This window comes from Paenibacillus sp. AK121, assembly GCF_019042715.1.
GTDB lineage: Bacteria > Bacillota > Bacilli > Paenibacillales > Paenibacillaceae > Paenibacillus > Paenibacillus polymyxa_C.
In genome coordinates, this window is the sequence record NZ_JAHPJM010000010.1 from 1 (window position 1) to 57,671 (window position 57,671).

Below are 57,671 nucleotides of genomic sequence, written 5' to 3' on the forward strand. Positions count from 1 at the left end.
GGCAAGCCGAAGGGCGTGATGATCGAGCACCGCAGCCTGGTGAACACGGCGGCGGGCTACCGGCGGGAATACCGGTTGGATCAGTTCCCGGTGCGGCTGCTGCAGCTCGCAAGCTTCTCATTCGACGTGTTCGTGGGAGATATCGCGCGGACGCTGTACAACGGAGGCACGATGGTGATTGTGCCGAAGGACGACCGGATCGATCCGTCTCGTCTGCACTACTGGATTGAGCGGGAGCAGGTCACCATCTTCGAATCGACGCCGGCGCTGATCGTGCCGTTCCTGGAGTACGTGCACGAGCAGCGGCTGGATATGAGCTGGATGGAGCTGTTGATCACGAGCTCGGACAGCTGCAGCGTGGCGGATTACCGGACCTTGCAGGAACGCTTCGGCTCGTTGTTCCGGATCATCAACGCATACGGCGTGACGGAAGCGGCGATCGACTCCAGTTTCTACGACGAGCCGCTGACGAAGCTACCGCAGACAGGCAATGTGCCGATCGGCAAAGCGTGGCTGAATGCGAAATTCTACATCGTGGATGCGCATCTGAATCCGGTGCCGGTCGGGGTGCTGGGCGAGCTGGTCATCGGCGGAGTCGGAGTGGCGCGCGGGTACTTGAACCGTCCGGAGCTGACGGAAGAAAAGTTCGTAGACAGTCCGTTCGTCGCGGGCGAGCGGCTGTACCGCACGGGAGACTTGGCGCGATGGATGGAGGACGGCAACGTGGACTTCATCGGCCGGATCGACAACCAGGCGAAAATCAGGGGGTACCGGATTGAGACGGGCGAAGTCGAAGCGAAGCTGCTGCGGGTGGAAGGCGTGCGCGAAGCGGTGGTGCTGGTTCGAAGTGACGCGAACGGGCAGAAGGCGCTATGCGCGTATTACACGCCGGATACCGGAGCGGAGCTGGCAGTGAACGATCTGCGCAGCGCGCTGGCGCAGGAGCTGCCGGGTTACATGATCCCGTCGTACTTCGTGGAGATGGAGCGCCTGCCTCTGACGCCGAACGGAAAGATTGACCGGAAGGCGCTGCCAGCGCCGGAAGGGGAAGCGGGAAGCGGAACGGAGTACGTCGCACCGCGCAATGAGTTGGAAACGAAGCTGGCGGCGATTTGGCAGGAGGTGCTGGGGCTTGCGAAGGAGATTGGCGTTCACGACAACTTCTTCGACATCGGCGGCCACTCCCTGCGAGCGACGACGCTGGCGGGCAAGGTATTTAAGGAATTAAACGTCAACCTGCCGCTGCGCGACGTATTCCGTCACTCGACGATTGCGGCGATGGCCGAGGCGATCGCCCGGATGGAACGGCGGGAGCATGAGGCCATTCCTCAAGCGGAGGAGAGAGAGTACTATCCTCTGTCCTCCGCGCAGAAACGGCTGTTCATTCAGCACACGCTGGATGGAGCGGATCAGCTTTACAACATGCCGGAGTTGGTGCAGGTGGAAGGCGAGTTTGATTTAGACCGGTTGGAAGCCGCCTTGCGGAAATTGATAACACGGCATGAATCGCTGCGCACCGGTTTTGAAATCGTGAAGGGCGAAGCGGTTCAGCGGGTTTACCCGCAGGTCGATTTTGCTATCGAGCATCATCAAGCGGATAAAGAGGATGCGGCTCAAATCGAGCAGATCGTCCGCAGCTTTGTTCGTCCGTTTGATCTCGGCAAGCCGCCGCTGCTGCGCGCCGGGGTCATCGAACTGGAGCCGAACCTGCATATTCTCCTTTTCGACATGCACCATATGGTGTCCGACGGCGTATCAATGGCGATTGTGATCGATGAGTTCTCGAGTTTCTACGCCGGGGAAGAACTGCCGCCACTGCGCATTCAATACAAGGATTATGCCGTTTGGCAGCAGTCGAAGGCCCACCGAGAGCGGATCGGGCGGCAGGAAGCTTACTGGCTGCAAACCTTCGAAGGCGAGCTGCCGACGGCGGACCTGCCGATGGACTACGAACGGTCTGCGGCTCGCAGCTACGAAGGTGCGCATCTGGAGTTCGACGTCGAAGCTTCTCTCTCTACGCGGCTGCGCGAATTGGCGGCCGAGCGTGAAAGCACGCTGTTCATGGTGCTGCTTGCGGCTTATACCGTGCTGCTGTCCAAGTACAGCGGGCAGGAGGACTTGGTCGTGGGCACCCCGGTGGCGGGAAGAACGAACGCCGATTTGGAACCGGTCATCGGGATGTTTGTCAATACGCTGGCGATCCGCAATCGCCCGTCGGGCGACAAAACGTTCTTGTCCTACCTGGAAGAAGTGAAGGAAACGGCTTTGGGTGCTTTCGAGAACCAGGATTATCCATTCGAGGAGCTCGTGGAGCGTTTGAATGTGAAGCGGGAGCCGGGCCGCTTCCCGCTGTTCGATGCCGTTTTCGACTTGCAAAATATCGAAGAACGAGACGCCGAGCTGGAAGGGGTCAGCCTGAAGACTTACGAGCTTGACCATTTGGAAGAAGCGAAGTTCGATCTGACGCTGTTTATGTATGAAAACAACGGGGCGCTGAGCGGGGGCTTCTTCTACGCCACCAAGCTGTTCAAAAAAGCGATGATCCGCACCTTGACCGAGGATTACCTGCGGGTACTGTCTCAAATTGCGGAAAATCCACAACTCGAGCTAAGCCGGATTGAATGTCATAAACCGGCGGCAGGCGCAAAGAGTGCCGTCGATACGATCGAATTCGCGTTCTAATCCTACAAGCGCGCCTCCGCCGTCAAACGAAAGCGGCGCGCATCCCAAGGAAGACGGCGAACAACGTCCAAGCCCGTAAACGCGCAGGCCGAAAGCAAGCTTTTTCGGACCTGCGCCGGGGCATGCGGTCACTTCATTTTTAGGGGAGATACGAATGAAATCTTTGTTTGAAAAGGAAGAACGATACTGGAGCGGCAAGTTTAGCGCCGATGACAGCCTGAGCTTCCTTCCCTACAGTCAATCCTCCAAATTATCCGCCGACGGGGAAGCTGCGGCCGAGCCGGGCTTGCTTCACCGTACTCTGCCGAGCGAACTTTCGGAGAGAATCATTTGCCTCGCCAACGGTTCGGATTTGGCTTTGTACATGATTGTTTTGGCAGGAGTAAAAAGCCTGCTGTTCAAATATACCGGGCGGGACCAAGTGCTGGTCGGTATGCCTTCTTATAGCGCAGACCCCGACGGGACTCCGCCGCCGCATGACATCTTGGTGATCAAGACGTCCGTAAGCCGCCAGACTACGCTGAAAACGCTGCTCGGGGGCATCAAAGCCTCCATCGGCGAGGCGCTGGAGCATCAGCACCTGCCTTTTCGGAAAATGGTGGAGCCGCTCCATCTGGACTATACGGGGGACGGCCTCCCGGTCGTCAACACCGTCGCATCCTTCGCCCCGATTCATCCGGAACCGCTGGTTAACCGGGTGGCGGCCGATACGGTTTTTCGCTTCGACCGCCAAAACCACTCCATCGAGCTGGAAATAAGCTTTGATGGGCAGCGGTACGAGCGGGCATTTGTGGAACAGGCGGCCGACCATCTTGTTCGGCTGCTGTCCGTGCTTTTATTTCAGCCGGATCTGGAGCTCGGACAAGCCGATGTGCTGTCCCCAGACGAGAGGGAGACGCTGCTGAAGCGATTTAATGACACCGAAACCGAGTTCGAGCGGGGGAAAACGATTTACGGCTTGTTCGAAGAACAGGCGGAGCTTTACCCGGACAACGTGGCCGCCGTCATGAACGAGCGGCAGCTGACCTACCGCGAGCTGAACGAGCGATCCAACCGCCTTGCGCGGAAGCTGCGGGAGACGGGAGTAGAAGCGGACCAGCTGGTAGCGATTCTGGCCGAACGCTCGCTCGATATGGTTGTCGGCATTCTGGCGATTCTCAAAGCGGGCGGAGCATACGTGCCTGTCGATCCCGACTACCCGGAGGAGCGCATCCGCTTCATGATCGAGGATTCGGGCGCGCCGTTATTGCTGATTCAAAAGCATCTGCACGAGAAGACCGACTTCGCAGGAACGCGCCTCGAATTGGACGATTTCGTTTGGGGCGACAGAGGGGCGGACTCCGCCGATGCGCTGGACGCTTCGAACCTGGAGCCGATTTCCGGGCCAGGCAACCTGGCATATGTCATCTACACGTCGGGAACGACCGGCAGACCGAAAGGAACGCTGATCGAGCATAAGAACGTCGTGCGCCTCCTGTTCAACGACAAGAACTTGTTCGACTTCGGGCCGTCCGACACGTGGACGCTGTTCCACTCGTTCTGCTTCGATTTCTCCGTCTGGGAAATGTACGGAGCGCTGCTGTACGGAGGCAAGCTGGTCATCGTACCGCCGCTGACGGCGAAAAATCCGGCCGATTTCCTGGCGCTGCTGGGCCGCGAACAGGTCACGATTTTGAACCAGACACCAACGTACTTCTATCAGCTGCTGCGTAAGGTCTTGGCGGACCATCCGTACGATCTGCGGATTCGCAACGTCATCTTCGGGGGCGAAGCGCTGAGTCCGCTGCTGCTCAAGGGCTTCAAGACGAAGTACCCGGAGACGAAGCTGATCAATATGTACGGCATTACCGAGACGACGGTTCACGTGACGTATAAGGAAATCACGTGGGTCGAAATGGAGGCGGCAAAGAGCAATATCGGCAAGCCGATCCCGACGCTGAGGGTGTACGTCCTGGATGAAAACCGCCGCCCTGTGCCGATTGGCGTAGCGGGCGAAATGTACGTGGCCGGGGAAGGCCTTGCGAGAGGATACCTGAACCGTCCGGATCTGACGGCGGAGAAGTTCGTCGATTCCCCGTTTGCGGAGGGGGAGAAGCTGTACCGCTCGGGCGACTTGGCAGCTTGGCAGCCGGACGGCAACATCGAATACCTAGGCCGGATCGATCATCAGGTGAAAATCCGCGGGTACCGGATCGAGTTGGACGAAATCGAGACGCAGCTGCTGAAGATCGCCGCCGTGCAAGAAGCCAAGGTGCTCGACCGCGACGACGCGAACGGCCATAAGCAGCTTGTCGCTTATTACGTCGCGGAAACGAGGCTGGCGGCGAATGAACTCAAGGAGGAGCTCGCCAAGCAGCTTCCGGGGTATATGATTCCTTCGCACCTCGTGCAGCTTTCGCGGATGCCGCTGACCCCGAACGGGAAAATCGACCGCAAAGCACTGCCCGCGCCGGAGGAAGCCGCGGCTGGAGGAGCGGAATATGTCGCACCGAGAACGCTGCTCGAAATGAAGATCGCCCGCGTCTGGCAGGATACGCTTGGCGTTCCGCAGGTCGGCGTAAAGGATAACTTTTTTGAGTTGGGTGGCAATTCGTTAAGTCTGATGAGGCTCGTTCAAGCCGTTTACGATGAAACGGGCATCGAGATACCTTTGAACCGCCAATTCCACAATGTAACAGTTGAAGCCATGGCTTTCGGCGAGTCGGATCTCGGCCTGGATAAAGGGGGAGACTCCTTCATTAAGCTGAATAAAGCAGGAGATCTGAACGTGTTCTGCTTCCCTCCGGGTAGCGGTTTCGGCATCGGTTACCGAGAGCTCGCAAGCAGGCTCGACGGCCGGTTCGTGCTCTACGGCATTGATTTTATCGACGATGCCGTCGATTACGAGGCCATGCTGAACCGTTATGTGGACGAGATCGTCCGCATCCAGTCGGAAGGACCTTACGTGCTGCTCGGCTACTGCTTCGGAGGCAACCTGACGTTCGAGGTAGCCAAAACGATGGAGAAAAGAGGGTATTCCGTAACGGACGTGCTCATGGTGGACTCGTGGATTAAGGACGCGCTGACGCCTTCTGAAACGTCGGAGAAAGAGCTTGAAGAAATGCTTGCGGATTTCGACGAAGAAGAGAAGGAATTAATGAGCAACCCGCTCGTGCGGGAGCGGGTTCATCGGAAGGTCAAAGCGACCTTGGCGTACGAAGCGCAGCTTATTAATTCCGGCACGATCCCGGCCAGGATTTATGAACTGATTGCGAAGGACAGCGAAGCTTTCCGCCTGGAGCACCAATTGCCTTCCTGGCGGGGGGCAACGACGCAAGCTTACTCCGATTACCGGCTGGAGGGCGCGCACGAGGAATTGCTGGAACTCGCGCGCGTGGAAGAAACGGCCGTCGTCATTCGAGACATCTTAGAGCAAGTCAAGCGGCAGATCGAAGCGGAGGCCGGGGTACTGCATGGAAGCTGACCGCCAGCCGTCTGTTCTAGAACAAGGCACAGCGGCGCCTTCCAAACGCCAAACCGCTTACGCCGCCTGGAAAGCGTTCCGCTGGCTGATGTCCTATGTAAGCCGTCACAAAGGCTGGATGATCGTCGGTGTCTTGTCCGCGATTGCCGCCGCCGTTATTGAGATATGGACGGGAAGTTTGATCGAGCAGCTGACCACCCAGGCCGAGAAGGGGGCGGGGCCAATCGTTCTGCAAATCGTGTACGCGGTCTTTGTGGTCATCTTGATCGGTGTGCCGGCGAAGTTTTTCATGAGCTTCGGCGTGGAGAGAAGCAGCGCCTCTGCGGTGCAGGATATCCGCAACCATGTCATGCGTCATATCGGCAAACTCCCGGTCTCCTATTTGGAAAAGCAGCACTCTGGCGACGTATTGTCGCGGATCAACAACGACCTGCAGCTCATCCAGCAGTTTATGATTCGGGACCTCGCCCAGTGGTTTTATCATCCGCTGTTGTTCATCGGCTGTTTCGCTTATTTGATCTACCTTCAATGGGAGCTGATGCTGTACAGCCTGCTGTTATTTCCTGTAGCGCTGCTGGTTTCCCAATGGATCGGCAAGCAGTTGGAGCGGTTGACGGAGGAAGCCCAGGCGAACATGGGGCGAATGAACGTCAACCTCCAGGATACGCTTGGGGGTATGCCTATTGTAAAAAGCTACCTGCTATCCGGCATGTTATCTCGCTCCTACCAAGTGCTGCTGCAATTGACGGCCCAAAAAAAGCTGGCCGTGAAAAAGCGGGAAGCCTGGGTCAACCCGCTGCTTTCGACGCTGATGATCAGCCCGATCATTTTCGCCGTCAGTTACGGAAGCTATTTGATCTACAAAGGGCAGCTAGGCGCGGGAGAGCTGATCGCCTTCCTGTACTTGCTGAATCTGTGTCTGGAGCCGCTGGAGCATATTCCGGAGCTCATCACGCGGACGTTCGAAATGGCCGGTGCCCTGAGAAGGGTCTCTGAAATCGTCGAGCAGCCGACCGAAACGGAAAATGGCCGTTCGCTTCCGAAAGCGAGCGCCGCCCCCATCGAGTTTCAGAACGTAACCTTCGGGTATGAGGAGAGCTCCCCGATCCTACGGAATGTTAGCTTCTCGGTGCCGGAAGGGAAGACGATCGCGCTTGTCGGAGCGAGCGGCGGAGGGAAGAGCACGGTGTTTAAGCTTGTATGCGGCTTTTATCCGCTTCCGGAGGACCAGGGCGAGATCCGCGTGTTCGGCAGCCTGATCCACGGCGCCGACCCGGAGCAACTTCGGTCGCATTTTTCCGTGGTAACCCAGGATTCATATTTGTTTAGCGGCACGATCGCTGAAAATATCGGCTACGGGCGGGAAGTAGCGTCGATGGACGAGATTATCGAAGCCGCCAAAGCCGCTCAGGCGCATTCCTTCATTATGCAGCTTGAGGGCGGCTACCAGACATATGTCGGAGAGCGCGGAGGCTTTTTGTCCGGCGGGCAGCGCCAGCGCATTGCAATGGCCCGGGCTTTTCTGAAGGATGCTCCCGTTCTGCTGCTGGACGAGCCAACGTCGGCTCTTGATCCGGAGTCGGAAAGCGCGGTTCAGGAAGCGCTGGGCGTAATGATGAAGCAGAGAACGACGATGGTTATTGCCCACCGGCTTTCTACAGTACAAAACGCCGATGAAATTTGGGTCATGGAACAGGGGAGTATTGTTGAAAAGGGCACTCATGAACAATTGCTGAAGATGAAGGGACTGTACGCCCAGTCGTACTATCAGGAATTTACCGAGTCTACCGAACGCAGGGAGGTGGCGTACACATGAAAAAGGGCGGATGGCTCTCGCAAGTGAAAGAACTCGGCTACTTGCTGATGTTTATGAACCGCAAGCGCAAAACCCAGTACGCCATTGGCCTGGCCGTGACGGCGCTCACCCAGACATTGTTCCTGATCGCCTTCAGCTTGGTCGTACATAACTTGGTTGATTTCGCCGTGTCCCGAGATACGTCCCTGATGGTGGAAGCTTTTATTATTTTGGGCGCGGCCTTGTTCCTGGAAAATGTAATTTCTCCCTGGTTCATTTACTTATACCAGCGCAGTGTCGAGCTGACTGTGCTGAATATCCGCGAACGTCTTTATGACAAGCTGTGCCGGGTGCGGCCGAGATTCCTGGAGCAGACGCACCATGGGGACTTGCTGTCGCGGGTGAACAACGACGTAACGACCGTTGAGTTTACATTCTCGCAGGTTTACTTCGTTTTGCTGCTTCAAGTTGTCTTTTGCATCGGCTCCATTGTCTCCATGGTGTTGATCGATTGGCGGTTTGCCGGCGTATCCTTCGTCATTCTGCTGCTGTCCTCCGTGGTGAGCCTGAAATTTGCGCGGGATATTCGCGCTTTGTCCGAACAAGGCTTGCAAACGCTCGGTAAAATGACCGAAAAATTCAAAGATTTTATGGGCGGCATTCAAATTGTGAAGCTGTTCCGCATCCGCACGATTTACGGCCAGTACGAGGCGTTGAACGAACAAATGACGCAGACGCTTCGGCAAACCGCGCAGAAGAACGGCATGCAGGCAGCAGTGAATCATTTTATCAGCTACGTCACGTTCTGCGGCATCATCGTCATCGGCAGTCTTCTTTATGCCTACGGACTGATGGGAATGGGAAGTGTCGCCGCCCTGGCGGTTCTGCAAGTGAATCTGACGCACGCCTTGTTGAACTTGGGGATGGTTCTGTCGATGACCCAAAATTCGCTCGCGGGCGCTCACCGGATTCAAGAGGTACTAAGAGAGGAAGAGGAACCGGATCGTTTGGGATCTCCTCACAGCGAGCTCGTGTCGGAGGCTGCGGTGGAGTTTCGCGATGTGGAATTTTCCTATCAGGCGGATAAAAAGGTGCTTGTCGACATCTCCATGCAGGTGTTTCCCGGCCAGGTCGCCGCTATCGTGGGGGCCAGCGGCAGCGGCAAAAGTACGCTGATCAAGCTGCTACTCGGCTTTTATCCTGTGGACAGCGGAGAAATCCTGCTCCAAGGCAAACCGTTCGGCCATTACACGCTGGACGAAATCCGCAGGCAGATTGCATACGTTCCGCAGGAGCCGTTCTTGTTTACCGGCACGATTGAGGAAAACATCCGCTACGGCAACCCGGATGCAACGGATGAAGAAGTGATCGAAGCGGCCAAAGCAGCGTACGCTCACCATTTCATTCAGGAACTTCCTGAACAGTATAAAACGCCGGTGGGGGAGAGAGGAGCGTCGTTGTCGGGCGGACAAAGGCAGCGAATTGCGATCGCCCGGGCGATTCTCAAAAACGCCCCGATTCTGCTTCTGGACGAAGCGACTTCCGCACTGGATAACGAATCCCAGCATTGGGTACAGCAAGCCCTGAACGTATTGATGAAGGGGCGCACCACCATTCTGATCGCCCACCGCCTCAGCACCGTGGAACATGCGGATTTAATTACCGTCATGAACCAAGGGACGGTCGTCGAGCGGGGCCGCCATCAGGACCTGCTGGCGCTCGGGGGTTATTACGCCCGGCTGTACGGCTAGACCCGCTTTACGGCGGGCGGCTTCCTGCTTGCGAATGCGACAGAGTCTTTTAGTAATCCAAGGTATGACTTTATAACCGGTAGTTACCAGAAAACGTAGACACGAAAAAGGAGGAAGAGTCCGAAGGAGCCGTTCCGGGAGTGGCCTGCGCGGTTCTTCTAAGAGTGACTAAGTGACATCTAGGTACAAAGCCTATCTATAAAGAATCTCTAAACCGGGAGTGTGTCGATGTGAGAGAGAATACCAACGAGAAATATGGATTAACGCAAGCCCAGCGCCGAATATGGTTCATGGAAATTATGAATCCGGGAACGTCCATCACGATGCTTTCCGCGACCTACCAGATTACGGGCGAGATCAACGCACAGCTTCTGGAGCAAGCGGCGGCAGAGATCGTCAAAACCTATGACGTTTTCCGAATCCGCATTAGCGGGGATTTGCAAAATCCAACGCAGTGGTTCGAAGAGCCGGAGAATGTCCAAGCTAGGATAAGCCGCCTCGAAATAGGCACAACCGAACAATTCTATGCTTGGGTGAAAGAAGTAAGCGAAAAACCGGCCAGCGTGTTCGACGAACACCTCCACCAATTTACGATTATCCATTTTGCGAACGGCCAAGTATGGCTCAATTTGACGGTAAATCATATTATCGCCGACGGCTTGTCCGTCAATGCTTTACTGCATGCGGTGATGGAAAAATACCTGGAACTGCGCAAAGGCACCTCCAGCAGTTACCAGGCCCCTTCCTATCTGGATTATATTTCCGCGGAGCGTGAATATGAGCAATCGCAGCGTTACCAAAAAGGCAAGGAATACTGGCTGACGAAGTACAACAATTTGCCTGAAACGACCGGCATTAAATCGTATCCGCCATTCTCGATCGGCAGCGAATCCAATAAACTGGCCATCACTTTGGACGGTTCCCGGTATGAACGCATTCTGGCCTTCAGCGAACAATATCAGGTCAGCTTATATACGTTATTTCTGTCCGCCATGTACGTTTTATTGTACAAGCTGACTGACAGCACCGATGTTCCGGTCGGCACGGTTTTCGCCAATCGCACCAGCAAGAAGGAAAAAGAAACGATCGGCATGTTCGTCAGCACTGTGGCTACGCGGATTCGTCTGAACCCAGACAAGCACGTGCTTTCCTTGATCCAAACGGTTTCCAAGGAAAATACGGCGGATCTGCGGTATCAGAAATACCCTTATAACCAATTGATCCAGGATTTACGCGAACAACACGGCCGCAACGATCTTTCGGGGCTGTTCCGTACGTCTCTGGAATATCTGCCTTTAAAAATCGTGGAGTACGAAGAAATCAAGGTACGCCTGGAGGCTCACTTCGCTAGGCACGAGATGGACGATTTGCTGCTGCGCTTCGACCATATGTTGAATGAAGGCCATGTAATTCTCCATGCTTCCTATCGTACCGGCCTGTTCGAGACGGCCGAGATTGATCGGATTATGGAACAGTATGTAACCGTTCTGGACCAGTTTCTTCAGACTCCCGAACTGCCGGTACGCGAGATTTCTCTGCTGAGCGATGAGGAGAGACACCGCATTCTCAACGTTTTTAACCCGCCGGTTGCAGGGCTTAGTGAGGGAGAAGCGTTTCATCGGTATGTTGAAAAGTTTGCCCGGGAAATTCCAGATCATCCGGCAGTCGTCTACATGGACAAACAGCTGACCTACGGCGAATTGAACGAACGCGCCGAGCGGCTGGCTTCTCTCCTTCGCGAACAGGGCGTGGGAAGGGAGACGATTACGGGGATCTGGGCGGAGCGTTCGGTGGAACTGCTGGTCGGAGTGCTCGCCGTTTGGAAAGCCGGCGGAGCCTATGTACCGCTGGACCCCGATTATCCGGCGGAGCGGATTGAGTACATGCTCAGCGATAGCGATGCATCGGTGCTGCTTACGCAGCGTCATCTGTTGGAGCGGGCCAGAGGTTGGTTGGCCGATGACCGGCTGAAGCTTCAAGCTGTCTATGCCATGGACGATGAACAGATTTATAACGGGGATGCCTTAGCCGTGGAATTTGAATCTGCCGGCAGCGCCCCGCAAGACTTGGCTTATGTGATTTACACCTCGGGTACGACGGGACGCCCGAAAGGCGTCATGATCGAGCACGGTAGTCTCGTGAATACGGCGGATGCGTACCGTCGCGAGTACCGGTTGGATCAGTTTCCGGTGCGGCTGCTGCAGCTGGCCAGCTTCTCGTTTGACGTGTTCGTCGGAGACATCGCGCGGACGCTGTATAACGGAGGCACGATGGTGATTGTGCCGAAGGATGACCGGATTGATCCGAACCTCTTATACGGCTGGATTCGGGACCAAAACATTACGGTATTCGAATCGACGCCTGCGCTCATCCTGCCGTTCATGCAGCATATTTATGAAGAAGGGCTGGACGTTAGCTCTATGCAGTTGCTGATTACCAGCTCGGATGCTTGCAGTGTCACCGATTACCGATTGCTGCAGGAAAGATTCGGCGGACAATTCCGCATCATCAACAGCTATGGCGTTACCGAAGCGGCCATTGACAGCAGTTTTTACGGTGAGCCTCTGGATAAGCTGCCGCCGTCAGGTCATGTGCCGATCGGCAAAGCTTGGCTGAATGCCCGGTTTTACATTGTCGATGCCGCATTAAAGCCGGTTCCTGTAGGGGTTCCGGGCGAGCTTGTCATCGGCGGCGCCGGGGTGGCGCGCGGGTACTGGAACCGTCCGGACCTAACCGCCGAGAAGTTTGTGGACAGCCCGTTTGTGCCGGGCGAACGTCTGTACCGGACAGGCGATTTGGCCCGCTGGCTGGAAGACGGCAACGTCGACTTCATCGGCCGGATCGACTATCAGGTGAAAATTCGCGGGTTCCGGATCGAACTCGGCGAAATTGAAACGGCCCTGCTGCGTTTTCCGGGCGTCAAGCAGGCTGTGGTGACCGACCGTACGGATGAGCAGGGGCAGAAGTATTTGTGCGGCTACGTGACGGCGGATGCTTCCTTGCAGCTGAGCGATCTGCTGTCCCAATTGAAGCAAGAGCTGCCGGCCCATATGGTCCCGGCCCGGTTGGTGTCTCTTGATAAGCTTCCGCTCACGCCGAACGGCAAAATTGACCGTAAAGCGCTGCCTGAACCGACCGGAGAGGTAGAAGCAGGCCGTGAGTATGTGGCTCCTCGCACAACGCTTGAAACAAGACTTGCTCTCATTTGGCAGCAGGTGCTGGGTATTGCGCGAGTTGGAGTCCAAGACGATTTCTTTGACTTGGGTGGTCATTCCTTGCGGGCCTCCACGCTGGTTTCCAAGATTCGGAAAGAGCTGCAAGTCGAGGTTCCGCTGCGGGAAGTTTTCCGCTACACCACGATCGAACAGCTGGCCCAAAGAATCGGCGGTTTAAGGCAGCAGGAGACGTATGAGATCACAAAGGCGGCTGAGGCTGAGTACTATCCGGTTTCATCCGAGCAAAAGCGTCTGTACATCCTGCGGCAGCTTGACGGGGCCGAGCGCAGCTACAATATGTCGGCGGCGCTTCTTCTCGAAGGCAAGCTGGACTGCACGCGCGTCGAGCACGCGTTCCGGGCGCTGATTCAGCGCCATGAGACGCTGCGTACCGGGATCGAGCAGGTTCAAGGCGAGCTTGTTCAGCGCATCTATGATGAGGTGGAGTTTGCTGTCGACTATTTCCAGGCGAGCGAGCGGGAAGTGGACCAAGTGGTGGAAGCTTACTATCACCCGTTTGATCTGACCAAGCCGCCACTTCTTCACATCGGCCTGATCGAAGTCGCCGAGGATCGCCACATTCTGCTGTTCGATATGCATCATATCGTCTCGGACGGCATTTCGACAACGCTGCTCTTCGACGAGTTCAGCCGCCTGTATCGGGGCGAGGAGCTGGTCCCGCTGCGCATTCAATACAAAGATTATGCTGTTTGGCAGCATTCCGAAGCTTACGGGCAGATGCTCCAGCCTCAGAAGGAGTATTGGCTGGAACAGCTGTCGGGCGAGCTGCCGGTCTTGGAGCTGCCGACGGACTTCCCGCGACCTGCGGTGCAAAGCTTTGACGGCCGGACCGTGAAGTTTTATATCGGGAAAGAGCGGACGGAGAAGCTGAAAGAGCTGGCGGCGCGGACGGGGACGACCCTGTACATGGTGCTGCTGTCGGCTTACTCCATCCTTATGCATAAATATTCGGGTCAGGAAGATCTGATTGTCGGAACGCCGATTGCCGGAAGAACGCAGGAAGAAGTGCAGCCGATCGTAGGGATGTTTGTCAACACGCTGGCCATTCGCAGCCGTCCGGAGCGTTCCAAGCCGTACCTTTCGTACCTGAAAGAAATCAAGGACATCACGCTCGGGGCTTTCGAACACCCAAATTATTTGTTCGAAGACTTGGTGGAAAGTCTCCACATTCCACGCGCGACCGGCCGGAATCCGCTCTTTGATACGTTCTTCGCCCTGCAAAATACGGAAAACGAGCAAATTGTCATCGAGGGGCTGGAGCAATCGTTTTATCCGCTGGAAAACCGAACATCCAAGTTCGAGCTGCTCCTGGACATTTCGGAGCTGGACGGTCAGCTCGAATGCCGGTTGGATTACGCTACGGCTTTGTATAAACAGGAGACCGCGGAGCGGTTCGCCAGACATTATGACAAGCTGCTGGAAACCATCGCAGCAGCGCCGGACGTGAATATTGCCTCGCTGGAAATACTCACAGAGGAGGAAATCCGCGAGCTGGTGGGCGGTTTCAACGATTCGGAAGCGGACTACCCGCGGCAGCAGACGATTCACGGCTTGTTCGAAGAGCAGGCGGAGCTTTACCCGGACAACGTAGCCGCCGTCATGAACGAGCGGCAGCTGACATATCGCGAGCTGAACGAGCGATCCAACCGCCTTGCACGGAAGCTGCGGGAGACGGGAGTAGAAGCGGACCAGCTGGTAGCGATTCTGGCCGAACGCTCGCTCGATATGGTTGTCGGCATTCTGGCGATTCTCAAAGCGGGCGGAGCATACGTGCCTGTCGATCCCGACTACCCGGAGGAGCGCATCCGCTTCATGATCGAGGATTCGGGCGCGCCGTTATTGCTGATTCAAAAGCATCTGCACGAGAAGACCGACTTCGCAGGAACGCGCCTCGAATTGGACGATTACGTTTGGGGCGACAGAGGGGCGGACTCCGCCGATGCGCTGGACGCTTCGAACCTGGAGCCGATTTCCGGACCGGGCAACCTGGCCTATGTCATCTACACGTCGGGAACGACCGGCAGACCGAAAGGAACGCTGATCGAGCATAAGAACGTCGTGCGGCTCCTGTTCAACGACAAGAACCTGTTCGACTTTGGGCCGTCCGACACGTGGACGCTGTTCCACTCGTTCTGCTTCGATTTCTCCGTCTGGGAAATGTACGGAGCGCTGCTGTACGGAGGCAAGCTGGTCATCGTACCGCCGCTCACGGCGAAAAATCCGGCCGATTTCCTGGCGCTGCTGGGCCGCGAACAGGTCACGATTTTGAACCAGACGCCAACGTACTTCTACCAGCTGCTACGGGAGGTCTTGGCGGACCATCCGTACGATCTGCGGATTCGCAACGTCATCTTCGGGGGCGAAGCGCTGAGTCCGCTGCTGCTCAAGGGCTTCAAGACGAAGTACCCGGAGACAAAGCTGATCAATATGTACGGCATTACCGAGACGACGGTTCACGTGACGTATAAGGAAATCACGTGGGTCGAAATGGAGGCGGCGAAGAGCAATATCGGCAAGCCGATCCCGACGCTGAGGGTGTACGTCCTGGATGAAAACCGCCGCCCTGTGCCGATCGGTGTAGCGGGCGAAATGTACGTGGCCGGGGAAGGCCTTGCGAGAGGATACCTGAACCGTCCGGATCTGACGGCGGAGAAGTTCGTCGATTCCCCGTTTGCGGAGGGGGAGAAGCTGTACCGCTCGGGCGACTTGGCAGCTTGGCTGCCGGACGGCAACATCGAATACCTGGGCCGGATCGATCATCAGGTGAAAATCCGCGGGTACCGGATCGAGTTGGACGAAATCGAGACGCAGCTTCTGAACGTCGAGGGCGTGGAAGAAGCGGTGGTGCTCGCCCGTCAGGACGGCGGGGGAGAGAAGGCGCTTGTCGCCTACTTTGTGGCGGACCGGACGCTGACGGTCAGTGAAATGAGAACCTCGCTGGCCCAGGGAATGCCGGGGTACATGATCCCTTCGTACTTCGTGCAGTTGGAGCGCATGCCGCTGACGACCAACGGCAAAGTGGACCGCAAAGCGCTGCCGGAGCCGCAAGGTGGCTTGCAAACGGGCGTCGAATACGTAGCGCCGCGTAACCGGACGGAGTCCCAGCTTGTGAAGATCTGGGAGGAAGTGCTGGGCTACTCCGGCATTGGAGTCTTGGACAATTTCTTCGAGCTCGGCGGCCACTCCTTGCGGGCGACGAACCTTGTCAGCAAGATTCGGAAGGAAATGAACGTCGAACTTCCGCTGCGCGATGTGTTCCGCTGTATGACGGTAGAGTCGATGGCCGGGGCTATTGCCAGCTTGGAAGAAACGCGGCACAGCTCGATTCCGAAAGCGGAAGAGAAAGCGTACTATCCGGTTTCCTCCGCGCAAAAAAGGCTGTACGTCCTGCACCAACTGGATGGCTCAGAGCTGAATTACAACCTCCCAAGCGCCTTGCAATTGGAAGGGGCTTTGAACGAGGCCAAAGTGGAAAAGGCGCTGACTACTTTGGTGGCCCGGCACGATATGCTGCGCACCGGTTTTGAAATCGTGAATGGGGAGCCGGTTCAGCGTATTCATCCGCTCGTAGCTTTCAAGGTCGAGAAGCTTCAAGCAAGCGAAGATCAGGTTGCGGCCATTCTTGAAGGCTTCATTCAGCCTTTTGACTTGACCCAGCCGCCTTTGCTGCGCGCCCTGCTGATCGAACTGGAGAAAGAGAAATTCCTGCTCGCGCTGGATATTCATCATATTGGTTCCGACGGCCTTTCCATGGACGTGCTGCTGCGCGAATTCGTGCGGCTTTACAATGGGGAGGAATTGCCGGAGCTGCGGATTCAATACAAGGATTACGCCGTTTGGCAGCAATCCGAGGAGCAGCGCCAGCGCATTAAACGGCAGGAGGAATACTGGCGTGGGGTATTCAGCTCCGAGCTTCCGGTTCTTGAGCTGCCTCTCGACTTCTCCCGCCCGGCCGTTCAGCAGTTTGACGGTCAAACGCTCACGTTTACGCTGGATGCGGAGAAAAGCGAAGCTCTCAAACGGCTTGCCGGCGATTCGGGGGCGACGCTGTACATGCTTCTGCTAGCTGCGTACTCCGTTTTGCTTCATAAATACGCGGGACAGGAAGATATAGTGGTTGGCACTCCGATTGCCGCCCGTTCTCACGCCGACCTGCAGCCGATTATCGGCATGTTTGTCAATACGCTGGCCCTTCGCTTGGCCCCGGTGGCGGAGCGGACGTTCCTGGATTACTTGCAGGAAGTGAAGGAAACGACGCTTGGAGCCTACGAGCACCAGGACTATCCGTTCGAGGAGCTGGTGGAAGCTCTTCAGGTGAGCCGGGATTTAAGCCGGAATCCTCTGTTTGACACCATGTTTTCTTTGCAAAAGCACGAAAGCTTGGATTTAACCCTGGAAGGCTTGGAATGGTCGCTGTTCGACATCGAGGAAAAGACGGCAAAGTTTGATCTTAGCCTTGATATCGTGGAAGCCGATAACGAGCTGGTTTGCAAGATCGAGTACGCTACCTCGTTGTTTAGACAGGAAACGATGGTACGGCTGGCGGGTCATTACGAGCAGCTTTTGGCGTCGATCCTGGCTCAGCCGGGTGCGCGGATTTCGGATTTGGATATCTTGACGGACAGCGAAAAGCATGATTTGCTGGTCGGGTTTGACGTGTCGTCTTCGGCTTTTGCGAAGCAACCCGCCGCAGAGGGGACAGGTTTGGAAGCGGATGAGTCGTGGAGAGAGAGAACGTTCCACGAGCTGTTCGAAGAGCAGGCGGAGCGCACTCCGGGAGCGCTGGCGGTTGTCTACGAAGACAGCAAGCTGACGTATGCGGAGCTGAACGCCAAAGCGAATCGTCTGGCGTATGCACTGCGGGAGCGCGGGGTGAAGCCGGAGCAGGTGGTCGGCATTCTGGCCGGCCGTTCGGCGGAGCTGTTGATCGGGGTGCTCGCCGTATGGAAAGCGGGTGGCGCTTATGTGCCGCTCGACCCGGACTATCCGGCGGAGCGGATCGAGTATATGCTCGCGGACAGCGGGGCGTCGGTGCTGCTCACGCAGACCCGCCTGCTGGAGCAGGCGGAAGCTTGGTGCAGCGACGGAGCTCTAGTGCTGCAAACGGTGCTTGCGCTTGACGACGCTGCGACGTACAGCCTCGGCGCGTCGGAAGCGGCTGTGGGCGTACAAGCTTTGGGCGAAGCAGGCGCAGAGGCGGAGGCTTTGGCGCAAGCGGAAACGGCTGCTGCCGAAACGTCCGCCACGGCAGAAGCCGAGAAGAACGTACTAGCGGCGGATCTCGCATCGAATCCGGCGAATGTGAACAAGCCGCGCGATTTGGCTTACGTGATCTATACGTCGGGAACGACGGGCAAGCCGAAGGGCGTGATGATCGAGCACCGCAGCCTGGTGAACACGGCGGCGGGCTACCGGCGGGAATACCGCCTGGATCAGTTCCCGATCCGGCTGCTGCAACTCGCCAGCTTCTCGTTCGACGTGTTCGTCGGCGACATTGCGCGGACGCTGTACAACGGGGGCACCATGGTCATCGTGCCGAAGGACGACCGGATTGATCCAACCCGCCTCTACGGCTGGATTCGCGACTACGCCGTGACGGTGTTCGAATCGACTCCGGCGCTGATCGTGCCGTTCATGGAGCATGTGCATGCCGAGGGTCTGGACCTCAGCTCGATGCAGCTGCTGATCACAAGCTCGGATGCGTGCAGCGTAGAGGATTACCGCACCTTGCAGGAGCGCTTCGGCTCGCAGTTCCGTATTATTAACAGCTACGGCGTAACGGAAGCGGCGATTGACTCCAGCTTCTATGACGAGCCGCTGAAGAAGCTGCCGAAGACGGGCAGCGTGCCGATCGGCAAAGCGTGGCTGAACGCCAAGTTCCACATCGTGGATGCGAATCTGAAGCCGGTGCCGATCGGGGTGTTGGGCGAGCTGGTTATCGGCGGAGCGGGTGTGGCCCGCGGTTACTTGAACCGCCCGGATTTGACGGCGGAGAAATTCGTAGACAGCCCGTTCGCCGCTGGGGAGCGGCTGTACCGGACGGGCGACCTGGCGCGCTGGATGCCGGACGGCAACGTGGACTTCATCGGCCGGATCGACAACCAGGTGAAAATTCGCGGCTATCGGATCGAGCTTGGTGAAATTGAAGCAGCCATGAAAAATTTTGCCGGCGTGCGTCAAGCGCTTGTCATCGACCGGACGGACGAGCGGGGGCAGAAATATTTGTGCGGGTATGTCGTAGCGGATTCCAGCTTCGATCTGGAAGGGCTTGTGGCCCATCTGGACGCCGCGCTGCCTTCCCATATGGTGCCTTCGCGCATCATGCGCCTGGATCAAATGCCGCTTACGCCGAACGGGAAGATCGACCGTAAGGCGCTGCCTGTACCGGAAGGAAGCATTCGTGCGGAGGCTGCATACACGGCGCCTCGTACTCCTGCCGAGCAAGCACTTGCATCGGTCTGGCAGTCGGTGCTGGGCGTAGATCAGGTCGGCACGATGGACAATTTCTTTGCGCTCGGCGGCGATTCGATCAAGGCCTTGCAGGTATCGTCCCGTCTTTTGCAAACGGGGTACAAGCTGGTCATGAAAGATTTGTTCCATTACCCGACGATTTCCGCCCTTAGTTTGCAGCTGCAAACGGCGGAGAGAACGGCAAGCCAGGCCGAAGTGACGGGAGAGGTCATCTTGACCCCGATTCAGCGCTGGTTCTTTGAACAAAATCCGGCCGACGTGCATCACAGCAACCAGGCGTTCATGCAGTTCTCCAAGCAAGGCTTTGACGAAGAAGCTTTACGCCAAGCGGTGCGTCAGCTTGTCGTGCATCACGATGCTCTCCGTACGGTTTACCGCCAAACCGAGAATGGCTATATCGCCTGGAACCGCGGCGCCGGGGAGAACGAAGCGCTGTTCGATCTGGAAGTTGTCGATTTCAAGGGAGTCGGCGACGTGAAAGAAGCGGTAGAGGCTAAGGCGAATGACATTCAAGCGAGCATCGATCTGGAAAACGGTCCGCTGGTGAAGCTCGGCTTGTTCCGCTGCGACGACGGCGACCACCTGCTCATCGCGATCCATCACTTGGTCGTAGACGGCGTATCCTGGCGGATTCTGCTTGAGGATTTTGCTGCCGGCTATGAGCAGGCGCTGCAAGGGCAGCCGATCCGTCTGCCGCTCAAAACGGATTCATTCCAAACGTGGGCGAAACAGCTCGCTGATTATGCGAACGGTCCGGCGATGGAAAGCGAGAGAGAGTACTGGCAGCATATCGAGCAATTGACCTATGAGCCGCTTCCGAAAGATTTTGAACAAGGCAGATCCAAGCTGAAGGACAGCGGGCTCGTGACCGTTCGCTTGACGGCGGAGGAAACCGAACAGCTGCTGAAGCAGGCACACCGTGCTTACCATACGGAAATGAACGATTTGCTGCTTGCCGCGCTTGGCCTCGCGATACAAGCTTGGAGCGGCCGGGAACGCGTGCTGGTGAATCTCGAAGGCCACGGCCGGGAAGATATTTTGCCGGATGTGGACATTACGCGCACGGTAGGCTGGTTTACAAGCCAATTCCCTGTCGTTCTGGAGCCGGGTCACGCCCAGGCGCTCGGTCATCAGGTGAAACAGGTTAAAGAAAGCTTGCGCCGCATTCCGAACAAAGGAATCGGCTACGGCATCCTGCGTTATTTGTCGGCGCCGCGTGACGGCGAGCGCTTCGCTTTGGAGCCGGAGATCAGCTTTAACTATTTGGGTCAGTTCGACCAGGATTACGAAAGCAGCGGCTCGCGGCCGTCTCCGTTCAGCCCGGGCTCCGATTCAAGTCCGAATGCAGTGATGGATTATGTCCTCGATATCAACGGTATGGTGTCGGAAGGAGTGCAGGAACTCACGATCCGTTATGGGGAAACCCAGTATAAACGGGAAACGGTAGAGCGCCTGGGCACCCTGCTTCATTCGAGCTTGCGTGAAGTCATCAGCCATTGCGTATCGAAAGAGCGGCCGGAGCTTACGCCTAGCGACGTACTGCTTCAAGATGTGACGGTGGAGGAACTGGAGCGGCTGGCTGAACATACGGCGGCGCTCGGCGAACTGGAGAATGTATACACCCTGACTCCGCTGCAAAAAGGGATGTTGTTCCACAGCCTGCTGGATGCCGATTCGGAAGCTTACTTCGAACAGGTGACCTTCGATCTGTACGGAAGCCTGAATGTCGAAGCCTTCACCCAAGGATTGGATACGCTGGTGCAGCGGAATGAGGCGCTACGGACCAACTTTATTACCGGCTGGAGAGACGAGCCGATTCAAGTGGTATTCCGCGAGCGGAAGTGTGAAGTGTACTTCGAAGATATTCGCTCGGTAAGCGATGAAGACCCGGAGAAGACGATAGCCGATTACGTCAGCGCGGATAAAGCGAACAAGTTCGATTTGGCCCGAGGCTCTCTTATGCGCGTGACAGTTTTGCGCACGGGCGACGAGTCCTACCATGTGATCTGGAGTCACCATCACATTTTGATGGACGGCTGGTGCATGTCCTTCATGATCAAGGAAGTGTTCGACACCTACTTCGCGTTCCAGGAGAAGCAGACGCTGGAGCTTCCTCCGGTTACCTCGTACTCCCGGTATATCGAATGGCTGGAAGCTCAAGATGCCGCGAAAGCTTCGCGTTACTGGTCCGAGTATTTGGCGGGTTACGATCAGCAGACCAAGCTGCCCCAGAAGAAAACGCAGCTGAAGCAGGGCCATTTTGAAGCGGCTGAAATCGATGTGGAACTCAGCAAGGAACTGACCGGGCAAATCGAGCGGGTGGCGCGCCAGCAGCAGGTGACGCTCAATACGTTCATGCAGACCGTATGGGGACTGGTTTTGCAGGTATACAACAACAGCGAGGATGTCGTATTCGGCTCCGTCGTATCCGGGCGTCCAGCGGAAATTCCGGGCATCGAAAGCATGATCGGCCTGTTTATTAATACGATCCCGGTCCGTATTCAAGGCAAAGCCGAGGAGACGGTAGCCGATATCTTGAGAAAAACCCAGGATCAAGCGCTGGCATCGGGAGCTTACGAAACGTTCCCGCTGTTCGAAATTCAGTCGCTGAGCGAGCAAAAGCGAGACTTGATCAACCATATTATGGTCTTTGAAAATTATCCGATGGAAGAACAGATTGAGCAGGTCGTCGGCGGAGACCAAGAAGCGCTGAAAATCGCTAATATCCAGTCGCCGGAGCAAACGAACTACGACCTGGACATTACCGTCATTCCGGAAGAGCATATTTTGCTGCGGTTTACGTACAATGCGCTGACGTTCAGAGAGGAAGACATCAGGCTGATCCACGGTCATTTTGCCCAAGCACTGGAGAAGGTTGCGGCTAACCCGAACATCCGCGTGAATCAGTTGGAGCTTTTGACGGCGGCGGAAAAAGAGCAAATTCTTGGCGTGTTTAATCCGGCGCAGCCGGAAGCGGCTCCTGCGGCCGCGTTCCACCGGCTGTTCGAGGAACAGGCGGAGCGCACGCCGGAAGAGGCAGCCGTCGTGTACGAGAACGACCGGCTGACGTATGCGGAGCTGAACGAGCGGGCGAACCGCTTGGCGGCTACGCTGCGCGCAAGCGGCATCGGCCGGGAGAAGATCGTCGGCATTCTCGCCGAGCGTTCGGTGGACTTGCTGGTGGCCGTGCTGGCCGTCTGGAAAGCGGGCGGGGCATATGTGCCGCTCGACCCGGATTATCCGGCGGAGCGCGTGCGGTTCATGCTCGAAGACAGCGGAGCGAAGGTACTGCTGACGCAAACGGCGCTGCGAGAGCGTGCTGAAGCCTGGCTTGGCGAAGAGGAGCTGGCGCTGGCGGCGGTGCTGTACCTGGACGACGAAGCGTCGTACAGCGAGGAGCGGGCGAATGCGCCGATTGGCTCGGGCATGGTCTCCGGCAAGCTGACGGATGCTGTGGACGACGGCGATGAGAGCCATCAGCATGTTGGCACCGACAGCTTCCATGAAGCCCGTCCGAAGGATCTGGCGTACGTGATCTATACGTCGGGAACGACGGGCAAGCCGAAGGGCGTGATGATCGAGCACCGCAGCCTGGTGAACACGGCGGCGGGCTACCGGCGGGAATACCGGTTGGATCAGTTCCCGGTACGGCTACTGCAGCTCGCAAGCTTCTCGTTCGACGTGTTCGTGGGAGATATCGCGCGGACGCTGTACAACGGAGGCACGATGGTGATCGTGCCGAAGGACGACCGGATTGATCCGTCTCGTCTGCACCACTGGATTGAGCGGGAACGGGTCACCATCTTCGAATCGACGCCGGCGCTGATCGTGCCGTTCCTGGAGTACGTGCACGAGCAGCAACTGGATATGAGCTGGATGGAGCTGTTAATCACGAGCTCGGACAGCTGCAGCGTGGCGGATTACCGGACCTTGCAGGAACGCTTCGGCTCATTGTTCCGGATCATCAACGCATACGGCGTAACGGAAGCGGCGATCGACTCCAGTTTCTACGACGAGCCGCTGACGAAGCTACCGCAGACAGGTAATGTGCCGATCGGTAAAGCGTGGCTGAATGCGAAATTCTACATCGTGGATGCGCATCTGAATCCGGTGCCGGTCGGGGTGCTGGGCGAGCTGGTCATCGGCGGAGTCGGGGTAGCGCGCGGGTACTTGAACCGTCCGGAGCTGACGGAAGAGAAGTTCGTAGACAGTCCGTTCGCCGCGGGCGAGCGGCTGTACCGCACGGGAGACTTGGCGCGGTGGATGGAGGACGGGAACGTGGACTTCATCGGCCGGATCGACAACCAGGCGAAAATCCGGGGGTACCGGATTGAGACGGGCGAAGTCGAGGCGAAGCTGCTGAGTGTAGGTGGCGTGAAGGAAGCGGTCGTCGTCGTCAGGGAAGATCAAGAAGATCAGAAAGCTTTGTGCGCTTATTATACAGCGGAAGAAGGCTTGACGGCGTTGGACCTGAAGCGGGCGATTGCCAGCGAGCTGCCGGGGTACATGATCCCGTCGTACTTCGTGGAGCTGGAGCACCTGCCTCTGACGCCGAACGGAAAGATCGACCGGAAGGCGCTGCCGGCACCGGAAGGGGGAGCAGGCGGAAGCCGCGAATACGTGGCGCCGCGCACCGAACTTGAGGCGAAGCTGGCCGCCATTTGGCAGGATGTGCTTGTTCGGGAGAAGGCGGTTGGCGTAACGGACAACTTCTTCGACCTCGGCGGACACTCCCTGCGGGCGACGACGCTTGTCAGCAAAATGCATAAGGAGCTAGGCGTTGAATTCCCGCTTCGCGACGTATTCCGCTACTCGACGGTTGAGGAAATGGCCGCGGCTATGGAGCGGCTGGAGATCGGCTCGTTCACGGCTATTCCGGCTGCGGAACCTAGCGAGTATTATCCGCTCTCTTCCGCTCAGAAACGTCTCTATATCTTGAACCAGCTGGAAGGAGCCGAGCTGAGCTACAACATACCGGGAGCTATGTTGCTCGAAGGAGAGCTCGACCGGCAGCGGTTTGAAGAAGCGTTCCGCGGGCTCGTAGCTCGTCATGAAACGCTGCGTACCGGCTTTGAGATGGTAAAAGGCGAAGCGGTTCAGCGAATTTACGAAGAAGCCGCCTTCCAGGTGGAATATGTGCAGATCAGCGGGGAGCAGGCGGAAGAAACGGTGCGCCAATTCGTTCGTCCGTTTGATCTAGCGAAGCCGCCACTTCTGCGGGCAGGCCTTGCCGAACTGGCGCCGGACCGGCACATTCTAATGTTCGATACGCATCATATCGTATCCGACGGCGTTTCGATTGACGTACTGATCGAAGAGTTCGTCCGCTTGTACAGCGGGGAACAGTTGGAGCCGCTCCGCATTCAATACAAAGATTATGCGGTATGGCAGCAATCGGACGAGCAGAAAGCTCAGCTTGCCAAGCAGGAAGCCTACTGGCTCGACATGTTCCGCGGAGAGCTGCCGGTTTTGGAATTGCCGACGGACTATCCGCGCCCGTCTATGCAGAGCTACGAGGGCCGCACGCTGCAATTGTTTATGGATAGCGAGAAAAGCGAGGGTCTGAAACGGCTTGCAGCCGAGAACGGCGCAACGCTTTATATGGTTCTGCTTGCTGGTTATACAATATTATTGCATAAGTACACAGGGCAAGAAGACGTGGTGGTCGGTACGCCGATTGCGGGAAGAAATCACAGCGATGTTCAGCCGCTGATCGGGATGTTCGTCAATACTCTGGCCATCCGCAGTTATCCGGCTGCCGGTAAAACGTTCCTTGACTACTTGAAGGAAATCAAGGAGACGACGCTGGGCGCTTTTGAACATCAGAATTATCCGTTTGAGGAACTGGTGGATAAGGTAAACGTAGCTCGCGATTTAAGCCGCAATCCGTTGTTCGATACAATGTTTGCTTTGCAGAATACAGAGAATTTGGAAATCCAGCTTTCCGGACTCCATTTGTCGACGTATGCCAGCGAAGAAATTGTTTCTAAATTCGATCTCAGCTTGGACGTCACGGAGATCGAGGAAGGCTTGGAATATCTGTTTGAATACGCTACTGCTCTTTATAAAACCGAAACGGTGGAGAAATTGGCCGCTCACTACTTGCAACTGCTTGAATCCATTCTCCGCAACCCGTCGGCGACTATTGCCGAGCTGGGCATTTTGACACCGGCGGAAAAAGAGCAGATTCTCGGCGCGTTTAACCCGGCGCAGCCGGAAGCGGCTCCTGCGGCCGCGTTCCACCGGCTGTTTGAGGAACAGGCGGAGCGCACGCCGGAAGAGGCGGCCGTCGTGTACGAGAACGACCGGCTGACGTATGCGGAGCTGAACGAGCGGGCGAACCGCTTGGCAGCTACGCTGCGCGCAAGCGGCATCGGCCGGGAGACGATCGTTGGCATTCTCGCCGAGCGTTCGGTGGACTTGCTGGTGGCCGTGCTGGCCGTCTGGAAAGCGGGCGGGGCGTATGTGCCGCTCGACCCGGATTATCCGGCGGAGCGCGTGCGGTTCATGCTTGAAGACAGCGGAGCGAAGGTGCTGCTGACGCAAACGGCGCTGCGAGAGCGCGCCGAAGCCTGGCTCGGCGAAGAGGAGCTGGCGCTGGCCACGGTGCTGTACCTGGATGACGAAGCGTCGTACAGCGAGGAGCGGGCGAATGCGCCGATTGGCTCGGGCAGGGTCTCCGGCAAGCTGACGGATGCTGTGGACGACGGCGATGAGAGCCATCAGCATGTCGGCACCGACAGCTTCCATGAAGCCCGTCCGGAGGATCTGGCGTACGTGATCTATACGTCGGGAACGACGGGCAAGCCGAAGGGTGTGATGATCGAGCACCGCAGCCTGGTGAACACAGCGGCGGGCTACCGGCGGGAATACCGGTTGGATCAGTTCCCGGTGCGGCTGCTGCAGCTCGCAAGCTTCTCGTTCGACGTGTTCGTGGGAGATATCGCGCGGACGCTGTACAACGGAGGCACGATGGTGATCGTGCCGAAGGACGACCGGATTGATCCGTCTCGTCTGCACCACTGGATTGAGCGGGAGCGGGTCACCATCTTCGAATCGACGCCGGCGCTGATCGTGCCGTTCCTGGAGTACGTGCACGAGCAGCGGCTGGATATGAGCTGGATGGAGCTGTTGATCACGAGCTCGGACAGCTGCAGCGTGGCGGATTACCGGACCTTGCAGGAACGCTTCGGCTCGTTGTTCCGGATCATCAACGCATACGGCGTGACGGAAGCGGCGATCGACTCCAGCTTCTACGAAGAGGAGCTGACGAAGCTACCGCAGACAGGTAATGTGCCGATCGGTAAAGCGTGGCTGAATGCGAAATTCTACATCGTGGATGCGCATCTGAATCCGGTGCCGGTCGGGGTGCTGGGCGAGCTGGTCATCGGCGGAGTCGGAGTGGCGCGCGGGTACTTGAACCGTCCGGAGCTGACGGAAGAAAAGTTCGTAGACAGTCCGTTCGCCGCGGGCGAGCGGCTGTACCGCACGGGAGACTTGGCGCGGTGGATGGAGGACGGCAACGTGGACTTCATCGGCCGGATCGACAACCAGGCGAAAATCCGGGGGTACCGGATTGAGACGGGCGAAGTCGAAGCGAAGCTGCTGAGTGTAGGTGGCGTGAAGGAAGCGGTCGTCGTCGTCAGGGAAGATCAAGAGGGTCAGAAAGCTTTGTGCGCTTATTATACAGCGGAAGAAGGCTTGACGGCGGCGGACCTGAAGCGGGCGATTGCCAGCGAGCTGCCGGGGTACATGATCCCGTCGTACTTCGTGGAGATGGAGCGCCTGCCTCTGACGCCGAACGGAAAGATCGACCGGAAGGCGCTGCCGGCGCCGGAAGGGGGAGCAAGCGCAGGCCGCGAATATGTGGCGCCGCGCACCCAACTGGAGGCGAAACTGGTCGCCATCTGGCAGGACGTGCTCGGGTCGGTCACGATTGGCGTGACGGACAACTTCTTCGACCTCGGCGGGCACTCCCTGCGGGCGACGACGCTGGTCAGCAAGGTGCACAAGGAGCTGAGCGTGGACCTGCCGCTGCGCGATGTGTTCCGGCACTCGACCATCGAAGCGATGGCCGAAGCGATCAGCCAATTGGAGCGGCAGGAACACCTCTCCATTCCGGTTCTGGATAAGAGGGATTACTATCCGCTTTCCTCCGTGCAAAAACGGCTGTACATCCAGCAGCAGATGGAAGGCGCCGAGCTTAGCTACAACATGTCCGGCATGACGGTTCTCGTCGGGCGCTTGGAACGGAATCAATTCGATGCGGCGCTCAAAGGATTGATAGCTCGTCACGAAATTTTGCGAACCGGCTTCGAAATGGTCGACGGCGAACCGGTACAACGGATTTATCCGGACTTGAAGTTTGCCGTCGAGTATACGAAAGCGACGGAAAGTGAAACGAAGAGCATCGTAGATGGCTTTGTGCGCGTCTTTGATTTGGAGCGGCCGCCGCTGCTACGTGTGGGCTTAGTCGAATGGGAAGCGGAACGGCATCTGCTCATGCTGGACATTCATCATATCGTCACGGATGGCATGTCGATGGGCATCTTCGTCGAAGAGCTGCTGCGCCTGTATAACGGCGAGACTCTGGAACCGCTTCGGATTCAATACAAGGAATTCGCCGCTTGGCAGCAGTCCGAACCTGTAAAAGAGCGGCTGAAACGTCAGGAAGCCTACTGGCTGGACGTGCTGGAAGGCGAACTGCCGACGCTTGAGCTGCCTACGGACTTTGTCAGACCTGCCGCTCGCAGCTTTGAGGGAGATGTGCTGCCTTTCAGCATCGACAAGCAGATGACCGACAGTTTGCAGCGCATCGCCGATGAGAACGGTGCTACCCTTTATATGGTGTTATTGGCGGCCTATTCAATCCTGCTCAGCAAGTACTCGGGACAAGAAGACTTCATTGTAGGCACGCCGGCTTCGGGTCGCACACATGCCGACCTGGAGCCGCTCATCGGAATGTTTGTCAACACTTTGGCGATTCGCCATTATCCGTCCGGGGAGAAGACGTTCCTCGCTTACTTGAACGAAGTCAAAGAAACGATGCTGGGGGCCTACGACCACCAGGATTATCCGTTCGAGGAGCTTGTGAAAAAGCTGCAGGCGCCGCGAGATCAAAGCCGTAATCCTGTATTCGATGTCATGTTTGTTCTGGAAACCAAGGAAGATAACGTTCAAAGCTTCGGGGATATCAAGATCGAATCTTATCCGGAAACTCATACGGTTTCCCAATTTGATCTTACCTTGGTCATTTCGTTGCTGGATGAGGGAATGAACGGGCAGTTTGAATATGCAACCAAGTTGTTTACGCGCAATCTGATCGACAATTTCGCTCAGGACCTGCTCGTGATCATCACCCAAATTTGCGAACAGCCTTCGGTGCTGTTGAAGGATATTTCCCTGAACGGGCAATCCGAACAGGAGCAAGATGTGCTAGAGGCCATTGATATTATTTTCTAATCCCTTACCCGGTTTGGGTGTATGCCGTATTTCTCTCGGTACACATCCTGCGGGTGTTTTTTTTCCAAATGAAAGGGAAAAAGGCGTACGCTATAGCAAACTTAAAGCTCTAAATATAATTTTTAAAAACCTAAATTTTTTCAAGTTGTGGTTTAAAATGCACTGCTACTCGCGCAGATAACTAGAGCGTTTACGCAGAGTGAGGGCACCGCGGCCAAAGAACTCTATATTCCTGTCGTTCGCTTCATGTAGCCCACGGAGCGAAAGAACTGTGGGCCCAAATCCAAGATGGCATGCACACATCATGAGCCGCTAAGCTGGCGCTGCACTATTTTAAAACTCAGGGAAATCTAAACATAGTAAAGTTTAATATTTAATTTGCCAAGTGGTTGTGTGATCACTATTATTATATAATTTTACATATAAAGGAGGTGAAAGTAAGAAAACACGGAATATGGTTCACATGAGTGATGCACTGCAACAGAGAATCGACCGACAAGCAGGTGTAGAATGCAAATATAAAAATTGTAGGAGGTAAAGTATGTTTAAGTTTAGTAAGAAAATGTTAACGGTAGTTCTTGCAGCTTCCATGAGTTTTGGAGTGTTTGCAACAACCTCAAGTGCAGCGACAGACTACTGGCAAAATTGGACCGATGGCGGCGGGACGGTCAATGCTGTTAATGGATCAGGCGGTAATTACAGCGTAACATGGAAGGATACCGGGAATTTTGTTGTCGGCAAAGGCTGGACTACTGGATCGCCCAACAGAACGATTAACTACAATGCCGGTGTCTGGGCGCCTTCCGGTAATGGATATTTGGCTCTCTACGGGTGGACGAGAAACGCACTCATCGAATATTACGTCGTTGATAGCTGGGGGACTTATCGACCTACCGGAACGTATAAAGGTACAGTGACCAGTGATGGGGGCACATATGACATCTACACAACAATGCGATACGACGCACCTTCCATTGAAGGCCAAAAAACGACGTTTATTCAGTACTGGAGTGTTCGACAGACGAAGAGACCGACAGGGGGCAACTCCACGATCACTTTCAGCAATCACGTGAAGGCATGGGCGAGCAAAGGAATGCATCTGGGGAACAACTGGTCTTACCAGGTGTTAGCAACAGAAGGATATCAGAGTAGTGGGAGCTCTAACGTAACGGTGTGGTAACCACTGAACTGCAAACTGTTCAACGAACGGGAGCGATTGGCATTTCTTCACGGGGAAAGCAGGATGAGGGCTTAAAACCGTATTACAACATAAACAAGGAAATAACGCCGGAGACAAATACTTATCTGGAAACTGTATACGAAAACCCAACGAGTTAGGAATTTACGATATGTCTGGCAATATAAGAGAATGATGCTGGGGATTGTTACGGAGACTAAAGGGATACGGTAGTTAATGAAACAGCGACAGTTGAGGACGAGTTCTCGTCTACGGCTGTCGCTGTTTTATGTATGGGTTAACATAATACCCAAGGTTGTCGAAATGGTGAGGAGAGGGTATAGTTTATATGTATGTATTTTGTTCGGGAAGAGGTTCATATGGCAACAATTCACGATGTGGCGTTAAAAGCGGGCGTGTCGGTCACTACAGTATCCCGTGTAATGAATAACCGGGGCTATATCAGCGAAACTACACGCAAAAAAGTGTTCGATGCAATGGAAGAGCTTAATTATCAACCGAATGAAATAGCACGATCCCTGCTACGCAAGCAGTCCAATATTATCGGTCTTATTATTCCCAATGTCTCGCATCCTTTCTTTAGTGAGCTTGCTAATCAGGTGGAGTACTATGCCTATCAGCAGGGGTGCAAGGTTCTACTCTGCAATTCACATATGGATCCCGTGAAGGAAAAAGTGTATATCGATATGTTGAAACGAAACCGGGTAGACGGCATCATTATGGGGAGTCATACCCTGGAGGTAGAAGAGTACCGACATTTGAATTCACCGATTGTGACATTTGACAGGCAGATTGACCCGTATATTCCGTACATATCTTCGGACAATTATCGCGGAGGCGAGCTGGCCACGGAGCTGCTCATTCGCAAAGGGTGCCGGAAAATTGCACATATATGTGGAAATCTGGAGCTGAACATGCTGTCCAATGAGCGGACTAAAGCATTCAAAGATGTTGTGGACAGGCATAGTATCGAGCATGTGATCGTTCAAACGGACTTGAATGTGTTCGACCAAAAGGAGTACGAGCGCATGATCTCCAAACTCGTTCATGAACATCCGGATGTGGATGGGGTGTTTGCTACAAGCGATATTATTGCCGCTTTTGCATTGAAAGAATATATCCGCGCCGGACGGCATGTGCCGGAGAATGTGCGTATTGTAGGCTTTGATGACGTAAGCGCTGCTTCCTGGCTGACGCCTGAACTTACATCGGTAAGACAGCCGATTGCAGAGATCGGCAGGCTGGCGGTCGAGCTGATTCGTAAGCAGGCAGAGGGCGAGCAGGTACAGCCTGTCAATCTGCTGCCTGTTGAATTGATTGAGCGTGCAACGACCTGAATGAAATCTGTTCCTTTAACAAGGGGAACAGATTTTTTTTAGTAAATGTTAAAGGTTTAACATGTCAAACGATTGACAGAGCTTGAATCTTTGACATATAATCCGTTTGTAAGCGTTTTATTTAAGTGTACAGCAGCCATTATAGAAATAGGGGGATGACAACAGTGAGGAAATTCAAAAGAGTTCAATGGATGGTAATGCTGCTTCTTTTGGTTATGGTGGTGTCTGCGTGCGGCGGCTCCGGAGGAGAAGGTAATTCGGCTTCTGGAGGGGGATCAGCGGATGCGGGAAATGTGAAAGTTACACTTTTGAACTCCAAAGGTGAAATCCTTTCACAGCTGGAGGATGCCGCCAAGGCGTTCCAGAAAGACAATCCCGGCATCACTGTTGAAATCCAGCCGGTTCCGACCGGTGGCTCGCCTTTTGAGCGTGCCTCTGCATTGTATGCATCCGGGAACCCGCCAACCATGACCATGCTAGATACAGGTGATGTGGAGAAATTCAAGGACCGTATCCTCGACTTAAGCGGAGAGAAGTGGAATAAGGACACTGTTGAAAACGCTACCACAGCTACGACGGTTGACGGTAAAAATTACGCGTTTCCGCTGGCTGTTGAAGGCTACGGATTCATCTATAACAAGGCGGTTGTTGATAAAGCGGTAGGTGGAAACTTCGATCCCACTACAATTAAAACCCGAAATGACCTTGAAAAGCTGTTTCAGCAAATCGAGGCATCTGGAAAGAAAGCATTGGTGATTTCACCAATGGACTGGTCCCTAGGCGCTCATTATTTGCCACTTGCTTATGCAGGTCAGAACAAGGACATGGCTGAAGTGGACAAATTCATAGCATCACTGAAGGCTGGCCAGGCTAACTTGGCTACCAATCCAGTATTTAACGGACTTATGGATACATTCGACGTCATGATGAAATACAATATCGATCAGGCTTCCCCACTGGCAGGTGCTTATGAGCGTGGACCGGAGTTGCTCGGCAAAGGCGAGGTTGGCATTTGGTTCATGGGCAACTGGGCATGGCCGCAAATTAGCGGTTTTGATACCGCTAACAAAGAATATGGTTTCTTGCCTGTACCCATCAGCAACAATGCCGATGACTACGGCAATCAGGAGATTTCATCTGCTGTTTCCAAACGTATTGTCATTGACAAGGAGAAGAGTACGCCGGAACAGCAAGAGGCAGCGAAGAAGTTCCTGAACTGGATCGTTTATGATGCGAAAGGTCAGGATTTCCTCGTAAACAAAGCGAACATTATCCCGGCGTTCAAAAATATTACACTGCCTGCGGCTGATCCACTTGGCAAGTCCATCCAGGATTATATTGCAAAAGGCAAGTCAGAGCAGTCGATGAGCTTGCTGCCAGCCGACCACTGGTCTAAGCTAGGATCTTCCATGCAAAAATATCTGGCGAAACAGGGCGATCGCGCAACACTGGCTAAGGAAATCGAAGACTACTGGAAAACCGTAAAATAAGGCTTATTGTCAAATTACCCGGAAATAGAGAGAGAAATCCGAAACAAAGAGAGGGATCACCATGATTGCGGAAAAAGGAGTATGGAACCGGCTACGGACACGGCTGCTGTTCACCGGGCCAACCTTGTTTGCCTTCATAACGGTAATGATCATTCCATTCTTGTACGGCATTTATTTGACGTTCACAAACTGGGACGGTATTTCCACGACACTATCGCTGGTTGGCATCCAAAACTATCTGGCCGTTTTTCGGGATATTGAGTTTTGGAAATCGTTCGCCTTGACGCTCAAATATGTATTTTATACCGTTGTTCTTATCAATGTTATCGCTTTTATGCTGGCTTATGTGCTGACTAAAGGGTTAAAAGGACAGAGCATTTTCCGGGCAGGATTTTTCCTGCCCAACCTTGTCGGCGGCATTGTACTCGGTTTTATCTGGCAGTTTATCTTCAACAACGTGCTAGTCTATTTGGGACAACATGCTGACATTCAGGCGCTCAGCACGACTTGGCTGGCTGATCCTGACAAAGCGTTCTGGACACTCGTGATTGTAACCGTATGGCAGAACGCGGGTTACATGATGGTCATTTATATTGCAGGATTGACGGGTGTGCCGAATGATATTATGGAGGCTGCAAGTATTGATGGGGCGAACAGCTGGACCAGACTGCGAAAAATGGTGCTGCCCTTGATGGTTCCTTCTTTCATCGTATGTATATTTTTGTCCCTGCAACGTGGGTTTATGGTCTATGACGTCAACCTCGCACTCACAAAAGGCGGGCCGTTCAGTAGTACTCAAATGGTATCGATGCATGTGTATGAAAAGGCATTCCTTTCCCGTGATTATGGTGTGGGCCAGGCTGAAGCATTCGTGCTGTTCCTGATGGTTGCTCTCATCACTCTGCTTCAGGTTTATTTTAGCAAGAAGTTGGAGGTGGAGGCGTAATGGCAAGCAAAAAAATCGCTTCCTCCATGATCAAATTCATTGTGCTGACAGTGATACTCATATTGTTCATCGTACCGTTCGTCTTTCTGCTGATCAATTCGTTCAAGGAAAATATGGCCATTACCTCGAATCCGTTATCGCTTCCAGAGAGCTTCAATATGGCCAACTATACGAATGCATTCGATAAAATGAATTATTTCGCTGCCTTCACCAACTCATTGGTTATAACAGTGTTAAGTGTTCTGTTTATCTCACTGTTCGCGGCGATGACGGCTCATTATTTTGTCAGAAACAACACCAAGTTCAACCAATATACATTTATGCTGATGGTGGCTTCCATGATCATCCCATTCCAGGCCATCATGATTCCATTGGTGAAAATTTACGGCTCACTTGATCTGTTGAACAGCAAGTGGTCGCTGATTTACATGTATATCGGTTTTGGCAGCTCGCTGGCTGTTTTCATTTATCATGGATTCGTAAAGAGTATTCCGAAGGAACTGGAGGAAGCGGCGCTAATTGACGGCTGCACACGGATTCAGACATTCTTCAGGATCGTGTTTCCGGTATTGATGCCCACGACTGCCACTATTTCTATTCTCAATGTACTGTGGATCTGGAATGATTTTCTGCTGCCTTCCCTCATTCTGGTTGATCCTGAGCAGAGGACACTTCCGTTGTCCACGTACAACTTTTATGGGACCTATACAGTGGATTATGGTCCATTGATGGCAAGTTTGGTACTGACGATATTTCCGATCATTATCATCTATTTGTTCGCCCAAAAGTACATTATTCAGGGTGTTATGCAAGGTTCGATTAAATAACTGTAGGAGTAGGATGCCTTATCAAACATACTAGAGTGTATACGAGAGAGAATGCAGATCAATTTATTACCCAATCCAGGCATATGCTGCGGCCGGATTATCGGCTGAACTACCATTTAATGGCTGAATTTGGCTGGATGAATGACCCGAACGGTTTCATTCAATATAACGGGCAGTATCACTTGTTCTATCAACATTACCCGTATAAATCGGTGTGGGGACCGATGCACTGGGGACACGCAGTCAGCCGCGATCTTATGAAGTGGGACTATCTGCCGGTCGCTTTGGCTCCGGACGGTGAGTTCGACCGGGACGGCTGCTTCTCCGGCAGTGCGGTTGAGCAGGACGGGAAGCTTGTCCTGATGTATACCGGACATGTTGTAACCGGGCCTGACAAGGATCAGGATTACAAGCAGTCACAGGGAATTGCAGTATCGGAAGACGGGGTGACATTCGAAAAGTGGGAGGGCAATCCGGTCATCGGTTATGATGCCATACCGGACAGGGTCAGCCGCAAAGATTTCCGTGATCCTAAGGTGTTCAGGCACGAAGATCAATACTACGTCGTTCTTGGCTCTAATGATGACCAAGGGAACGGGCTTGTACTGCTTTACAGATCTGAAGACCTGAGAAACTGGACGTATGTCAATGTGCTGGCTGTGAGTGACGGACGCTACGGCGATAATTGGGAGTGTCCGGATTTGTTCCCGCTTGGCGGTCGGCACGTATTCATGCTGTCTCCACAGCGCATGCCTGCTCAGGGAGAAGCATACCGTAATCTGCATTCCACCATGTACGGTATAGGTGATTTCAATGCGGAGGCTGGAACATTTACGGCAGAGCAGTATGCTCAGGTAGATCACGGATTCGATTTCTATGCCCCGCAGTCAACATTGGACGATAAAGGGCGGCGTATCATCATCGGATGGATGGATATGTGGGAGTCGGAGATGCCAACCCAGCAGGGACACCACTGGGCTGGTGCGATGAGTCTTCCACGGGAAGCGGTGATCGACCACGACAGATTGCTGTTCCGTCCGCTTGAAGAGGTGGAAAATTACCGATCCAATCTGTTCGAACAGCGGGATATCTTGCTGACAGGCGAGCAGATCATGGAGACGTTCGGAGATAGCTACGAACTGAAGGCGGTATTTGAGTTCGAGGCTGGTAACACTGATGAATTCGGCTTGAAGCTGCGGGTGGGCGGCGAAGAGGAGACTGTACTCTCGTATCGTCCGGATGACGGTCTGTTCCGTTTTAACCGTGAGCGTGCAGGTATCGGACCGGGCGGAGAGAGAAGAGTGCATTTAGACTTACAAGAGGGACGCCTGGAGCTTCGGGTTTTCGTCGATAAGAGCTCTGTGGAAATATTCATCGGCGACGGTGAATACGTTCTCACCGGAAGAGTGTATCCCGGAATGGAATCAACAGGTATTCGTGCGTTTGCGAGCGGAAAATGTACGATTGTCTCGTTCCAGAAGTGGGATATCCTCGCATAGAATCGCACCACAAACAGGAACCTGACCGTGGATGGTCAGATTCCTGTTTTTTTGTGGCCATTTTGCTCGTGTGATTTTAGGCGCGCTTATGTTGCAGATAAGCATCAAGATAAGCATCAATTTTTGCGAGAGCTTCTTTGGTACCGCCGGATTGCTGGAAGCTGTCATTTATTTTTTGTACGCCCTCTTTATACGCTGCGTTTGACATGACCTCATGTACGCCATCTCTTAACGTTTGTGTATTGATTTGATCCTTAGTTATTCGATAGCCAGCTTGAAGTTCCGTTAACCGCTGCGCGACCATAGGCTGATCCTTGTCCTGAGGCAGCACGACCAAGGGTACATTAAAGTGAATTCCTTCATTCACGCTGTTCATTCCACCATGAGTAATAAATACATCTGAATGACGTAATACCTCCAATTGAGGTACATAGGGTGAGATGATAAAGTGCTCAGGGGCCGGGTTAATTTTCGTAAAGTCAGCTTTCTCGCCAGCTGCAATCACGACGATGCCTTCAAAATCGGAAAAAGCCTCAATGCAGGTGTTAAAAAAGTCTTCAGTGTGGTCCAGAACAGTTCCCATCGAAATATACAAAACCTTTTTACCCTGTAATCTGTCCAGCGGGAATGAATTTTCTTCTTTGCGCTCCGGGAAGCTGGGACCAATAAAAAGATGCTCGTCCCCAAATTGTTCACCATTTGGTTGAAAATATTTGCTCGTATATACAACATTCAAAACCCCTGAATTGTTCATAAATTGAACCAGCTCTTTGGGGGCAACACCGAATCTTTCTTTCATGAGCTGCAGTGAAGTCGTGACTTGTTCATCAGGATGGAACGGTACTTTAGCGTCGGAGCGGAAGAGATTGGCAGCCATCAGATGATTTGAAATGAGAAAAGATGGGGATGAAGAAATGCCTGGAATATTCAAATAATCTCTTACTAATTCACCAGCTCCGAATCGATCATAGAACACCAAGTCAAATTGAATACGCTCGAACAGCTCCTGAGTGATGGCTAAGATGTCCATCGAAGTCTGGATATGAATATTCAAAAATGCGTTCAGTCCTGCCGGAGTGTTGGTATCAATGGAAGCAGTCCTGACCAGATCAGGATGCAGGTGAACCTTCGCTCCAACTGCTTCGAGTCTATTCTTGTATTTCTCAGTTGTAATGTAATGAACCTGGTCCCCTCGTGCTGCAAAGGCTTGCGTGATCCCAAGCGTGGGGTTTACATGTCCTTCTGCCGGAAAATTAACCATTAATACGTTTAACATCCATCCTTGCTCCTTTCTTTCTCTTTCATTTAAGATGCAGTTTAACTGAATCTCTTAATCCATAATAACAATAATATTTATTTTTTCAAATGATATCCTTTCATGATTGTGTTTTAAAACTCGGTCAACATCATTCTAAAGAATAACGTAAGGACATGTTGGCATGAAATGTGTATAACAAATATTTACCTCGTGCATAGTAAAGACGAACGCTATTTAGCAAGGGAGGTTTTTTCTAAATGAATGTTCAAAGAGCACAAGAAATAGCGTCCTCTCCCATCATGGCAAATGTGTTGTGCGATGGGCTACCCATTTATATTCAGCATGTGAATGAACAGCGTGAGACGGCACGAATCTATGCGCTGAACAACCCGGAAGAGGAACGGGAAGTGCCTTTGTACGCGTTAACAGAACGAGATCAGACCCTTGAATAGAAAGGAGCGACATGAAAAATGAAACCGAATCAACAGAAAGAGATCGAGGCAGATCGTTTGAATTTTCGGGATCAGACGGATGATGTGGTCAGAGAAGTACCGGCCACCACGGATGCCAGCGAAGCTGTTGCAGCAATGACTTCACATATCAATAAATATGATGTACCAGATGAGTTGGAAGAAGAATAGAGAGGGGTCAAGCGCGCACAGGATACCTGCTGCGTGCTTTTTATATGACGCCATAATGGATAGTATCGAACAAAAAGTACTCAATGCCCAAACGTACAAGTGAAACTGCCCATGTGTACGTTTTTTTCTTTTCGTTTTTTTGTAAAATGATATATAAATGATTTTTGTTCAAACGAAATAGACCAGGCCGTCATAGCGGCATATCTTAATAAGTTGAAAAGCTGAATTCAGAATTGTAGGAGGGAATTATGAACGATGCATCTAATGTTCAGGTTCAAAATCTAAATCCGGAAACAAGTGAGAGTAAAAGTGAAGGTGAAGTTGAGAACAAGGATATTTCAAAAATATTAACGATCATATGGGTTTTTATAATTTATAGTGAGTCTGTCATTCTTCAACATTTGTTCGGTGGTTTAAAACTGCTGCAAAGTTCTTTGTTCACTATAATTATCATATTGCACATCCTCTTGTACCTGCATGCTCATCGAGTGGCAAAATATTTTTCATGGGCTTATTTTGTGATACAAGGGGGCTTGATCTTTGCTAGTGCATTTCTTCTACCTGAAAGTTTCTCCATTGTACTAGTGGGTTTAATGCCCGTTTTGGTGGGTCAGAGTATAGGTATTTATTATAAGCCGCTGAAGGTCATTCTTGTATTTTTGATCTCCTACGTTCTTTTTTGTGTGGCTGTGGTCTCTCACAATGACGGCAGGCAATTTGTGTTGTTCATCCCGCTATTTTTTCTAATTGCCGTTGTTATAGTAGCTTATGCGGTTCTTTTTCTCAAACAAGTCAAAGCACGAATCCGCACACAAAATGTTCTGAAAGAGCTTGAAATTGCACATCAAAAGGTGGAAGAACTTACAATTGCCAATGAACGACAACGCATGGCCCGTGATCTGCATGATACGCTGGCTCAAGGGCTTGCTGGGCTAATCATGCAGCTGGAAGCCATTGACGCTCATCTGAGCAAAGGAAGTACGCAAAGAGCCCAAGAGATTGTCCAACAATCGATGTCACAAGTACGGAGGACATTGTCTGATTCAAGGCGAGCCATAGACAATCTGCGTTCGAAAACGATCTCGGAAGTTGATTTTGCAGAAGCAGTGGAGGAAGAAATACAGCGATTTACAATGGCTACGAGCATTCGTGTCATACGCAACATCAAAATTAAAGCTTCAGTCCCCAGACTGCTGTTCGAGCATGGACTGTTTATTATAAGCGAATGTTTAACCAATGTAGCGAAGCATTCACATGCGAATACCGTATGGATTAATATCTTAGATAACGAAGGCAAGATTAAAATTGAGATTCGTGATGATGGAAAAGGATTTGATACGAATATAATTGCCAAGCAAACAGGACATTACGGAATAATAGGGATCCATGAACGTGTACGGATGCTGGGTGGAAACATAAATATCAACAGTATATTGCAAGCAGGTACAGCTATAAAAATAGAGGCGCCTCTTACTAAAGGAGACCTATCATGAAATACAAGATTCTAATCGTCGACGATCATTGGGTCGTTAGAGAAGGGTTAAAGCTGGTGTTGGAGACCAATGACAGCTATGAAGTTATTGGTGAGGCCGGAGAAGGTGCAACTGCTCTTAAACTGATCGAGGAGCTTCAACCGGATGTCATATTGCTAGATTTATATATGCCACAAATGAGTGGTTTGGAAACAATGAAAGCCCTCAGAGAAAAACAAAATGAAACGCCTGTCATTATCCTGACTACCTATAACGAAGATGATTTAATGATTAAGGGACTTTCTTTGGGGGCAAAAGGATATTTATTGAAAGATACCAGCCGGGAAAACCTGTTTCGCACGATTGAGTCAGCGCTTAGGGGTGAAACGTTGCTTCAGCCAGAAATAACAGCAAGGGTGTTCGCTGCAACGAATAAGAAAGAAGCCAAGCTAGAATCCCGCGAGAGCAGCTTAGTTCTTACGGATAAGGAAAGGCATATATTAAAGTCTGTTGCACACGGTTTTAAAAGCAAGGAAATAGCATTTGATATGGGGATTTCCGAGCGTACCGTCAAAGCGCATTTAACGAATATTTATAATAAGCTTGGTGTTGATTCCAGATCTGAAGCCGTTGCTGTTTCGTTGGAACGTGGGATTTTACAGCTTTAGAGATATTAACTGAATAGATGTTATTTCATTGCCCAGTCGTACATAAGGTGCTTGCCCCTTTGTACGATTTTTTTGTGTGTTCATTGTTATAACATGAAAAAAGAAATGAAAAAAGTTTACATGACCCACGGGTTGCTGATAGCACCTTTAGAAGAGAGAATCAGGGAGGATGACATGAAGTTGAAGAAAAAAGGAATCAGGATCATGATTACGGGGATTGCATTAGCTATAGTAGCTTCCGGTTGCTCCAGTGCAACGGAGAACTCTGTAACACAAGCAAGTCATCCGGTAAAAGTAGAGAAGCTTGTAATGAAACCTTTGGCCAATGATTTTAATCTGGCGGGAACATTGCAGGCAAGTAATGAAGCTAGTGTTTCCTTTGAAGCGGATGGACGTATATTGAACACTATGGTTGAGGTAGGGGACTCCGTAGAAAAAGGGAGCGTCCTTGCGAAGTTAGATACATCTGCCTACCAGCTGCAGCTGGATCGGGCCAAGGCAACCATGGAAAAGGCAAAAGCCGGTCTTAGCCAAGCGGAGGCTTCTGTTCAATCGGCACAGGCGGGTATTCATAGTTCACAATCCCAGGTCGATGCGGCCCAATCGAAATTGCAGGAATTGAACAATGGCGCCAAAAAGCAGGAAATTGCACAGTCACAAAATGCGGTTACTGCGGCCACCAATGCTTACAATAAGAAAAAAGCGGATGCCGCACGGACGCAAAGTCTGTTCCAGGCAGGTGCAGCATCATTGTCGGAAAATGAGAATGCACAGCTGGAATTAACGAATGCACAAAAAAGTTTAAGTGACGCACAAGAGCAGTTGTCTCTCTTGCTTGCGGGAGCCTCACAGGAACAACGTGCCCAGGCTTCAGCTGGTGTAGAGCAGGCCAGAGCAGGGCTGGAGACCGCTATGGCTACGAAACAGCAAGGGCTAGCCAGTAAAGCTCAGGCGCAGGCTACCTACGAGGATGCATTGGCTGCTTATGAACAGTCATCCTTGTCACTTAAAAAAGCTACTTTAACCTCCCCGATCGCTGGCGTAGTCATTGAAAAAAAAGTAGCCGATGGTCAACTGGGCTCCAGTGGAAGTGAGGCATTCATTGTCGGGAATATCAAGACCCTAAAAGTACTTCTTCCCGTACCGGATAGCGAAATCTTATCATGGAAGAAAAACCAAAAGGTAAATATTTCTCTCTATGATGAAATTAGAACAGGGACTGTTACTCAGATCTATCCATCCACGAATACCAAAACGGGCAGTATTAATGTGGAAGTTAGCATTCCTAATCCTGAACTGAATTGGAAACCTGGTCAAGTCATCAGCGCATCTAAAAGTGTAAATCAAGCGGAAGCACTGTTAGTGCCTGTGGAAGCCGTGATTAGCAATGGAAGTGACCCTTATATATTTAAAGCTGTGAATGGTAAGGCTGTTAAAACCACGATTAAAGTGGGAAAAGTGACGAATAATCAATTCGAAGTTCTCTCCGGACTACAGGCAGGCGATCAAATCGTTACACAAGGAGCAGGAACCTTATTTAATGGCGATTTAATTGGGAATGATGTGCTTGGGAAATCGGAGGAGTCGTCCGAATGATTAAATATATTGTTAAAAAGCAGAAAATTACGCTTATTTTCTTTGGCATGTGCATACTGCTAGGACTCTTTAATTTTACATCGTTACCCAAACAGGAGCAGCCTGATGTTATTCCCATGACCGCCAGTGTTACAACCGTCTATCCGGGTGCCTCACCTGAGAGAGTTGAGCAGACCATTACTAAGGTCATGGAACAGAAAATTAAAGCTGTACAAGGTGTCAAAACGATTTCTTCCACTTCATCGAAAGGCCAATCCAGTATCATCATAGAAGCTTTGAATGATGCGGACCCGACAAAAGTATGGGCTGATCTTCGTACAAAGGTGCAGGATGCACAATCCGAGCTTCCAGCCGATGCAATGCAGCCTATAATCAATGATAGCATGACCAGCTCTTTTATTGGTTCATATGCGATCACCTCTGATAAGGTTGAGGATTTGTACTCATTAAATGAATTAATGAACAAATGGAAAGATCAATTAAAAACAGTCCCCGGTATTTCGCAAGTTAATATTCAAGGAATACCTGAGCAAGAGGTACGAGTCAGTTTAGACACGCAAAAGATGCAACAATATAACATCTCCTGGGAACAAGTCGTTCAAGCGATCAAGGACGAGAATGACAGAGTTCCTACAGGAAGTATGGATTTCAATGAGCGTACTTATCAGCTGACGGTGAATGCCTCAACTGATCCATCGATTCTAAATAACGTTCAGATTTCAAGCAATGACGATGGATTTCCGATATCTCTGAAGGATATAGGTACTGCCTCACTTGTTTTTAAAAAAGCAGCTAGTTATACGTATGTGAATACCAAGCCTGCTATTTCGATCAGTGTAAGCGGAGATATAGGAACAGATGTGCCAACGGTATCCAAAGCTACAACAGCCAAAATCAATCAACTTGCGAGCAGTTTGCCGAAGAATGTACATTTTGAGCTGCTTTTTGCACAAAATGATCGAGTGAGTGAAATATTTGGAAACCTGACCAAAGAGATGATTATCGCTATTTTATCGGTCATTGTGATATGTACTTTAGGCTTGAATTTGCTAACTTCTGCATTTGTGGCGTTGGCCATTCCTGTTTCCATCGCCATCGGCTTTATTTTCTTGCCTATGACAGGAACTACGCTGAATCAAATTTCAGTCATCGGGCTCATCATCGTGCTAGGGATACTGGTTGATGATGCTGTCGTGGTCAATGACAATATTGAACGCCGACGCTCTGAATTTGGGGAAAATGCGACGGAGGCAGCTATTAAAGGAACCAAAGAGGTATCCTTATCGATCATTACAGCTACGCTAGCTACGGTTGCAGCATTTGCCCCGCTGTTATTCCTGCCGGGTAATATCGGAGACTTTATTAAACCGATCCCTACCGTTATTTCGTTAACAATGCTAGCTTCCATGATTATGTCGTTAACAATTATTCCTATTTTTCGTCAATGGTATGATCAACGCCGTAAAGGGAAACAGAGTAACCAAGCAGTTAAGCCGCCCGGGCTTCTGGGTCATCAAATCCAGTCTCTATCCAATGTGTACTCTAAAAACTGGATGCCAAGAATACTGCGGCGTCCGCTTTTAACAGCGCTGATTGGTCTTATGATGGGTACGGCAGCTTATGGATTACTTGCGGTTGTTCCCATTCAATTATTCCCAGAATCCGATCAGGCAGATGCCACGATCAGCGTAACGATGCCGGAAGGAACATCGTTACAGGCAACCAATCGGGTAATTAACGAGATTGGGATGTGGGTCAAAAAACAACCAGAAACAGAGCGGCTGTCGGCAACGGCAGGTGGAGGAGCGCCTCAGATGTACAGCGATGTTGCAGGCGGTCACGGCTCCGGGGGAGCAGTCAATGGTCAACTTGCTGTCGTTGGAAAAGAGGGGCTATTCGATCTCCAGAAAACAGTGGATAGCTGGACTCATACGTTGCAAGCCAAATATCCATCTGCATTGATCAGCATTCGGGTTCCTCAATTAGGTATCCCGGTCGGCAGTGCGGTGTCTATCCGGATGAAGGGAGAAGACATTGATAAACTGCAAAACATGACAGCTAAAGTCAAAGAAATGGTTGCGGGTACCCCCGGAGCTGTAGACGTGACCGATAATATGGGGATGCAAAGCTATAATCTGAATTTCCAAGTCAACCCACAAGCCTTGGATAAATATCGGGTTAGCTATTCCAATTTGACGCGTACTCTGCTGTTAATGGGTGACGGGGTCAATGTAACGGATTTTGATACAGGTAAGGAATTGCTGGATATAAATATATACATGAATAAACCAAACGATGATCCTGAGGTATTGTTCCAACAATTAAGTGTAACCAATGCGGCAAAAGAGCAAATTCCATTATCCCAGTTAGTCACGATGAAACCGGACTTTTCCATTCAGCAAATCCACCGCTATGATTTGGAACGAACGGTAACGATTTCAGCCAATGCGAATGGGCGTACAGCTACAGAACTCACTAATGACATCCGTAGCAAACTAACCCATACACAATTTGAACCAGGCTACACCTGGGAGATGGGAGGAGAAACATCCGCGCAATCTGATATTTTTACAGATTTAGGGAAATTAGCTATTATCGTTGTTTTTCTCATCTTGCTCTTGATCACGATGCAGTTTTACTCCGTCTCCACACCGCTTATTATTATGACCACTGTGTATCTGGCAGCGGCAGGCGGAATTCTTGGAAGCTTTATTTCAGGCATGCCAATTGGATTCATGAGTATTATGGGGATCATTTCACTGGCTGGTATCGTTGTGCGTAACGGTATTGTGTTGATAGAGTTTATTGAAGATGCGCGGCGTGAAGGAGCTGAACTGACAGACGCGATCCTTATGGCATGTTCTGCCCGTTTCCGTCCGATCTTGCTTACTTCGTTAACTGCGATTGTGGGGATGATCCCTATCGCCACCATAGGAGAAATTCTCTTCAAACCGTTGGCAACGACCATTATCTTTGGCCTGATCTTTTCGACCATTTTAACCTTGTTTGTCGTTCCGACGCTGTATATGGTCGTAGCTCATCTGAAGCTGAAGCGGAAGCAGAAGCAGGAAAAGTCTATAAACACCGATAGCTCATTGACCTTGTAGGTAAATACAGAAAACAATATACTTCAATATTTCTTTTAGAATAGGGATCGTATATGAGGCGAAGGTCTTCATGTACGATCTTTTTATTTGTTGACATAGTCAACAAATATCAGTACTATAATTGTTGCAAAAGTCCACTAAATAGGGGGAGTTATGGTCAATATAGATGCTAATATCATAGCGGATATGAGGCGTTTTAATCGGTTCTATACGAATTTACTTGGTGTTTTAGATAGACATGTGCTGGATAGCGGATATTCCTTTACCGAGGCACGTGTCATTATAGAGATCGGGTTGATCGAGCCATGTATTGCGAATACGCTGGTCGAATCTCTTAAAATTGATCGCAGCTATATGAGCAGGATCATTGCTAAATTTTGCAAAGAGGGCTTTCTTGTTAAGGAAAATTCAACGGTGGATAATAGAACAAATCTAATTCGTCTGACACCTAAAGGAAAAACGTTCTACAACCAATTGAATGAAAGGTCTGATGAGCAAATTCTAAGATTAGTTCAAGGACTTTCAGAAATAGAGATTGAAGAATTACATGCTTCTATGTTGTTAATTCAGAAGAAATTGGATATTTCGGAGAGGATACAGAATGATACGATTTGAATGCGACTATACCGAAGGTGCCCATGAACGTATATTACAGCGACTACTGGAAACGAATGAGGAACAAACGCCAGGCTATGGTATGGACGATCATTGTGAAAAAGCGAGAGCTTATATTAAAAAGGCGTGTGACTCCGAAAATGCGGATGTACACTTTTTGGTTGGAGGTACACAGACCAATACAACGGTCATTTCTTCGATTTTGCGTCCGCATCAAGGTGTGATTGCGGCAACTTCTGGACATATTGCTGTGCATGAGACCGGAGCAATTGAGGCTATTGGACATAAAGTACTGACCTTGCCAAGCGAGGATGGGAAAATCCGGGGTGAGCAGGTAAAGGAACTATACGACGCTCACTGGAGTGATTCTGCACCTGAGCACTGTGTACAACCCGGGATGGTTTATATTTCTCAACCGACCGAGAATGGAACGATCTATAGCCGATCGGAGCTGGAAGTGTTAAGTAAAGTCTGTCGTGAATATGGTTTACCGCTGTTTATAGATGGAGCCCGCTTAGGCTATGGTTTGGTTGCAGAGGATAGCGATGTATCATTAGCAGATATAGCAAAGCTGTGCGATGTGTTTTATATTGGCGGCACTAAAATTGGAGCAATGATGGGAGAAGCCGTCGTTATCCTAAATGATGCTTTGAAAAAAGACTTTAGATATATGATCAAGCAAAAAGGAGGACTGCTGGCTAAGGGCAGAATGCTGGGCATTCAGTTTGAAACGCTGTTTGAGGACGGTTTATACTTTGAGATTTCCAAACACGCCATAGATATGGCCATATTGCTGCAAAAAGGATTATCCGAGCAAAGGTTTTCTTTCCTGTATCATTCTACAACCAATCAGCAGTTTCCAATTATATCAGATCGTATATTACAGGCGTTGAGTGAAAAATATACTTACTCCTTTTGGGAAAAGGTTGATGATACACATACTGCTGTTCGATTTTGCACCAGTTGGGCCACAAAGAAAGAAAACATTGAAATGCTGCTTCAGGATATCAAAGCATTACAATAGAGGTCACGGATAAACGATGAGTATCATCTTGAAGAGGTAAAATGAATGATGGAATAGGCCATACCTCGTTGCACACATTGCAGCGAAGTATGGCTTTTTTGTCGTGTAAATTACCTAATCCAGGCGGCTCGTCTTTAGTTCCATGAAAGAGCAAGCAGATATAAGAATGGAAAAACAAGACAAGAGCGAATGTATAAAATTAGCGCCTAATTATTTACACTGAATACCTATCGAACCTGTTTACGGTATTGAAGAGGGGAGAGCCCGGTTATTTTTTTAAAGATTTTATTAAAATGGGAGGCATGACCGAAGCCGACATCCTCCGCAATGCTCTGGATTTTGTCTTTGGTGGTTCGCAGTCTGGTTTGAGCCGCCCTAACCCTCACGACGCGGATGTATTCGCTGAAATGAAAGCCAGTCAATTTTAGAAAGATGCGGCTTAGGTAAGCTGGACTAATAAAAAAGCAGGCGGCCACTTGTTCGAGAGTTAACGGCTCATTGAAATGATCCTGAATAAAAGACGAAATTTCTGTGATTTTCTGATGCATGGGATGAGATGAAATAAGTTCACTACGCTCGGCTGCTTCCGATCGGTGCACCAGGATAAGCATTTCCAGCAGCAAATGCTGTACACAACGGTCATGCAGAGGCTGTTTGTTCCTACATTCGCTATTCATTTGCAGGAACAGTCGTTCAACTTCGACTTGTTCTCTAGCCGGTAAGCGAAGCAACGCGGATTGCTGATACGGCGGTAGATCCAGAATGTCACGATCCTGCGGTGGGAGAAACGTCGGAGAAAAATGAATCAAAATGCGTTCTGTTTCCTCCAATTGCGTGCTGGCGGTAGAGTGTAAGTCATGAGGAAGGATGAATATCAGATCGCCCTTGCGAGCGGTGTATACCTTGCCGTTCATAAAGTAGATGCGTTCGCCCTGCAGCAAAAAATACAGCTCATAGTTCTCATGAACATGAGGTCTGGGCATAACTGTGAAGCCGGTACGGTAGATGTGATGAATGGAGAATTGTTGTTCTCCGATGACATATTTGTCTTCCTTCATTTCATTCATGTGCTTCTTCCTTTGCAAATTAAGATAAGTAAGCGCATTCATATATCCATAGTATATATGACACCTGCCAACGGTAAAAGCAGAAAAGATTGATGAAAGGAGGTGAAAACACTTCTGAACGTCTCGGATCATTCTTTTATAAAAGTATGCGCTGGTGTGAAAGAAAATCTTAGGGAGGAAACAGAATATGAGCAAGCAGCGTACATGGAGAAAGGTGCTATGTAATGTGGTTGTGGGTTCATTGTTGTTGACTTTGTGCCCACCACTGATTCAAGCAGAGACTGCGGTCGGGACAGAGATGGCAAAAGTAGAAAAAATAGCGACGAATATTCCGGCGTTTCCGGGGGCTGAAGGTGGCGGTAAATATGTTACCGGTGGACGCGGAGGTGAAGTTTACGAAGTTACCACGTTGGAGGATTACGGCATAGGTGAGCAGGTGATCCCCGGATCTCTTCGTGCAGCGGTCAGCTCCGATAATCGGACGGTCGTATTCCGGGTGGGTGGAACCATTCATCTTAAGGAGCCACTTAAAATCCTGGGCAACAACCTGACGGTTGCGGGTCAGACAGCTCCTGGCGATGGTATAACTGTAAGCGATTACACGACAGGGATTGATGCAGATAACGTCATTCTCCGTTACCTGCGTTTTCGATTAACCGACCGTTACCCCAGTGAGGATGACGCATTAGGATCCAGATATCATAAAAACATTATGATTGATCACTGTTCCTTTAGCTGGTCTGTGGATGAGGTACTGAGTCTGTACGATAACGTAAATACGACGGTACAATGGTCCATTGCGTCCGAAAGTATGCTAATGACCACACACCAAAAAGGTCGCCACGGCTATGGCGGCATATGGGGTGGTCGAAATTCCACCTATCATCATAACTTGTTGGCACACAATGCAAGCCGCAACCCGCGTTTCCCAACCGATAAAAAACAAATCGACGCTGTGGAAATGACCAATAATGTCATTTATAACTGGGGATTTTTCTCTTCATACGGTGGTGGTGAAGGATCGTATAATGTGCTGAATAACTATTATAAGTATGGCCCCAACACATATAAGGATGTTCGCGGTCAAATCTTTGTAGACGTGGGAAGTAAAAAATATAAAACACGCATGTTTATTGGTGGCAACTACATGTACGGCAACGAATCGGTTACTAAGGACAACTGGCAGCTTGGAACATCCATTGGATCGATTATTGACCCTTCCACTCGTTTGGCAGAACCGATTGAAGTCAGAGGGGAATACGACAACGGGATTTCACCGGATGCGTATGGTCCATATCAAGCGACAGATGCACAGACCGCATACACTGAGGTGCTTGCTGGTTCAGGAGCCACGCTGCCAAGAAGAGATGCGGTGGACGCCCGCATTATGAATGATGTGAAGAATGGAACGGGTGCGTTTATCAACTCCCCGCGTGAGGCAGGCTGGATTTACGATGATTATAGCGTAACCAACACGGAGCTTACTGACAGTGATCATGATGGCATGCCGGATGAATGGGAACGTGCCCATGGGCTGGACCCCAAAAATGCAGACGACCGCAACGGTCAGGAGCTTGCCGGCACAGGCGAGTATGCTCATTTTGCCAAGGGCTATACGAATCTGGAAGTCTATTTAAATGATCTCATTGAGAAGCTGTCCAATGGAAGTGGGGTAGATAATCCGGAGGCCGTCGTTCAGGTGTCGGATGAAGGCGGACGTTCGCTGAAGCATAACGATATTTTGGAAGCCGGACGTGATGCGACCATAACTGCAACGGCCAAGGACCAAGATGGCATTGCCCACGTTGAATTTATCATTGACGGCAAACTTGCTGGAAAAGTAGAGGATGCGCCTTATCAAATCAGCTGGAATCATGTGACGGACGGCACCCATTACATTATTGCACGGGTGACAGACCGCAAGGGAACTGCTGCATTTTCCAATCCTGTCACTATCCACGTCAACACGACTGTACCAACGGGAAGCTGGCTCAGCGAAGAGGTTGGCTCTGAGGGCAACGATGGCTATATCAAAGGGCATACTCAGGTATTAAAAGAAGATGCAAACGGCAGCAGCATACGACTGAAATCGGCGGGAGACATTGACGGTCAGGCTGATCTTTTCCATTATGCTTATCAGAAATGGGAGGGAGACGGTGAAATTACAGCCCGTGTGGAGAAGATTACTCCTGTGGACGATAATGCCGAAGCAGGTGTAATGATTCGTGAATCACTGAAGCCTGGATCAAAAATGGCCTTTATGTCTTTAGCATTTGTTAAATATGGTAAACAGGGGACTCTTATTAGTCGTGATCAAACAGATGGTAAAACCAAGCGCGCGTCAATGGAAACATTTATTACAACGCCATATTCGGTTCGTCTGGTGAGAAACGGGCAAAAGCTGACCGGATGGATATCCGCCGATGGTCTAACAAATTGGGAAAAAGTGGGTGAAGCAGTCGTGGACTTTCCAGAGAATCAACCCTTACTGTTCGGGCTAGCTACCGATGCATCCAAACAACAAAACGATGTATGGAATTACAATACGTCGGAATTCAGCAATGTTAAGGTTCGCAAGCTAACAGACTCAGGAGGAACCTCTCCCACTAGTGTGGTTGTATCGACCTATGGCCCTGCTGACTATACATCTCTCCAGGCAGCTATTGATGCAGTCCCTGACAACAGCAACACAAGGACTATTATCCATCTCAAAAACGGTACCTACCGTGAAAAAATAAAGGTGAATTCCTCCAAAAAAAATCTGAGCATTATCGGAGAAGATCGGGACAAAACGATCATTGCTTTTGATAATACAGCCAAGACCATAGTGGACGGGAAAGAATTAGGAACGAGCAACAGCTATACCATGCGTGTGCAAAGTCCTGACTTTGTGATGGAAAATGTGACGGTCGCCAACACAGAAGGGACCGGGCAGGTGCAGGCTGTAGCGTTATATGCCGAAGGTGATCGTGGCAAGTATCATAATGTCAAAATTACCGGCCTACAGGATACTTTGCTCGTAAACCGTGGCAGACAGTATTTTAAGGACAGCTACATCAGTGGCAGTGTGGATTTTATATTTGGCAATGCACCTGCTGTGTTTGATAATTCGATCATACACAGCCTGCGTGCCGGATACGTAACCGCAGCTTCAACAGAAGAGAACCAGCCAGGTTTTGTATTTACTCAGTGTCGTCTGACAACCGAAGCTGGCTTGACAGGCAAGGTGGATCTTGGGCGACCATGGCGTCCTTACGCTCATGTTACTTTTTTGAAGACCTATATGGATGACCATATCAAGCCGGGTGGTTGGAACAATTGGGGGAAGGAATCCAATGAGCAGACCGCAAGATTTGGAGAGTTCGACAACTTTGGGCCAGGTGCAGGAAGTAGCGGGCGTGTACCTTGGGCCAAACAGCTTACAGCTGACGAAGCAAACCAGTACACTGTTGAAGCTGTTCTGAGCGGGACAGATCATTGGAATTGGCGTCTATAAATTTGATGTTCAATAGATAAGCGGGGGATGCGCTTCAAGCGTTTCCTCCGCTTCTGTCGTGTTTGTGAGCAAACTTGGATGTGGTACATACATAATCTAAAATTTAAACAATTTGTTTTTATAGTAAATATTTTATATATTGAAGAGGAGATGTATTTTTAGGCGCATAACAGGTGGTAATAAACTCGAGTCTAATGTACATCTTGTTCGTAATCATCATGAAAAAACCTACAATTATTTTTAGTTGAACATATTATTATGTTGGAGGTGTAGGATGGCACGTGTGTTGGTTATGATCACGCCTGCTGAAGGCCATGTTAATCCGTCCTTAGGATTAGTGAAGCAGCTGGTTGACAGAGGTGAAGAAGTGGATTATGTGTGTTCAGAGGAATTTGGTACGAGAATTCAACAAACGGGAGTAAACCTGATCACCTATTCATTTAGTGTGGATGCATTTATTCATAATCCTGTATTAAAGCCGGCTGAATATAAACATCATTATCAATTCGTGAATATGATCGTTAAAGGTTTGATTGAACCGATTATTCCAAAGGTCATGAAAGCAATTGAAAATAAGGTGTATGATTATTTGATTTATGACTATTTGATGGGTTGGGGAGGCAAAATTATAGCAGAGAGGCTGGGAATACCTGCGGTATGCACGATCTGTTCGTTTGCTTTCGTAGAGCCTCTGGGATCTGATCAAGGCTGGGATGATAATAACATAAAAGTGAGAGAGCTTTATGATGACACCATGAAAGTAGTACATCAATTAGCTGAGGAGTTTCAGGTTTCCGTCCCCGCTATGGATGAACTCGATTCACATTCCCACAGCCTAAAGGTCGTGTATACAAGCCGTTATTTTCAACCGCAAGCTGAAAAGCTGGATGATAGTTATATTTTTGCAGGTCCATCTATTGTACCTCGTAAAGATGCACCCTCTTTTCCGTTCGAACAGCTTCGTGCTTTGTATCCGCAGGTTGTTTATATATCATTGGGAACTATTCTTAATAGAGATTTGGAGTTTTACAAGCTTTGCTTTGAAGCATTTCGCGATTTGCCTGTGCAATTTGTACTTTCATCAGGCCAATATGCGGAGATGGAGTTATTGGCAGACAATATCCCGGACAATTTTATGATCAAGCCCTATATTCCGCAGCTGGAAATGCTTCAGCGTGTAGATGCCTTTATTACACATGGGGGAATGAACAGTGCAAGCGAAGCCTTGTATTACAACGTGCCGATGGTTCTGGTTCCCATGACATCGGATCAACCGATCGTGGCCAATCGGGTACAAGAGCTGGGAGCGGGTATTGCTGTGAATAAAAATGAGCTTACACCCGCTATCTTAAAAGCTGCTTTGGTAGAGGTTTTAAATCAAGCCATCTATAAACAACAGGCGCATGTAATTGGCCAATCACTACGTCAGGCTGGCGGTTATACGTATGCGGCTGATGCAATTATGAGTCGTTTCTCTACTATAAGAAAATAGGATGCGAGAAAAATAGGGTGCGTGTGCGGAGGCTTACGATGTAACCAATCTGGACCATGCATGGCATGATAGCATAACAAAGCAGCACGTAAACGGACTTCAGGTTCTCGTCCAGATTACGTGCTGCTTTTTGTATTGGTGCTGTCCTATAGACTGTGATTTCTTTCTTGTAGAGTAGCCGAGTTGTGAAACTCTAATTTTTTTGAAATCGCGAGCAGACCAAGGCAACAGAGGATCAGGAATAAGCATACCCAATAGGAGTTTCGATAACCCATCCATTGAGCGAACAATCCGCCCATCAAGCTCCCCGCCAGTCTTCCGATCGTTGTCGCATTGGAATACAGTGTCGAGGCATATCCGGGCAGAGATGGCAATAAATCCTGCATGTAGCTGATACCAATGGCTGATATCACTGCAACAAAGAAGGCAAGAAGAAGCTGTCCCACGAATAGCTGCCACATCTCCGTAGACATAAGGACGAGGAGATAATAGACAACGCCTGTTAGAGCCCCTAAAAATATAAGCAAACGGTTGGAGTATTTGGCCGCTAGTACGCCCAGCATGAGCATCAAGGGTATCTCTAAGATTGCGCAAATACTGGATACTAGGGCAACGTCATTCGTGTCACCTTTTAAATTGTGGATGATGAACAAGGAAATGTTCAAACTATTCATCCAGTGAGACGTATAAAGCAGAGTAAGAACTACAAAAGGAATCAGAATTTTAATATTTTTATGTAATGAAATGTGATGAAGTGAAAGTTGATCCTTATTTTTAGCTTGAACAGGAGGCTGCTTGATAAAAAAGAATAGAAGAACGGCAATAAGTACAAAAATAGAGGTCGTACCGACAAAAATACCTTTAAAGCCCGTATGTGCAATCAAGAAGGAACCAAAGAGCGGCCCGGTAATAAAGCCAAGAGAAAACATAGAACGAAGCGTTGAATTCGCAAAGGCATGATCCGCAGATTTACTGCGATCTACCGCCTCACGTGCACTGGCAAATAACTGTGGCATCCCAGGGGCGCCAATTGCCGTAAAGACAGTCATATAAATAAAAAGTACATAAAAATTTTGGATTACAAGATATCCTGCAAAGGCTATGGCATTAAATAACGTACAAATCACTAAAATTTGTTTGCGATCTAACCCGGTATCGGAGCGTTTGGCAATAAGGGAGCTTATCCATATACCACAAATCAAAGTCACCGCTGTAAACACACCAAAGGTTCCCACAGATACGCCAAGTGTACTTGTAAAATATACAGCTAAAAAAGGTGCACTTATAGAAATAGCCATGCCTTGCAATAACATACAGATCATAAATAGCGGGTAGTTAGGGATAAAGAAAAGATTTTGAATACGCTTTAGCATTTCATTTTTACACCCCTTTAGATTTAGAAGCAGAACTTACATACCTATCCAACCTAAACTATATATGACTTTAGCATAATTTGTATATTTACATTGTATAAAATATTATAAGTTATTTTCACTGAAGCGATCTATGAACTGCTTGATCAGTTCATTCAATGTTCCAGCGGTCTTCGTAGGGAGGCGGTGATCGGCTTTTTTAATGAAAACAAGCTCACTCTTCGGTAATTGCTGATGCAATATGTTGGCATAAGGATGAAAGTGTTTATCCTCTTCACCATAAACGAGCAGGACAGGAAGATGGATTTCCCCGAGCCGTGAGGTACAGTTATACTTCAAGCTGTAACGATAATATTGTTCGACATTCCCGGGATGGCTCTGCTTCGCATCGTTGAATAACTTACGGAACAAAGGTAGCTGTTTCGTTTGTGACCAAGCAATCGAAAGCGCAATCGTACCGACTGCGCCGATTTTGGAAAGAGCAATGCCCAAAGAAATTTTGTTTCTTAGGCGCCAATCGTTTACTTCCGACATTCCACTGATAACAATGCCTCCCCATGCTCGGTCTGGATAAGCCAAGAGGAATTCAAGTACTATCGAGCTGCCGGTAGAATATCCACACAAAAAAACTTTGTCCAAGCTCATCCGGTCCATCAAATGTTTAATATCCTGGGCGATGAGAGGGTAAGTAACCGTTTGTTCGGAAGGTTGACTTTTACCGTGTCCTCTGATATCAAAAGCTACAGTTCGAAAATCGGGCGATAGTCCTTGGATTTGGTATGTGAAATTTAAACTTGTGAGTACTGGAGGGTGGATAAATAGGATGGCCATTCCTTCACCGGAATCAATATAGTGCATCGAGTATCCGTTTATGCTTGTAGTAGTCATTGTTATGCTCTCCCTGAATGGTTTTGATCTTAAATTTGGCTTATTAGATTCAAAAAATTCATGGAGTTGTAACTTTGATTGCATGAGACCCCTTTTTTTTCGATGATCCAATGTAGGAATAATTTTTTTACTGCAAGAAAAAATAAGAGGATCAAGAGGACTGTTTTTCTAAGAAGGGGACACACACATGGGCATAAAAAATAAAGTTACCATTGTACTAGTGCTAAGTTTATTGTTGTTGATCTTGGGCTGTAGAGCGGACTCCAGTCAACAGCTAAAGCAACAGAGCGTGAACCCACATATCACAGTAAAGCAAAACGGCAAAAAACCTGTCATTGTGATCTTGATTGATTCTTTAATGGATAAGCCTTTGCAAAAAGCAATTCAAGAAGGCCGTGCACCCGCAATGCGATTTCTACTTCATCAAGGGCAATATTTCCCGCAGGTAGTGAGCTCATTTCCCACGATGTCTGTAACAATCGACAGTACATTATTAACGGGAACGTATGCTGACCAACATCATGTGCCTGGTCTCGTTTGGTACAGCGACCAAAAGAAACGCATGATTCTCTACGGCAATGGTGCCAAAGAAGCCTTAAAGATAGATCAACTGCAAGTATTTAATGACGCTATATACCAATTAAACCAAGTTCAATTGAACAAAAAAACGAAAACAATACATGAAGAATTAGCTGACAAAGGAAAAGAATCCGCGTCCATCAATGCTATTGTTTTTAGAGGAAGAACGAAACATGCCCTCAAAGTGCCTGACTTCATAGCGAATAGCAGTAGAGTGCCAGAACAAATGATAGTCACCGGGCCTAAATGGTTATCCTATGCAGCTCTGGCACAATTGAATCCGAAAAATAGCTGGAATACTCCTGTGTGGAAAAAATTCGGGATGAACGACGAATTTTCCGCAAAAGATACCGCTTTTCTAATCAGTCAGAAAAAACTTCCAAACGTAACCATCACATACTTTCCTGAGAATGATAATTTGGCGCATAGAAAAGGCCCGACTCAACTGAAGGGAATTGAAAAAGCCGATCAAGCACTACAAACTGTGTTGAACGCATACGGTTCGTGGGAAGAGGCTGTAAACAGTGCGATATGGATTGTCATGGGCGACAGTGCGCAAAGCGCTGTATATGATGATCGACAGGCAGCGACTGTTGATTTAAGGTCTCTTTTAAGCCATTACCGTATTGCAAAATTAAATCAACCCGTAAGAAGTGATGACCAGATCGTGATTGCCGCTAATGAACGGATGGCCTATATCTATGCAATAAACGATAACGTAGAGTTATCCGATGTGGTGAAGTCTTTACAAAAGGAGAACAAGCTCGACATTATCGCTATGAGAGATGGTACAAACCATATTCATGTTACAAAAGGCAAAAAGGGTAAATTGTTTTCTTATCGTCCCGGTGGAAAATATATGGATGAATATGGACAATCGTGGACATTATCGGGCGAAGAGGACCTTGTGGATATTACGGTAAATAATAACCGGATCCAATATGGAAAATATCCAGATATTTTGGCGAGGCTACACGGGGCAATGAATTCGCATGAGGGAAGATATGTTGTCGTCACGGTCCAACCGGGATACGAACTCGTCAGCGAAAGTTCCCCTACTCACATCGGAGGGGGAGCCCATGGATCGCTGCACGAAAAAGATTCCCTTGTTCCACTAATTATTTCTGGAACGAATACACGGCCCAAAACACTGCGTATTGTGGATATAAAAGACTGGATTCTGCAATTGGTGAACAAATAAGTATTGAGCGTTCTTGATATTAAAATTGAGCACTATTAGTATGTAAGCATTAGTTATATAATCGAAAGGGGTCACACCTTGGATCTAGGTTTGTAGCCGATTGCATTTTGTGGGCCGGATTCCTCAGCCTGTTCATGCTAAAGACTGTTCCGTTTATCTTTCTCAAGGGATAAACGGTTTTTATATAAGTATATATTTATAAGGTAATGTAATGGAGGTTTTTAGAACATTGATTTTTTTGGCATGCATTATATTCTTAGTCACTTTAGTATTGGTCATCTGGCAGCCTAAACATCTGTCCATTGGGTGGTCTGCGTGCGGCGGTGCCATACTCGCCTTGCTGGTGGGGGTAGTGGATTTGCATGATGTTTGGGAAGTTACTCGAATGGTCTGGAATGCAACACTAGCTTTTGTCGCCATTATACTGATTTCATTAGTCCTTGATAAAATTGGTTTCTTCGAATGGGCAGCACTTCACATGGCACGGCTAGCCCGTGGAAGCGGAACCCGGATGTTTGTCTATGTGAGCCTGCTGGGTGCCGTAGTTGCTGCCTTTTTTGCCAATGACGGCGCGGCTTTAATTTTGACACCAATTGTACTGGCGATGGTTCGGGCACTGAAATTGGATGAGAAAATGGTATTTCCTTTTATCATAGCGAGCGGATTTATTGCAGATACGACATCGCTTCCGCTTGTAGTCAGCAACCTCGTTAATATTGTGTCAGCCGATTTCTTTGGAATCAGTTTTATGGAATATGCGAGTCGTATGATTGTACCAAATCTGTTTTCCTTAGCAGCTAGTATCGTGGTACTGTATCTCTTTTTTCGCAAAAAAATTCCTAAAACGTTTGATGCGACACAGTTAATCACGCCTGCAAATGCGATAAAAGATCCAAAGATGTTCCGTATGTCCTGGGTCGTTCTCACAATATTGTTGGTTGGCTACTTTGCATGCGAATTTTTTGACATTCCCGTCTCGGTGGTGGCTGGTATCATTGCCATCCTTTTCTTGCTGATGGCTAGAAGAAGCCCTGTTG

The 57,671-nt window shown here is 50.5% G+C and carries 27 protein-coding genes (1 of these 27 running past the window's edge); 23 read left to right on the forward strand and 4 right to left on the reverse strand.

Going from position 1 to position 57,671, the window contains the following annotated elements:
• From KSP24_RS17430 to KSP24_RS17480, 11 genes are all read left to right on the forward strand, one after another.
• Positions 1–2,682 (forward strand): condensation domain-containing protein (locus KSP24_RS17430; RefSeq protein WP_216976026.1); only part of this gene is annotated, 2,682 nt, incomplete at its 5' end.
• Positions 2,683–2,836: 154 nt separating this feature from the next.
• On the forward strand, positions 2,837–6,145 hold the full coding sequence (locus KSP24_RS17435; RefSeq protein WP_216976027.1) for a non-ribosomal peptide synthetase: 3,309 nt from the start codon (positions 2,837–2,839) through the stop codon (positions 6,143–6,145).
• Entirely contained in the window at positions 6,135–7,961 is a 1,827-nt protein-coding gene (locus tag KSP24_RS17440; protein ID WP_216976029.1) for an ABC transporter ATP-binding protein, read from the forward strand. Before KSP24_RS17435 ends, KSP24_RS17440 begins: the two co-directional genes overlap by 11 nt.
• A complete protein-coding gene (locus KSP24_RS17445) occupies positions 7,958–9,691 on the forward strand; it encodes an ABC transporter ATP-binding protein (RefSeq protein WP_192442873.1) in 1,734 nt (577 codons plus the stop codon). The genes KSP24_RS17440 and KSP24_RS17445 overlap by 4 nt, the downstream gene beginning before the upstream one ends.
• A gap of 230 nt (positions 9,692–9,921) precedes the next feature.
• Complete coding sequence (locus KSP24_RS17450) at positions 9,922–28,860, forward strand: non-ribosomal peptide synthetase (protein WP_216976031.1); 18,939 nt, start codon at positions 9,922–9,924, stop codon at positions 28,858–28,860.
• A gap of 541 nt (positions 28,861–29,401) precedes the next feature.
• On the forward strand, positions 29,402–30,040 hold the full coding sequence (locus KSP24_RS17455) for a glycoside hydrolase family 11 protein (protein ID WP_013373220.1): 639 nt from the start codon (positions 29,402–29,404) through the stop codon (positions 30,038–30,040).
• A 350-nt stretch (positions 30,041–30,390) separates the two neighbouring features.
• On the forward strand, positions 30,391–31,395 hold the full coding sequence (locus KSP24_RS17460; protein WP_081275952.1) for a LacI family DNA-binding transcriptional regulator: 1,005 nt from the start codon (positions 30,391–30,393) through the stop codon (positions 31,393–31,395).
• A 164-nt stretch (positions 31,396–31,559) separates the two neighbouring features.
• Positions 31,560–32,885 (forward strand): ABC transporter substrate-binding protein, encoded by a 1,326-nt coding sequence (locus tag KSP24_RS17465; RefSeq protein WP_064963627.1) that lies wholly within the window; start codon positions 31,560–31,562, stop codon positions 32,883–32,885.
• Positions 32,886–32,946: 61 nt separating this feature from the next.
• Positions 32,947–33,831, forward strand: coding sequence for a carbohydrate ABC transporter permease (locus tag KSP24_RS17470; RefSeq protein ID WP_013373216.1), 885 nt, complete (start codon positions 32,947–32,949; stop codon positions 33,829–33,831).
• Complete coding sequence (locus KSP24_RS17475) at positions 33,831–34,658, forward strand: carbohydrate ABC transporter permease (RefSeq protein ID WP_040102804.1); 828 nt, start codon at positions 33,831–33,833, stop codon at positions 34,656–34,658. The genes KSP24_RS17470 and KSP24_RS17475 overlap by 1 nt, the downstream gene beginning before the upstream one ends.
• A 35-nt stretch (positions 34,659–34,693) precedes the next feature.
• Complete coding sequence (locus KSP24_RS17480; protein WP_081275951.1) at positions 34,694–36,157, forward strand: glycoside hydrolase family 32 protein; 1,464 nt, start codon at positions 34,694–34,696, stop codon at positions 36,155–36,157.
• Between the two features lie 76 nt (positions 36,158–36,233).
• Here KSP24_RS17480 and KSP24_RS17485 read toward each other — a convergent pair whose 3' ends face one another.
• A complete protein-coding gene (locus tag KSP24_RS17485; protein WP_216976032.1) occupies positions 36,234–37,433 on the reverse strand; it encodes a macrolide family glycosyltransferase in 1,200 nt (399 codons plus the stop codon).
• Between the two features lie 239 nt (positions 37,434–37,672).
• Between KSP24_RS17485 and KSP24_RS17490 the strand changes: the two genes are divergently transcribed.
• The 8 genes from KSP24_RS17490 (at position 37,673) to KSP24_RS17525 (ending at position 46,538) form a co-directional block, all read left to right on the forward strand.
• Positions 37,673–37,867 (forward strand): H-type small acid-soluble spore protein, encoded by a 195-nt coding sequence (locus KSP24_RS17490; protein WP_013373211.1) that lies wholly within the window; start codon positions 37,673–37,675, stop codon positions 37,865–37,867.
• An 18-nt stretch (positions 37,868–37,885) separates the two neighbouring features.
• Entirely contained in the window at positions 37,886–38,056 is a 171-nt protein-coding gene (locus tag KSP24_RS17495) for a hypothetical protein (RefSeq protein WP_013373210.1), read from the forward strand.
• A 248-nt stretch (positions 38,057–38,304) separates the two neighbouring features.
• Positions 38,305–39,549 (forward strand): sensor histidine kinase, encoded by a 1,245-nt coding sequence (locus KSP24_RS17500; RefSeq protein ID WP_216976034.1) that lies wholly within the window; start codon positions 38,305–38,307, stop codon positions 39,547–39,549.
• Positions 39,546–40,196: a response regulator gene (locus tag KSP24_RS17505; protein WP_025674660.1), complete on the forward strand. Its 651-nt coding sequence runs from the start codon at positions 39,546–39,548 to the stop codon at positions 40,194–40,196. The genes KSP24_RS17500 and KSP24_RS17505 overlap by 4 nt, the downstream gene beginning before the upstream one ends.
• Positions 40,197–40,370: 174 nt before the next feature.
• Complete coding sequence (locus tag KSP24_RS17510) at positions 40,371–41,792, forward strand: efflux RND transporter periplasmic adaptor subunit (protein ID WP_064963624.1); 1,422 nt, start codon at positions 40,371–40,373, stop codon at positions 41,790–41,792.
• The gene (locus KSP24_RS17515) at positions 41,789–44,899 is read left to right on the forward strand and encodes an efflux RND transporter permease subunit (RefSeq protein WP_216976036.1); all 3,111 of its coding nucleotides are present in this window, start codon (positions 41,789–41,791) and stop codon (positions 44,897–44,899) included. Before KSP24_RS17510 ends, KSP24_RS17515 begins: the two co-directional genes overlap by 4 nt.
• 153 nt (positions 44,900–45,052) lie before the next feature.
• Complete coding sequence (locus KSP24_RS17520) at positions 45,053–45,514, forward strand: MarR family winged helix-turn-helix transcriptional regulator (RefSeq protein WP_013373204.1); 462 nt, start codon at positions 45,053–45,055, stop codon at positions 45,512–45,514.
• Entirely contained in the window at positions 45,501–46,538 is a 1,038-nt protein-coding gene (locus tag KSP24_RS17525; protein ID WP_216976038.1) for a threonine aldolase family protein, read from the forward strand. The genes KSP24_RS17520 and KSP24_RS17525 overlap by 14 nt, the downstream gene beginning before the upstream one ends.
• A 227-nt stretch (positions 46,539–46,765) precedes the next feature.
• Here KSP24_RS17525 and KSP24_RS17530 read toward each other — a convergent pair whose 3' ends face one another.
• A complete protein-coding gene (locus tag KSP24_RS17530; RefSeq protein WP_216976041.1) occupies positions 46,766–47,605 on the reverse strand; it encodes a helix-turn-helix transcriptional regulator in 840 nt (279 codons plus the stop codon).
• A 187-nt stretch (positions 47,606–47,792) separates the two neighbouring features.
• Here KSP24_RS17530 and KSP24_RS17535 point away from each other — a divergent pair, with 187 nt between their 5' ends.
• Positions 47,793–51,101: a pectinesterase family protein gene (locus KSP24_RS17535; RefSeq protein ID WP_216976043.1), complete on the forward strand. Its 3,309-nt coding sequence runs from the start codon at positions 47,793–47,795 to the stop codon at positions 51,099–51,101.
• A 274-nt stretch (positions 51,102–51,375) separates the two neighbouring features.
• Positions 51,376–52,593 (forward strand): macrolide family glycosyltransferase, encoded by a 1,218-nt coding sequence (locus KSP24_RS17540; RefSeq protein WP_216976045.1) that lies wholly within the window; start codon positions 51,376–51,378, stop codon positions 52,591–52,593.
• A 146-nt stretch (positions 52,594–52,739) separates the two neighbouring features.
• Here KSP24_RS17540 and KSP24_RS17545 read toward each other — a convergent pair whose 3' ends face one another.
• Both KSP24_RS17545 and KSP24_RS17550 read right to left on the reverse strand, forming a co-directional pair.
• Positions 52,740–53,966, reverse strand: a complete 1,227-nt coding sequence (locus tag KSP24_RS17545) for a sugar efflux transporter (RefSeq protein ID WP_216976047.1) — start codon at positions 53,964–53,966, stop codon at positions 52,740–52,742.
• Positions 53,967–54,071: 105 nt separating this feature from the next.
• Positions 54,072–54,854, reverse strand: coding sequence for an alpha/beta fold hydrolase (locus tag KSP24_RS17550; RefSeq protein WP_216976049.1), 783 nt, complete (start codon positions 54,852–54,854; stop codon positions 54,072–54,074).
• 187 nt (positions 54,855–55,041) lie between these two features.
• Here KSP24_RS17550 and KSP24_RS17555 point away from each other — a divergent pair, with 187 nt between their 5' ends.
• Positions 55,042–56,634 carry an alkaline phosphatase family protein gene (locus KSP24_RS17555; RefSeq protein WP_216976051.1) on the forward strand — a complete coding sequence of 531 codons (1,593 nt, stop codon included), beginning with the start codon at positions 55,042–55,044 and terminating at the stop codon, positions 56,632–56,634.
• Positions 56,635–56,863: 229 nt separating this feature from the next.
• Positions 56,864–57,671, forward strand: the 5' portion of a protein-coding gene (locus tag KSP24_RS17560; RefSeq protein ID WP_302054368.1) for an arsenic transporter. The gene runs 482 nt beyond the window's last position; 808 of the gene's 1,290 nt are visible here — the first part of the coding sequence; its start codon is at positions 56,864–56,866; the stop codon falls past the right edge of the window.

Coding starts and splice junctions, on each gene's coding strand:
- KSP24_RS17440 (WP_216976029.1), top strand. CDS start 6,135: ATGGAAGCTGACCGCCAGCCGTCTGTTCTAGAACAAGGCACAGCGGCG.
- KSP24_RS17460 (WP_081275952.1), top strand. CDS start 30,391: ATGTATTTTGTTCGGGAAGAGGTTCATATGGCAACAATTCACGATGTG.
- KSP24_RS17435 (WP_216976027.1), top strand. CDS start 2,837: ATGAAATCTTTGTTTGAAAAGGAAGAACGATACTGGAGCGGCAAGTTT.
- KSP24_RS17515 (WP_216976036.1), top strand. CDS start 41,789: ATGATTAAATATATTGTTAAAAAGCAGAAAATTACGCTTATTTTCTTT.
- KSP24_RS17530 (WP_216976041.1), bottom strand. CDS start 47,605: ATGAATGAAATGAAGGAAGACAAATATGTCATCGGAGAACAACAATTC.
- KSP24_RS17520 (WP_013373204.1), top strand. CDS start 45,053: ATGGTCAATATAGATGCTAATATCATAGCGGATATGAGGCGTTTTAAT.
- KSP24_RS17540 (WP_216976045.1), top strand. CDS start 51,376: ATGGCACGTGTGTTGGTTATGATCACGCCTGCTGAAGGCCATGTTAAT.
- KSP24_RS17485 (WP_216976032.1), bottom strand. CDS start 37,433: ATGTTAAACGTATTAATGGTTAATTTTCCGGCAGAAGGACATGTAAAC.
- KSP24_RS17445 (WP_192442873.1), top strand. CDS start 7,958: ATGAAAAAGGGCGGATGGCTCTCGCAAGTGAAAGAACTCGGCTACTTG.
- KSP24_RS17495 (WP_013373210.1), top strand. CDS start 37,886: ATGAAACCGAATCAACAGAAAGAGATCGAGGCAGATCGTTTGAATTTT.
- KSP24_RS17525 (WP_216976038.1), top strand. CDS start 45,501: ATGATACGATTTGAATGCGACTATACCGAAGGTGCCCATGAACGTATA.
- KSP24_RS17500 (WP_216976034.1), top strand. CDS start 38,305: ATGAACGATGCATCTAATGTTCAGGTTCAAAATCTAAATCCGGAAACA.
- KSP24_RS17545 (WP_216976047.1), bottom strand. CDS start 53,966: ATGCTAAAGCGTATTCAAAATCTTTTCTTTATCCCTAACTACCCGCTA.
- KSP24_RS17550 (WP_216976049.1), bottom strand. CDS start 54,854: ATGACTACTACAAGCATAAACGGATACTCGATGCACTATATTGATTCC.
- KSP24_RS17535 (WP_216976043.1), top strand. CDS start 47,793: ATGAGCAAGCAGCGTACATGGAGAAAGGTGCTATGTAATGTGGTTGTG.
- KSP24_RS17470 (WP_013373216.1), top strand. CDS start 32,947: ATGATTGCGGAAAAAGGAGTATGGAACCGGCTACGGACACGGCTGCTG.
- KSP24_RS17490 (WP_013373211.1), top strand. CDS start 37,673: ATGAATGTTCAAAGAGCACAAGAAATAGCGTCCTCTCCCATCATGGCA.
- KSP24_RS17555 (WP_216976051.1), top strand. CDS start 55,042: ATGGGCATAAAAAATAAAGTTACCATTGTACTAGTGCTAAGTTTATTG.
- KSP24_RS17475 (WP_040102804.1), top strand. CDS start 33,831: ATGGCAAGCAAAAAAATCGCTTCCTCCATGATCAAATTCATTGTGCTG.
- KSP24_RS17505 (WP_025674660.1), top strand. CDS start 39,546: ATGAAATACAAGATTCTAATCGTCGACGATCATTGGGTCGTTAGAGAA.
- KSP24_RS17455 (WP_013373220.1), top strand. CDS start 29,402: ATGTTTAAGTTTAGTAAGAAAATGTTAACGGTAGTTCTTGCAGCTTCC.
- KSP24_RS17510 (WP_064963624.1), top strand. CDS start 40,371: ATGAAGTTGAAGAAAAAAGGAATCAGGATCATGATTACGGGGATTGCA.